The following is a 47,929-nucleotide window of genomic DNA, read 5'->3' as shown; positions in this document are numbered from 1 at the left end:
AACTGCAATTTAGGAGAGTGTTATGCCAATTCGGTGACTTTTTCTATCTTTTAACACCAATTCCAGTTTTTAGTTGAGTTTGAGATTGGTGTCGAGAGTAGGTCGCTGGTTTGTGCAAAGGTCTCTAGTTTATTTAAATTCAACAATAAAGGGGAAAATTCTAATGGTGTAGAATCATCAAAAGTTCCATCGAATAAATTACCTATATATTTGATATTTCTATCATAGTTTAAAGTAAGCCAATGGCGCATATAAGTATAATTTTTAGCTGCATCAATCAACAGGAAGAAATTATATTTAGATTCTTCACCACTAATTTTCTTTGATAACTGTAATATGTCCATCCTATATTTCCCTAAACACAAACGGTAAACCTTTTCGAGCGGCATCAATTAAACAGGGAATACATATTTTCGTAGAAATATTAGGAAGCTGGAAATTATGACGTGTACCTTTGACAAATTGTGCTTGAGCAGACCTAACCTCAACGAGCCCAGGACTATTAATATCAATAGAACCGTCAGTCTTTATTTTTATGTCCCCCCCCACCACAAGTCAGCATAATTTCTTTTTTGGCTGCAATCGTAATGGAATTCTCAGTACTCATGATCTTAAAATCCTTGAGAGATGCTAGATCAATTTGATCATTTTGTGCATGAACTTTAATTTCACCTTGAGCCGCTACAATATTTATACCTTTTTCTTGAGTATAAAAGCTTAATCCCTTCGCAGCATGAGCAGTAAACTCACCATTTGAATTTATATCTAACTGTTGACCCGATATAATTTTTATATTTTCTTTAGCAACATGAGTTTGGTTTTTTGACTTACAGAAACAAAATCCTGAGGAGTACTAAGCAGAATATTAGGATGCTCAAACTTTTCTAGACTATTTTCTACTTGAGCAATCAAATCATTACTAATTTGATAGTTTTCATCTTGGAAAGCCTTACTTACTCGAGCATTTTTTTCTAAACTTTTGAGTTTTTCTATAGATTCATTTAATTGCGTTAACAACTCTTTTATATTTAATTGTATATCTTTGGCGTTTTCTAGACTCGCAGAACTAATCAATAATCCCTTACCAGCTCGAATAGCACCCTATTGATCAGTTCTCAGCTCAAAGCCTTCGCCTCTTCCCTCACTTTCTGCGGTTTCTTTGGGATGACTGAGGTTACCGAGGTTGAGCTGAGTGGCACCATGGGTGCTTTGTAATTGTGTTGAGATTTGTCCCGTCGTGTCATCAAAGCGCAGTTGTCCAAAGCCTTCACCTTGTACTTCCTTACTTTTAATCCCAGCCAATTTTTTGGTGTCAGGTAGTTTGCCTTTACTATCAAATTGGGTTGGACTGCGCTGTGCTTCATGTATGCGCCCCACCACAAATGGTCGGTCGATATTGCCGTCAAAGAAATCAATGACCACGATTTCATTAATGCGCGGTAAGAATCGTGCACCATAGCCTTCACCGGCCCATGGGGTAAGCACATCTACCCATGCAGAATCCGTATCATTGTCATTACTGCCTGCACCGCCATCATGGCTGTGGTCATCACCACGGGTAAATAAGAAGCGGACTTTGATACGCCCCCATTCATCGACATGTATTTCTTCACCGCTTGGCCCAACGACTTTAGCGCGTTGCGGATGGGTACTTGGACGGTGTTCGAGTGGGTTATATTCAGGAACGGTCGCAATATTGCGGCGTTGCAATGTGAGCTGATTGGCCTGACGCTCGGCCTGTTCATGGATGGGTTTAATATTCCACTGGCTTTGTTCAATCAGTTGATTGACTTGTTCAGAGAGGTCTTTAGGTAAGTTATTTTGGTTATAGAATTTTTTTCCTGTGATTAAAAATTGTTTGTCTGCACCACTGTGTTGATCGATTTCTGGGTGTTCATTCAATTCAAACCAATAACCCACTTGGGTATCACGCACGGTCGATTGTGCACTGAATTTTTTCGATTGTAGCTCGTGATAGCGCGTTAGGTTTTGATTCAATTTTTCAATTTGGCTATTGGATGAAGCGGTAGCTTGGTCTTCGCCTTTTAAGTCTTGCATCCATGCAGGGCTGACATGCCATGCTTGTTCAAGACTTAAGCTGGCATTGTCTTGGCTTTGGCTATGCTGATGTTTACTTTGAACTGAACCTGCGCCTTCTTCTTGGCTCAGTCCATCGGCTTGCCAGCGCTGCACATGGACCGCAGTCGGTTGAATGCTACGTTCACCGATCAAGCTGGTGATGCTGTCTTGTTTTTCTGTGGCACTAGAGCGATGAAAGCGGATACTACGACGGCTGAGTGCTTGATATTGGCTATTGTCATCAATCAGGCGGAGTTTTTGTTTTTCAATTTGCGCTGAGGAATGCGGCACTTTCAACTGTGCTTCATCGATGAGCCAATTAATGCCTTCACTGCGCCAAAGTCGCGTTAAAAAGTCATAATCGCTTTCATTCGACTGCATGATGAAAGGTCGAACGTCATAGTTTTGGCCTAAACCGCTTAAATCAAGCATTAGACTGGCAGCAAAGAGCGGACTTTTGCTTTGCCATTCTTTAAAAAGAGTCTCACTAACATCACGCACCGATTTGTTCATAAACACACGGCTGTTGCGGCGCTTATGCCACAGCGATGTTGCATCTTCTAAAGTGAGTTTATATAGCGTGAGTGAACCGTCACTCTGCCCTTGGGGTGGCTTCGGTAATAATACCCGTGGTACGGAAGAGTTCGCCCTAATCGGTCACTTGATCAACGGCAACTTGTGCGCCAATAAATTGTTTTAGCGGAATAAGTGCATTAGTAGATAGGCAAATCAAAGTCGCTTGCAGGCCTTGGTTTAAGACATGCTCCCCATCAATACGTTGAATAAAAAGCTCGTCATTCAACGCAGGGTTGGAAAATTGCACATGAATGGCCCGTTTTTGGGTGGATAGACCCAATTGTTCTAATACAGCAAATATTTTGCCTAACATAATAAAAATTCTAAATTGTAATCATGGAAATAATTTTGCTGCTAGTTTAGTCAAATTCATCAATAAACTTAATGCTTAAAACCATAGAAGATGTTTCGTTATGTAAAATCCACGATTCAAAAATTCACTTAAAAATAAAAAGCTGAGAACCCACTCACTAAATACTTCTTGCATATAAAATATTCACAAAATGGTCTTAGACCATGCACTTGCATCCAACACGTAGCGTCACTCACATAAATGTAAAAATAGTTTTATCATCTAATTTACATCGAGCTTAATGATCAAATTTTTAATATTATCTTTAAAAATAGTGGATTAATTTAAACTTAAGCTAGATTAAAAAACACACAAACCTTTCTTTCCTCTCTTGTAATTCACCTAAGATCCCCTATAATTCAAAAAAAAACAGACAAGTCTGTCTATTTTGCTGCAAAAACCGAATGAATTTAACATTCAGAGGGTAACAATATAAATGAGAGAAAACGTATAAAACGTTCGAAATTCAAATCATTGACTTAAGCTAACAAAGTGAATGATTTGAACGCACAATTGTCAGCAAAGCGCGATTACCCCAAATAATCGCGCTTTTTATTTTCTTAGAATCTTAAAGCATGTGAAAAAAATTGATGGTTAATCAATACAAATAAGTCATCGCTAGATTTAAAACCCCGATGCCTACAAGCAAATTTTAAGCAGCCAATTCCAAACGAATTAAGGTTTCAACTCGCTTCCAATAATCTGCTAAATGCACTTGGTTGGGGTCAATTTGGGCTTGGATAGTCATGCCATCCAAAATACTACTCAGAAATGCAGCGAGTTGTTCAGTTTGCTGAATGCCCAGATGTTGCAAGGCAGTACTTAGTTTTGATTTAAGCCACTCTTTATAATCGATCGCAGGTTGTAATGACGAAGGATAAACTTTAGATATTTCTTCTACTGCTTTTTGAAACATACAACCATTAAAATCTGCGGTACGAAACCATGCATCGTACCAAGCAAAAATGGTTTTAATATGCGAAAGATGGTCTTCTTGATCACATTCTGCAATAGCAGCTTCAAGTGATTCCTGTAAATTAAGATTTCGAATCACGAGACATTCTTCAATTAATTTGGCTTTAGAGGGGAAATATTTATAAAACGTCATTTTAGCAACGCCTGATTCCCCAATAATTCGATCTATACCAATCGAGTTATAGCTATAAGAATTGAAGAGTTGGAGCGCAACGTTAATGATGTCTTGCTTTTTCGACATTTAATTTACCTGATGCACCAATGGGGCCTAGACATAAAGCTTTTAAGGTAGAAAACCTAATTTTTAAACATGATTTTCGCGCGCTATTGTAAAGCATAACTTAATTGGAGTCTGTAGATAAAACTTCAGCATCCCATTAAATATTGTCTGATTTCAGAAGATTTACCGAATTAGCAGTCAGGAAAAATTAGTATAAAACTGACTGCTATTTTAATATCAACTAGCGACTTAACGACTCTTCATCTGCGTTAAAAACCTTGCTGAAATGAATGCCATTAACGGTGGATTTAAGAGCAAGGGGTACTCAGAATATTTTTTTGCTTACGCTCTTGCCGTGCTTTTCGAATCACCTGATAACCGCCCATTAAACCTAAAATTGCCATGATTGCGGCCACAATCAAATCTGGCCATAGACTGCCTGTACCAAATACCCCAACAGCCGCCAAGATCACTGCGACATTACCAATGGCATCATTACGGCTACATAGCCAAACCGATTGCATATTGGAGTCACCTTCACGGAAAGCATATAAGACGTATACACAGATGACATTAGCGACTAAAGCCAAGATACCAATCAACCCCATAGTGATCGGTTCAGGTGCGATCCCATTGGCATAAGCATAAAGCACTTTGGCAATCACCACGATCCCAAATGCTGCCATAACAAAACCTTTAACCAAGGCAACTGTTGCACGCCAATATAAACTGGCGCCAAGCACGGCTAATGAAACTCCATAATTTACGGCATCACCAAAGAAATCTAGCGAGTCCGCCCAAAGCGCAGAAGAATGTGCATAAGCCCCGCCAATCAGTTCCACCAAAAACATCATGGCGTTAATGATTAAGGCTATCCAAAGCGCGATACGAAATTTACTGTTGGTTTTGCTTGGTGCTGGCTCATGACTACATGTACATGCCATAAATGTGCTCCAATTTAAAAATCAATGGATTTGTATTATTCTTATTCAAAACTATGGACTCACTCCAAGGTCAAGCATGAACGTACAAAAACATTATTTGATTAAAGAATTGTCCACCAAATCTGGGGTAAGCGTTGACAGTATTCGCTTTTATGAAAAGAAAAAACTGCTGAAACCTAGCTTCCGCGCAGACAATAATTACCGTTATTATGATGAAGAAATGTACAAACGTTTGGTTTTTATTAAACGCTGTCGAAACCTCGATATTTCTCTCACTGAGATTCAAACCCTGCTTGAACTTGAGCAATCCCCTACGCAAAGCTGTCATGCCGTGAATGAATTAATTGATAATCATATTCGTCAAGTTTCTGAAAAAATTAAAGAATTAGAAAATTTTAAAATACAGTTAAGTACGCTCCGTGCCAGTTGTAATGAAACCAGTCAAATTAATGATTGCCAAATTTTAAAACATTTGGAAAACGGAATATCTTGAAAACCCAACTAAAATACTTGGTTGAATCCTTTTTTTAGATCACTACAATAAAGCCATAAATTTTTTATGCCTTTATTGACATGACGATTCAACACGTAACCGAACTCCTCTCACCTGCTGGCTCATTGAAAAACATGCGCTACGCTTTTGCTTATGGCGCAGATGCCGTGTATGCAGGTCAGCCGCGATATAGCTTACGTGTGCGCAATAATGCTTTCGACCATGACAATTTAAAAATTGGCATTGAAGAAGCTCATGCCTTAGGTAAAAAGTTTTATGTGGTGGTAAACATCCAACCTCATAACTCAAAACTGAAAAATTTCATCCGTGACCTTGAACCTGTGGTTGCCATGAATCCTGATGCACTGATCATGTCTGACCCTGGTCTAATCATGATGGTGCGTGAACATTTTCCAGAAGTGTCCATTCATTTGTCTGTACAAGCCAATGCGGTGAACTGGGCAACAGTTAAATTTTGGAAAAATATGGGACTGACACGTGTCATTTTGTCACGTGAATTATCAATCGAAGAAATTGAAGAAATTAAACACAATGTACCTGATATGGAAATTGAAGTTTTCGTACATGGTGCATTATGTATGGCTTACTCCGGTCGTTGCTTACTTTCTGGCTATATGAATAAACGTGATGCAAACCAAGGTGCATGTACCAATGCATGCCGTTGGGATTATAAAATTCACGATGCAGTTGAAGATGAAACTGGTGATGTTATTCCAGTCACACAAATTGAAAAATCATCATGCTGCAATAATAAAAATGCCGATGAGCAACACGCCCTAGAACAACACCAATTCGGCGAGCCGGTTTTATTACAACGCAATGAAGAAGACATGTTTGCTGCCGAAGAAGATGAGCATGGCACTTATTTCATGAACTCGAAAGACTTGCGTGCTGTACAGCATGTTGACCGTTTAACCAAAATGGGCATTCATTCTTTAAAAATTGAAGGCCGTACCAAGTCTTACTTTTACTGTGCGCGTACCGCTCAAATTTATCGTAAAGCTATCGATGATGCCCTTGCTGGCAAACCGTTTGACCCTGCTCTCATGTCTCAGCTTGAAGGCCTTGCGAATCGTGGTTATACCGAAGGTTTTTTACGCCGCCATGTACATAGTGAATATCAAAACTATGAAACCGGCTCTTCACGTTTTGATCATCAACAGTTTGTAGGTGAAGTCTTAGAACGCAATGGCGACTCTCTTAAAATCGAAGTGAAAAACCGTTTTGTTGTGGGTGATTCTTTAGAACTGATGACCACTTCAGGCAACATCACCTTCGTTTTAACGGAAATGAAAGATAAAAAAGGTAATCTAATTAACGACGCCAAAGGTTCAGGTCATATCGTGGATATTCCTGTGCCTGCCGATGTCGATATGCGCTACGCCTTACTGATTCGTAATTTACCCAATTCGACCGTAGATATTTCGGCTTCGTCTTTAGCGTATCAGGCTTGAGTTCGCTTTATGGCTTTGTTGATTACAGATAAATGCATCAATTGTGACATGTGTCTACCTGAATGTCCCAATGATGCCATTTATGAAGGCTCAAAGATTTATGAAATTGATGTCGCACGTTGTACTGAATGTGTCGGTTTCTATGAGCACCAAACTTGCGTTTCAGTTTGTCCGATTGAGTGCATTATTCCGCATCCGGAGCATATCGAAAGCCAAACTGATTTATTGGAGAAGTTTAAGGGTTTGAATTTATTTAAATCTTAAATGCATGGTGTGATTGGCGTAAGACTTGCTTAATCCACTTTATATAGAGAAACAACCTTGGGGAAAGTATAAAAATAAGGTTGTAAAACAAAAATAGCTGGGCAACGAATAGGGTTCAAAATGTGTGGGGACATTTTTGAATCCTAATTTTGCAGAAAAAAAAAAGGAACTCCGGTGTTAGCGTCCAAAGTTCCTATAAAACGAGAATATTAAGAAAAATAATATTCTAATGACAACATTCAGCGCGGCCAGTGTGTTTCTCGAAACACACTGGCCTTTCTTTTATTGACCCGAACGGATGATGTAATCAAAAGCAGATAATGATGCTTTCGCGCCTTCACCTGTCGCAATGATGATTTGTTTGTAAGGTACTGTTGTACAGTCACCGGCAGCAAATACACCTTTCACATTGGTTTCGTTGCGCTCGTTAATTACGATCTCACCACGGTTTGAAAGTTCAACCGCTGTTTCTTTTAAGAAATCAGTGTTTGGTAACAAACCGATTTGTACAAAGATACCAGCCAATTCAATCGTTTTGATTTCATCAGTTGCACGGTCTTTGTAGTTCAATGCAGTCACTTGTGAACCATCACCGACCACTTCTGTAGACAATGCATTCATGATCACAGTGGTGTTCGGTAAGCTATTTAACTTGTCTTGAAGGACTTGGTCAGCACGAAGCTTAGTATCAAACTCAACTAGCGTTACATGTTCCACAATACCTGCAAGGTCAATCGCCGCTTCGACACCAGAGTTACCACCACCGATCACCGCAACACGTTTACCTTTAAACAATGGACCGTCACAGTGTGGGCAGTATGCAACACCACGTGTACGGTATTCTTGTTCACCCGGAACGTTCATTTCTCTCCAACGTGCACCAGTTGAAAGAATCACTGTTTTAGATTCAAGTTTTGCACCATTCTCTAAAGTCACTTCAACCAAGCCATTGGCTGTTTCATCTGCACCTTTGATGTCAGATACACGTTGCAAGTTCATGATGTCCACACCGTATTCACGTACATGTGCTTCCATTTCAGCAGCAAACTTAGGACCTTGTGTCTTTTGAATCGACGTGAAGTTTTCAATGTCCATGGTATCCATGACCTGACCGCCCATGCGTTCAGCCACGATACCGGTTTTGATACCTTTACGTGCAGCATAGATTGCAGAAGTATTACCTGCAGGGCCACCACCAATCACAAGGACATCAAATGCTTCTTTGGCATTTAGCTTTTCAGCATCTTTTGCAGCAGAGTTGGTGTCTAATTTGGCAATGATTTCTTCCAAGGTCATACGACCTTGACCGATGTGGTTGCCGTCTTGGAATACCATTGGTACAGCCATGATTTTGCGTTCTTCCACTTCGTCTTGGAAGAATGCACCATCAATCATGGTTGCAGTTGTACCTGGGTTGTAAATTGCGATCAAGTTAAGTGCTTGAACCACGTCAGGACAGTTATGGCAGCTTAAAGATACAAACACATCAAAGTCAGTTTTAAGACCTAGACCTTTGATGGTGTTCAGTACTTCGTCAGAAACTTTCGGTGCATAACCTGAAGTTTGTAACAATGCCAAAATCAAAGAAGTGAATTCGTGGCCCATCGGTAGACCTGCGAAGAATACGCGTGGAGTTTCACCTGCTTTTGCAATACCAAAGCTTGGAGCACGGCTGTTGTTACCGTCAAAACGTGCAGTCACTAAATCAGATAAAGCAGCAACTTCAGTTACCAATTCTTTAATTTTGTCTGATTTGTCAGTGCCGTTTAAAGTCGCGACGATTTCAATCGGGCCTTCAAGGCGTTCAAGTAAGGTTTTTAATTGAGCAGAAGTATTTTGATCTAACATTGCTAACGTCTCCAGAGGAGTAAATTTATTTGATGAGAGAATGATAGAACAAACCATTAAATAGGTGAAACGGTTTGTTTTTATAAAATTAATCGGTTTTTCAAATTAAATGATTAAATTTCTTTCTAAATCATGAATATATGTTCGCATATTAACATTAAAATGATTTATTCGTACACATATATAGTGACAAATTCCTCATTTTTTTCTTTTTTATTGAAATTACACCAAGCCTATGCAAGACATACGCATGCAAGACATACGCACGACCTGATCAATTACAAAACCTTTATAAAGCTTTAAGTTTCATTTCAGCAAGTCGGCTTTAAATCAAATGAAATATCAGATGATTTGACTGCTTTTGATTTCTATCAATAAAGCCGCAATCAATCCCTTGCATCAATCAGCCATCGATCTACAAGTATAAAATCAACAGTGAGCAGAATAATGAAAATTGAATTTGTCTTTGATATTGTTTATCCCATGAGTTATGTCGCATTTCAAAAGTTAAAACAAAACTGGAATGAACATACAGCAACCCGTGTAGAGCTATTGCCGATTCAACGCGTTCCTGAAATTCCTGAACAAGGCTTAGATGTGCTGCAGTATTTAACCAATAAGTATGGCGCAAGTGCAGCAAATCGAAAACTCGAAATGACAAAGTTTGCTGCTTATAGCGAAGATGTGATTGTCAATATTGAGCACATGAAACGTATGCCAAACAGTCAACTAGCTCATCAAGCTATTTTGGCCTTGGACAATATTTTGGATCAATATGCCCTGACTCAAGCCTTATTCCATGCATTATTTGCACACGGTCAAAATATTGCTGATATTCACGTTTTAAAAAGCATTATTGAAGGCATTGGTTTAGATGGCTCAAAAGTACTGCGCTCAATTCAACATAAAGATATTGCAGACCGTCAGCATGAAATTACACAGTATGTAAAATCAAAGGGACAACACCCCATTCCTTTTTACCTTGTGGATGGCGAAGTAAATGATCAGACTTTTTCTACACAGGAACTTCGACAACTTTTTCATCGCGCAAGTTAATCTACCTAATATCAAAAATCCCCATACTATGTGATGGGGATTTTTATTCTGAGCAATGCCATGATCTAAAAAGTGAATAGGCCTGTTAATGAAGTCCCTGCTCAATTCGAATAATCCGTGATTTGAACTGCTGAGAAAGCAGATACAAAATTAAGCTCAAAATCAGCGTGAGTACTATCACGACGATCAACACCCAACGTACAATAACTTCTACTACATTGGCTTGCTGAACTTGTTTTTCCACGCTTTGCGCCATCGGTGTCATGGTTTTATCAAATAGCTGATTTTGCATCGCCCAGAGCTGTTCAGGCTGAAAACCGTATTCACGGAATTTTGCTGGATTTTGTTGCTCGGTATTGATTAAGGATTGCACCAAAGGAATTGCTGTCGCACGATCTACAGGCTTATGCATCAAAGCAGCTTGTGCAAGTAAATAGTCTTGCACAGGTTTTGCCAATTGTGCATCTTCCATCTCGAAAGCCAGCTGGCTTTCCTGAATATTTTTTTCATAATGTACCAATTTTTGATCTGCTGCACGATCATCATGATTAAGGTCATATTGCACATAGGTTAAGCCTGACCAAAGCACGATAAACGATAAAATCCAGCCAACAAATTTCAATACAAAAGATTGGAATCGAATTCTAAAAAATTGAAATTTTTTTAGAAAACCAACCAAGAAAAATGCGCCAATAAATGAAACGATGAGTTTTAGAAATAACCAGCCAATAAAGGATAAAAAGTTTAAAAAATAGTCGGAAGACTCACCGAGTTGATATGTCAAATCACCTGCACTAACGGGAATATGCAGTTGCTGTACGCTAGAACTTAGGCCAAAAAAGCTATAAACCATATCATGCTGAATAAACAACATCACAGCTGAAACGATCAGCACAGAAACACTGGTTAAAGTCAATAACGTCAAATTACGTTGACGCTTCTTAATGGTTTGAAGCCCTGTTTCCAGTTGCTGCGGATTTAGCGCATATTCATCAATGGGAGGCAATGACATACTCCTTCAGATTATATTTTCACCTCCCTCACAGTTTATGAAGAAGGGTTTGAACCACTCGATTGAATTACTAAATGATTCAAATTGTTTTGTAAGGCACGAATACGTGTCGTCGCTTCTTCACGCTTTTGTACACCTTCTTTCTGAATTTGAATCACATCATTAACGGTTTTAATGAGGGTATTTTGCACATGTTCAAGTGTTTCGATATCAATCACTGAACGCTGATTGGCTTTCGCTGTATCGACAGAGTTTTGATGCAACAAATCTGCATTGCGTTTTAATAGGTCATTGGTCGCATCATCAATGCTATTTGCCAATTGCACGCTGTTCTTTTGTTCTTGCAATGAAATCGCCAAGCTAATTTGGTTTTTCCAAGCCGGTAAGGTGATATTTTTAATAGCATAAAATTTATCAACCAACATCAAATTGTTGGATTGAATAATACGAATCATCGGCAAGGTCTGCATCGCAGACTGTTGCAAGATCTGTAAATCACTCACACGTTTTTCAAGATTATTTGCCAAATGATTGAGGTCATAGATTTTTTGCGTAGTGGTTTGATCTTGAACTTGAGTGGTTAAGCTTGCAATTTCCTGTTGAATTTCTTGCTCTTTCAACTTACCTGCGGCGATATACACCCCTAATTGTTTATATTCGTCTTGTACGCCTTCAAACATTTTATCTAAGGTATTTACACGCGTTTTTAAGCCATTTTGCGAAGTTTCAATTTCTTTAACCAACGCATCAATTTGCTCTTTGGTGGTATTAAAGTGCTGATCAAAACTTTGCTTGGCACCTTTAAATTTACTCAGTAAACCACCAAAAAATCCTGAGCTTTTAGATTTATTTAAAATGCTCGTAGTGTTTAGCTGCTGTGCGACTTGTACAACCTGATTGAGCTTTTGACCTGTCGCATCTAGATCTTTATTTTGCACCAAATTTAATAATTCATCGGTATAGGTCGACGTCTTGGTGGCAATGTTTTTACCATATTCAGCAACACTATTATGACTTAAATCTGCCAATTCCTTACGTGCAGCTTCGACTTCGTGAAAATCGGAAGTTTGTAAGCCAATTTCCTGCAAATTGAGTTGCTGAAACTTTTCTTCAGTCAACTCTTTGCTTACTTCAACGGGTAAATTTTTGGCATCTAAATCGGTCATAACTCACCTTATATTTCTAAGACTTAGAGGAATTCTCTAATGATTTTTTTAAAGTTTTAATCAAATTTTCACGGCTATTATCAAGCTTTTCCAATGAACTTGTCGAGTTACTTTGACGACTTTGTTTCACATGATATTGCCATGCTGGAATCAACACCTGCTGAGCTTCCTTATATCGATCTAATAATTCAAAAGAAAGCTGCTGAGAAAGCTGCATTTGCGTAATTGCAATATCATTACTGGCTTGTAAGGTTTGCAACGTATTCACCTTTTTCGATAAACGTTCTGCAAAGTTGTCAAGCGGATGCTGATTTTTCACAAACTGTGGGTATTCCACCAAGAACTCTTCAGCCGCGACGATATAGCGCGCCATTTGCTCACGTAAGCCTTGTAGTTGATTAAAACGTGCTTGGGACTTTTGAATTTCTAACTGTAGTTTTTGGCTCAGATGATTTGCCCGATCAAGTAATTGATCTAGATTTTTATAATATTCAACTTGTCCTGAACCATATTCCAAATCGATGCCTAACCATTTTTGCAAGGAATTAAATTTGCGTCTTTTTAAATATTTTTTTGAATTGGCTAGAGCTTGAATCAACTGTTCAATAGTTTGACTAAGTTGTTTCGTCAACTGAGGGTCAACACCGTCTAGCAGCACCGACTGTGCTTGAATTAATTGATCTGCATAATGATTTAGACGATATTGATCGGTCAGTAATGGCACAAGGTCATTCCGCTTAATCGAAAGCACTTCCGCCCGATCTACCGTAATATCCTTTAACGGCACCAATACATCAATTTGTGACATAGCCAATTAAACTCAATAAAATCATTTTTATACTACAAGTTTTGCCATAAAAGTCTTGTAGTATTTTGCAAAAAATACATCTATTTCATCAGTCAAATTTCGCCATCAAATTCAACCGTTGCCTATAGAACCGCCTAAGCAGCTATACAGCATCATTTCAATGGATATGATGACCTACATATATGAATTCAAGCTTAAGATACCCAAAGATTCAATCTAGATTTAAATTAAACAACTGACTCTACATGAATTATTATCAAAATTATCGTAAAATTTAATCCATATACTTTAGAACCAAATATTAGATCAATAAATTTAGAGGCTTAAATGGAACGTTTTTTCCATAACACAATGTATGCAGCACGTTGGATTCTGGCTCCCGTGTACTTTGGTTTATCCTTTGCACTGCTACTGCTCGCGATTAAATTTTTCCAAGAAGTCATTCATGTCCTTCCGCATATTCTAGAATATTCAGAAGCTGACCTGATTTTAGTCATCCTCTCTTTGGTCGATATGACTATGGTGGGCGGACTGATTGTAATGGTGATGTTTTCAGGCTATGAAAACTTTGTTTCGCAATTAAAAATTAATGAATCGACCAATCGCTTGAACTGGCTCGGCACCATGGATGCCAATTCATTAAAACTCAAAGTTGCAGCATCAATCGTGGCAATTTCTTCGATTCATTTATTGCGTATTTTTATGGATGCGAAAAACATCCCCAATGACAAAATCATGTGGTACATCATCATGCATTTAACCTTTGTTTTTTCTGCTTTTATGATGGGTTATTTGGATAAAATCAGTAAGCACTAATCTAAGTAAGGTCAATGAAACCTTTTGCGATTATGGCTTCTCGTCAAATTTTAAATCCAGTTATTCATCAAGTTCACTCATTCGCCTTAAACGATCAAGATCCAAGATCACGATTTGTCCATAATTCCACGCGATCACCTGTATTTGAACAAATTGCTGCAGATGTTTATTCAACGTTTGGCGTGAAATATTAAAAGACTCTGCAAATTCCTGCTGACTGAGTTTCAGGGGAATTTCCTGCCGACATCCATATTGCTCATAGAGTCGAATCAAATGTCTAGCAATACGCTGCTCTAGCGTTGCTGTTCTCAAATAACGATTATGCTCAAACATCAAATACATGCGTCGACTGAGAGATTGCACGACATTCCAAAGCGCCTGCGGATCACGCTGTAAAACCGCTAAAAACCTTGTTCCAGAAATGAACGCCACCTCGACATGTGTCGCAGCAAAATAATCATAATTCAACGGCTTTTGTTGTAAGACTGCGACAAAATTAAATACCGACTGACGACGAATATAGTCATTTACAATCAATTCACCATTATTTTGCAACCAACCAATTTGTAGCGTACCTGAAAGTAAAATATAAATATCTTGCACGATTTGTTGTTGTTTTAAGATGTGTTGCTGTGCATGAAACCGTGAATATTTCACCTGTTGCACAAGCTGTTCTAAAGTCTGATCGCTAAAGCCCTGAAAGATGTCTTCATTACGCAAAATTTGCAACAAATGCTGTTGGGCGGTGTTCTTTTGATCGCTCACGTCTATAAAAAAATGCCTAAGATCTCATTGATCTTAGGCAAGTGCTGAAAAATGTAAAACCATTGTTTTTCGCATTATTTATCTGTTTTTATGCTGTTTTAAATGACGCTCTCATACTTAAGATGCTTTCTCATAAATACGGCCAGCTTCAGAGCGCAAGTTTGAAATGTCGGTGTTTTGAATATTTTTCAGTACAGTACTCGGCTGACCATTTACATCGACAGGCACATCGCCCTCGATAGTGACACGTGAGGCGATACGCAGTGCGTCCCCATAGTCATTGATGGCACGGTGTTGCGTCGCACGATTATCCCAAATCGCAACATCACCAACCGCCCAGCGCCAACGCACAATATTTTCCCATTGCACGATTTGCTCTTGAAAGAGTTCAAATAGGCGTCGTGACTGTGCCGGACTATATCCAATGAAGCGTTTAAAGAAGTGACCCAACACCAAACTTCTTTCACCTGTTTCAGGATGTACACGCACCAAAGGATGCTCGGTTTCTACTTCTACCGCTGTACGGAATAAGTGGCGACCTTCTTCATTGTACTGACCTTTCGGCGCCGCATAGTCATAACTGTTGCTATGCACCGCGCGTAATTGTTCCGCCAACTTTTGCAGCTCAGGACTTAAATCTTCATAAGCGGTCACGGTATTGGCCCAAACCGTATCGCCACCATGTTCAGGTGCAACTACATTTCTTAAAATTGTGGCTTTAGGATAATTGGGCAAAAACGTAATATCGGTATGCCACGAATCTGCGCGCCCACCACGTGAGTCAATTGACAAAGTATGTGCTGTACCATCTTTGAGTGGCACACTTGGGTGATTCAACGGATTTCCTAAAAGTCGTGCAAAGGCTTCTTGTTCTAGATCTGTGAGATCTTGCTGTCCACGCACAAATACAACTTTATATTTTAATAGTGCATGATTAAATTCATCGACCACGCTTTTGTCTAAATTTCCAGACAACTGAATGCCAGAAATTTCGGCACCAATACGACCGGTTACAGGTTTTACTTCAATATGCTGATATTGATAGTCTGGATTGTAATGATTCGATTCTAATTGTGTCATAGGGCTCTACCTTATTCTTCAAATTATTAAGCAACGATGGTGTTGTTGAAATACAGTGTGCCGACTTCGTGCCCATGACTCTGTCAATTCTTTGACAGTTTTCCCAAGTTAAACTGCTATGGTTGTGATGAAATCTGCTTAACAACATTTGCACATTTCATATCTAAAAATGCAATAAAGAAAAAATAAAAAAGCCATCGGTATCGATGGCTTTGTGTGCGGATTTTATCTGTATATCACAGCGGAATTATAGATAATTCCCTTCACGCTCAGGTTGATAGAGCACTTTAATGATTTTGACTTTCATGGTATGACCATCAGGCTGCGGCCATTCTATTTCCTGCCCTTCAGCCAAACCTAAAATGGCAGCGCCCACTGGAGCCAAAACATTGACTTGACCTTTATCGCCACGAAAATCATGTGGATAGACCAGTGTAATTTCGGTTGCTTCTGTGGCAGGTGCAATGTTAATGAGAACTTTGGCATTCATACTCACCACATTGGCAGGGACATCTTGTGGAGCAACCACTTCAGCGCGCGCCATCTCATCTTCCAAATGCTCCATCGTCGGCGTCAACTTAGACTGATGCTCCAACATGGTTTCTAAGCGATGTAAATCTTGTTCTGAAAGAATAATATTGGGTTTTTTCATATAAAGTTCCTTTGCGACCTTGCCAACAGATCTATAGCGATGGGCAAATTTTTTGTTATCTCTTATTCCGTTATATCAGAAATATAAATGTTTAGATAACTTTTGAATTTTTCTGATGACATAAAAAAAAAGCCCCCTTGAGGGGGCTTTCTCAAGTCAGACTTATTTTGCGTAAACTGGGAATTTAGCGCAAACAGCAGCAACTTTTTCTTTCACTGTAGCAATCACAGCTTCGTCACCTTTGCTGTCTAGAACGTCAGCGATCCAGCCTGCAAGGTCACGTACTTCAGCTTCACCAAAACCACGTGTTGTTACAGCAGGAGTACCGATACGGATACCAGAAGTCACGAATGGAGAACGTGGATCGTTTGGTACTGAGTTTTTGTTCACAGTAATGTGAGCAGCACCTAACCAAGCATCGGCATCTTTACCAGTAATGTCTTGTTTAATTAAAGATAATAAGAACAAATGGTTCTTAGTACCGCCAGAAACAACATCATAACCACGTTCGATTAAAACTTCAGCCATTGCTTGCGCATTCTTAACAACTTGTTGTTGGTAAGCTTTATATTCAGGCGCCATTGCTTCTTTGAAGCAGATCGCTTTAGCCGCTACAGCGTGAACTAAAGGACCACCTTGGTTGCCAGGGAATACAGCTGATTGTAATTTTTTCTCGATTTCTTCATTTGCTTTCGCAAGAATTAAACCAGAACGTGGACCACGAAGTGTTTTATGTGTAGTCGTTGTAGTTACGTCAGCAATTTGTACTGGGCTTGGGTAAACACCAGCAGCAACAAGACCAGCTACGTGAGCCATATCTACGAATAAGTAAGCACCAACTTTGTCCGCGATATCTCGGAAACGTTGCCAATCAACAACTTGGCTATACGCAGAGAAACCAGCCACGATCATTTTTGGCTTGTGTTCTTCAGCTAAACGTTCAACTTCTTCATAGTCGATTTCGCCAGTTTCTGGGTTCAAACCGTATTGAATTGCGTTGTAAGTTTTACCAGAGAAGCTAACTTTAGCACCGTGAGTCAAGTGACCACCGTGAGCCAAGCTCATACCTAAAACAGTATCGCCTGGGTTAAGTAGCGCAAGGTAAACTGCAGAGTTTGCTTGTGAACCAGCGTGTGGTTGAACGTTTGCATAATCTGCACCAAACAATTCTTTAGCACGGTCAATGGCCAATTGTTCGATCACGTCTACATACTCGCAACCGCCATAGTAGCGTTTACCAGGGTAGCCTTCTGCATATTTGTTAGTAAGTTTTGAACCTTGAGCTTCCATTACTGCAGGTGAACAGTAGTTTTCTGAAGCGATTAACTCAATGTGCGCTTCTTGGCGAGCATCTTCATTCGAGATCGCTTGAGCTAATTCAGGGTCAAATTGAGCAATAGAGGTGTTGGCAAACATTAGCGAGGTCCTATTAAATTAGGGCTTTTAAGCCGTGCTAAGATTGGCGCGTATTGTAGCATGAAGTTTTAGAAATGAGAGAGGGAAGTTTGTGCTGTTTTTAAATAAATAATGCCCGTGTTGAATTTGCACGAGCATTATTTAAGTCAAATCAACTTATTGATTTGGCATGAGAGTCTCTACATCTTGCACAAAATTTGCCAGATTATTCGTATAAATACTAATATGATTTGCTGTCTCTTGCTCACGATAGTCAATTGATGTTCCCGGCTTAGCAAGGCTAATCATAAATTTAGTTGCATCTGCTGGAATAGTTTGATCGGCTTTACCTTGATAAATGATGATCGGTGTTTTCACGACTTTAGTTAGAGGCTGCGAACCATCATTCATAAAAGTTTGAATTTGTTTTAAAGTTAAGAAATCAGACTGCGTGCGGCCATAGTTATCCAAAGTCGTGTTCTGACTCGCATAACTGAGCATGTCATCTTGAATTAACTTGGTTAACTCGCCTGAACACACTGTTTCAGCCTGAGGTGCAATCGCAGCCAGATGTCCACTAAATACTTTTGAATAATCCACACTGTTTTTATGCCCTTGCATACCCGCAATGATCTGCGCAGTAAAACTGTCTAAAGGTGCATAAATCATACTTTGCACGGTTGCAGGTTTACCTACAGCTAACTTCTCGCCTGCGTCAAGAATGAGCGCAAGATTATTTGCAGGTGCTATGGCAATCGTTCCCTTATAATTTAAGTCAGCACGCGATGCGAATTCAGCTGCACCTAATACGGCTTGACCACCTTGAGAGTGTCCGATCGAAAGCCAATCCTTCGACACCGTTTTACCTTGACTGGTTAAGTAACTTCGAGCAGCGACAACGGCATCGGTAATCGAAAAGGCTTCACTTTTTAGATTCAGATAAGGATGGTTTTCACGTCCACTAGGTTCCCCTAATCCTTCATAATCGGGTGCCACAACGACATAACCCTTTGCCAATAACATTTGCAATAAATATTCAGTACCTTGCAAACCTTGTCGGCTCGGAGCGCATTTATCAGCCACACCTGTCGTTCCATGTGCCCAAGCCACAATTTTCCAACCACCTGCCGGAGCAACTGTTTTTGGGGTAAAGACTAAGGCTGTGGCTTGAACAACTTTGCCATCTACTCCTAGCATTTTATAGGTCATCAATCGGCTGTCTGCACTCACAGCAGGCATATTGTCTTGACTATAGGCTGTTGTAGTTACCACCGGATTTTTGATCTGATTGAGATCAGCATTTGTTTCAGGATTACTAAATTGTTGGTCATTACTATCATTACCGCAGGCTGCTAAAAATAGCATACAGCTGACTAAAACCGTTAAACGCAGCATTTTCATTCCATGATCCTTTTGTTTGTTGTTTTTAAGTCAATTTTTCATTGAATATGAATCATTAAATACATGGAACAAACTTTTGTTCAAGCCTAATTTTTAAGCAACTACTCTTATTTTAATTTATCAAATTAATATAGAACTAAAACTTTGTTTTAGCTCGATATGGATTAACAGCATTCAAATAAATCAGCCACCCCGATCTCAGAAAAATGGCTGAACTTATATTTCTGATCATTGGATACAGATTGGGCTATTTTTCGGAGGTTAAAGCAAAATGTAAAATCAACAAAAATGCTGTACCCCCTGCCAACTACACAAACATATGCACAAAAGTAAAGCCGAAAAACCACCATGCCATTGATCGTGAACATACTCTAGTGCTTAATCCACTTAGCGACATTTTTGGATATCACGATGGACAAAAGCCTTTAAAATAAGTCGATTTAGAAGATGATTTAGCTTTATCCCGCTGTAAAGGTTTTATTTCGGCAGATGCGATAAAAGCAGATTATTTAAACACTGCGCAGCCATCTTCATAATATTCCTACAAATAATCACAGCATGGGTTTGTCAGTGTGGATGTGATCATGTACATTCATAAACATTATTCAACATGCTGGAACTGGACATGCAAGCCATCATTCTCGACACAGAAACCCATACACTAAATGGACAACCCATCGAGATTGCCTATGCTCCAATTCAGGTGGCAGATGCCAAAATCACCTTAGATAAATCTAAAATTTTTGATCAACTATATCGTTGTGATGAAGCTATTTCTTTTGCAGCAATGGCTGTACATCATATTTTAGAATCAGATCTTGAAGGTCAGCCCCACTACAGCAGTTTTGAACTCCCATCAGAGACGACATATATCATTGGGCATAATATCGACTACGATATTCGAGCGCTCGAAAAATGCGGTGTAGATGGTTCAAAAATTAAAGCCATTTGTACCCTTGCGCTAGCTCGTCGTGTTTGGCCTGATGCAGAAGCGCATAATATTTCTGCCTTGATATATATGATCACCAAAGGCAGTGAAAAAGCCCGTGAAATGATCCGTAAAGCTCACCGCGCAGATATGGATATCATTTTAACTGCCAATATTTTGATGCATATTGTCCATCACTTAAAAATCAACAGCATCGAAGAATTATACGAAGCTTCGGAAGATGCTCGCATTCCACGCAGTATTAATTTTGGTAAACACCGTGGTACCGCAATTGCAGAATTACCTGCGGACTATGTGCAATGGCTATTACGTCAAGATGACTTAGACCCTTATTTGCGTAAAGCTTTAGAAAACTCTGCTGTCATTACTCTATAAATCATTGATTGTTTAATATTTTCTTAATATTACTGTCATTATCACTGCATAGGATTGCCTTAATTCTTTTGAGCTATGGAATTAAGGCATGTTCAACTATCAAAAAACTGAGCTGGGTTTTCAAACTTTAAAAGACCGACAGCTCGCATTAAATGCAAGACAACGTCGTCTGCTACTCTTAATTGGTAGTGATGACTTTAACCAAATGCCAGTGCATTATCAGCAGCGGATTGCTGAAGAGACATTGCTCGAGCAACTAATGGAACTTGGGCTGATTCAGCCAATTACAGCACATGATCATCTACGCCTTCAAAGCTCAGATTTTTCTGGTTTTAATACTCCTAAAAAAGCGCCTAGCAATACGTCCGATCTCAATAACCTTAGCCCTGCATCTGATCTCACAGCGCAAGAACATGTGACTTTTAATGAACTTTCAATTCCTACGATGGAAGTTCCTCAGATTCATTCACAGTACGCACTGACGACCTCCCTACCTATGGATGCAATGGGCTTTATATCCCATCAATTTAATCAAGCCACACCTGAAAACACAACATCAAACAACCCTGTTTTAGCAGAACAAATCATTGATTTCATCGAGCACGATTTTGATGAGTTACAGAATTTTATGTGCAGTTACTTACAGCGTTATTGTGGACTGATGGCAAAAAAATTAATGCTTAATATTCAACAGGCCACGGACATTGCAGAATTAAAAGCCTGTCAGATGCAATGGATCACCTGTCTAAATGAATCCAATATTCAACCTAAACTCTTACAACATGCATTACAGCAAATTAATTACAGTCTAAAAAATCTGCAACAACTGATTTAACTTAGAGACTTTTCCTCACTTCTCATTCAAAAAACAACTTAATGAGGTGAGTTATTCTTCACACATATCAATATAAAGAATTGAATTTTATTAACTTTACAGATTCACTTATTTCTTTTATGGTTTTAACTGCTGTTTTATACGACCTTCCCCTAATGTCAATCAACAGTAAAAAATCGCAAGAATAAAACCGATCTCCTAGTGTTTGAGCATGTCAATGTCACAACAGTTTTGTTTAGAATTTGATCCTTTCGATAATCCTATGCAACTCAGCAAAATTGGCAATTGGGTGTTTACATTCTTAACCTCACCAGACGAATTGCCCGATGTTCAATTGGCCATTACCTATGTCATGCCACGAAAAATTAGTGACGAATTACAACCTCGACGTGTGGTCATTCAAAATACAGCCATTGAAACGATTTGGCGTATAGAACAAGTCGAATGCTTCAACAGCCAAACGAACCAAGAACTCACCTTTACAGCAGCGGAACCTCAAGCTCAATTGGTTTTAAACAGTATCATTGAAGAATTTGCCCGTTATGATGTCCCATTGGTATTCAAGCCGCTTTAATTTAAAGCGAATTCCAACTTATTTTTCATAAAGATTTAAGCTGTCTCAATGATTTAACCAAAGTTAGCTAGATAGAAATTAAATGAAAAATAATCCATACAGATTAATATTGCTTAATTCGTATACACTATTCCTGCTCAATAATTTTTGACCATGGATAATAAAAATGAATTTAGCCAATTATTCTAATGATCAGGCACTCATCCTTTTCAACCTATATAGCAGCCTTGAACAATGTCTAGATGCGATTGGACATCTGCACATTGGACCCAAACTAGTGCTGACCGACCATGATGTATCAAAAGATCATATGATCGTGCAACGTTTTCAAGCTGGAGTTTTAACTCAAGAAATTCAAGTGCGTAAACAAGATGTTGAACTGTCTTCTAGCAACCCGATGACACGCTATCAGTTACTGTCTTATATCTTGAATCAATTTAAAGCAGATCAAACAGCTTAAAGTTCTATTTCTAAAAATAAAAAACTCACCATTAAGGTGAGTTTTTTTATTCATTCAATTTAAGCTTCTAAAAGCTTGTAAATACTGTCCGATTTTTGACTTTCAAAAAGTAGTTCTATACTGGGTAGGATGATTTCACCTGCAATAATGATATGTTCAATGCGATGAAACAGCGCTCTTGAATCTTCTTCTGAAGGATTACGCACCAAAGCTTGTGCTTCATAAACCTGACTAAATTGGTCCTTCACTTTAATATAGATCATCTGTGTCATAGTGACGTCTCTACTTGTTTTAATAATTGAATTTTTTATATCACACCTTTACGCAACAACCTGCTTTGTAAATGTTAGATTTCATGGCAATGTAAACTTATTTTACTTTAGTAAATATATATCAATAACATAAGTTGACTATTTAATTATTGTTTGACAAAAACGCTATATTTTCACATTTTGAAAGACATTAAAAAGCCCGCATTGCTGCGGGCTCTATGTTGGAAGGCTAGTGCTGATTTCTTGTCTGCAATATCTTAAGACTAAAATATTACGAAACTCAACGAGCTGTCATTGATCCGTCCAACTTATTGGTAGCGTCGTTTTATGACCTACCGTGATTTAAATATAGCACTTTCAATTCTCTTGCCAAGCCTTGCTAACACTTCAAAACAATTGATCAAATAAAATACAATTGATATTTTTTCAAAATAAGCAATCATAGCTCTGCCCAATGCTTGTGAAAGATTTAAATAAATAGGCCATTAAAAATAAATTCTACACTATCAATCTATAAACATTCTTTTCTCTTACTTTTAATTCTACCTTTGACAACCCTTGTATTAATTTCTGACTTGAATTTTAAGTCTGATATCCATTTTTAGCATTGCTTAAAAATACTAATGAATAAGATTGCCGTCTCAAATTAAAATCTAAGACAAAAAAAAAGCCCCTGTATCACTACAGGGGCTTTTTTGAATTTGGCGGAAGCGGTGAGATTCGAACTCACGGAGGACTCGCGCCCTCGTCGGTTTTCAAGACCGGTGCATTAAACCGCTCTGCCACGCTTCCATGTGCGCCATAATACGGAGGTTTTATTCATCTGACAAGTAAAAATTACAACTAAACCATTCAAATGAATATTGTTTCGCCAAATCCTTAAAGTTTAGCCGCAAGCTCCGCACCTTCACGTATTGCGCGTTTCGCATCTAACTCTGCTGCTAGTTTTGCACCACCAATAATATGGTAATTGGCAAGGGTTTTCTCACCCTGTTCTGGCATCAAATGCTTTACCGATTCCTGACCTGCACAAACGACAATCGTATCTACACGTAATAATTGATCATGCCCTTCATATTCAACCCAAAGACCTTCATCAGTAATGGCTTTGTATTGAACACCACGCAGCATACGAACCGCATTTTTCTTTAATTGTGCACGATGTACCCAGCCTGATGTTTTACCTAACCCAGCACCAATTGCAGTTGTTTTACGTTGTAATAAGTAGATTTCACGAACAGGAGGTTCGAGCTCAGCAGCCTGCATACCACCTTCTGTTATGTAGTTTGGATTTGGATCAACACCCCACTCCCGCTGCCAATCCGCTAAAGGCATTGGTTGTGGCTGATGTGGTGGTTTGAGTAAAAATTCAGATACATCAAAACCAATGCCGCCTGCACCAATCACAGCAATTTTATTGCCCACAGCTGCGCCTTTCAGCACTTCTGCATAAGACAAGACATTCGGTGCATCACTACCTTCAATTTTTAAGCTACGAGGAACCACACCTGTTGCAATAACAACTTCCTCAAATCCTTCACGTTCAAGCTGTTCACGGTTTACACGCGTATTTAAACGCAGATCGACACCTGTTTTTTCGATTTGAACTTTAAAGTAGCGAATCGTTTCGTGAAATTCTTCTTTGCCGGGAATGACTTTTGCCAAATTAAATTGACCACCCACCTCTGCACCAGCTTCAAATAATGTCACCGCATGGCCTCGGCTTGCCGCAACCGTAGCTGCAGACATGCCTGCCACGCCACCACCGACGACTGCAATACGCTTCGGTTTTTTGGTCTTTAAATAAACCAATTCAGTTTCATATGCCGCTCGTGGGTTGACCAAACACGTCGCACGCTGATTTTTAAAAGTATGATCTAAACAAGCTTGATTACAGGCAATACAGGTATTAATTTCATCGACACGATTGGTCGCCGTTTTATTTACCCAAAATGGATCTGCCAAGAATGGACGTGCCATTTGCACCATATCTGCCTTGCCTGAAGCTAAAATTTCTTCAGCTGTATCTGGCATATTGATACGGTTGGACGCAATGACAGGGATCGCAACATGTTTTTTGACTTCAGCGGTATAGTCCACAAACGCTGCGCGAGGCACTGAGGTCACAATTGTCGGAATACGTGCTTCATGCCAACCAATCCCCGTGTTCAGCAACGTCACACCTGCAGCTTCCAATGCTTTAGCAACAGTAATGACTTCTGCCATGGTGTTCCCATCATGAACCAAATCAAGCAATGACAAACGGAAGCAGATAATAAATTTCTCACCCACTTCAGCACGTATTGATTTCACAATATCAACCGCAAGGCGCATACGATTTTCAATTTCACCGCCCCAACGGTCTGTCCGTTGGTTGACATGACGACTTAAAAACTGATTCAGCAAGTAGCCTTCTGAACCCATGATTTCAACACCATCATAGCCGGCCTTATGTGCAAGGCTTGCCGTTTTGACATAATCATCAATGGTTGAAAGAATTTGTTTGTCCGTTAATTGACGTGGTTTAAAAGGTGAAATCGGAGATTTAATCGGACTTGCTGACACTGCAAAAGGCTGATAGCCATAACGCCCAGCATGCAAGATTTGCATTAAAATTTTGGCACCATGTTTATGTACTGCATGGGTCACCAAGCGATGCGGAGCAATATCACCTAAAGTATTCATGGTTCCGCCAGCAGGTAACAGCCAACCTTGACGGTTTGGCGAAATACCGCCTGTAATAATCAGGCCGACACCACCTTTCGCACGCTCACCAAAATAAGCTGCCAATTTAGGATAGTTATAAAAACGATCTTCCAGCCCACTATGCATGGACCCCATCACGACACGGTTTTTAATCGTGGTAAAACCCAAATGTAAAGGTTTTAAAATATTTGCATAGCTAGTCGTTGTCATGCTGAATCCTTATTTTGGCTTTGCAACTTGTTGCATAACACTTTAGCGGTTTTTTTATATTTTGGGATGACAATTTAGAAAATATTCTTCGCTTTTATGGTCAATACCTCCTGATATATAAATCCTCGAACCATAAAAAAAGCCGTGAAGTTTCGCATCACGGCATGTTGTTTTTAAAAGCATTATTTCCAATGTTTCAGCTTGCTGGTTTGTCCAATCCCGACATTAAAACTATTAGTCGGATCCAGTTTTTGATAATGATTTTTTAATGCAGGCTTCGCCACATACAAATGCCCAACATTGTGTTCTGCAGGATATTCAGCGCCACGATCATCGAGTAAATGCCACATTGCATGTTCCATTGCCAAAGGGTCTACACCTTTTTTCACAATATAATCTTGATGAAAAACATGACAGAGAAAATGTCCATAATAGAGTTTATGGATAATTTGCTCATCCATGGCTTTCGGTAAAGTTTCGACCCATTCTCGATCATTGCGACGTAATGCAATATCCAATGCAACAATGTCTTCCACTTCTGAACGATGCGTATCACGATAACGAATGGCGGCACCTGCCACCGCAAAGCGATGTAAAAATGCCTTACGACCTTCTTCATCCGTACATTTAAAATAATTGCCTGAGGTTTTATCTAAAAAATACGTTTTCAAATACGCATCAACTTGATCAACATCCTGATTTTCAATACGAATCATCAAATGATGTTCATATAAATCACGAAATTCATTCATACGTTTTGGCAAATGATTCGGCAAAAATTTAGTCACCAGCTGCAAGACTTTATCCGACAAACCTTGCAAACCCAGTTTTTCTAAATAGCCATCGACTTTATCTTTCATGGCAAAAGCAGCAGGAACTTTTGCAGTGCCAAATTTTTCAATAAATACAAAAGAATCTTTGCCATATTCAGCCCCAATATCGTATGCCTTGCGATGAATGTACTCACCTGCAATCGGGAGGCGTGCAAGATCTTTTAATAGAAAACGACGAATTTCGGTTAAATCATCTTGTGAATTGGTCCCTACATAAAACACCTGACTAGGGATTTTTTCAAAGGTATCTAAACGTACTGCAAAGACGCAGACTTTACCCGCTGAACCTGATGCTTCAAATAGTCGACTCGGATCTGCATTAAAACGTGCAGGTGTATTTTCATCGACTTGTTTAACATCATGTGAGTAGCGTTGATCTGATGCACAGCAACTTGAATTATTCACAATGTCATTGATTTGATAATTTTTATTTTCCAGCGCTGTGAGGATTTCTTCAGGCGTATTGCCAAGATTGACACCTAGATGATTGACCAACTCTAACTCACCTGACTCATTCACTTGTGCATACAGTGCAAGCTCTGTATAGGCAGGACCGCGGCGTACCAAAGCACCCCCTGAGTTATTGCATACGCCGCCCAAAACCGATGCCCCAATACACGAAGAACCAATCACCGAATGAGGTTCACGATTATATGGCAGCAAATCTTTTTCAAGTTTGTCTAATGTCGCACCCGGTAGACAAATCACTTGCTTGCCTTCATTAATCACTTGGATGCCAACCAAACGACGTGTACTTATCAGCACCACAGGACGGTCATAGTCATCACCAAACGGCGTTGATCCACCTGTCAGACCTGTATTGGCGGCTTGCATAATCACAATACAATTTGCATCCACAGCAGCTTGCAACACATGCCATTGCTCAAGCAAAGAGCCCGGTGTAACCACAGCCAATACTTTTCCTGCACCGTAACGGCGACCTTGGCGGTATAAACGTGTGTCTTTATCTTCAGTTAAAACGTGTTGCTTACCGACGATGTTGATGAGGTTTTGAATGGTTTGTAATGATTGAGTTTGCATGCTCGTAGAATTTTCCATTTTCATTATTTTCTCTCCTCGCTAAAGAGGAATTGCATTGTTATGCAATAAAAAAATATTGATTTAAATAATTTAAACAACGTAGGTTTATTTGTACATATCAAAAGTTTTTAGTCATTGTTATTAAAATCTATAATGAATATCCCTTCTCCCTTTGGGATGAGCAGCAATGCTACGCAAGAGGGTTAGGAGAATTATTCAATAAACACCTCTCCCTAACCCTCTCCTACAAAGAGAGGGAACTTTCATTTTTTAATTTTTTTTGATGACGAATAACTTCCCAAGAGATCGATTCAAAAAATCACCCAGCCAACTCTTTCTCTAATTTCACCAAACAATCAGATGTAATATCCGCAATGGTTTTTGCACCTGTTAAGGTCATCGCAACACGCATTTCTTTATCAATCAATTCTAGAAGATTGGAAACACCCTCACCACCTGCTGCACCGAGTGCATAAACAAATGCGCGACCGAGCATACAGGTATCCGCACCCAAAGCCAGCATACGCACCACATCTAAACCATTTCGAATACCTGAGTCCGCAAGAATTTTAATATCGCCTTTTACTGCATCGGCAATTGGTGGCAATGCACGCGCTGATGATAAAACCCCATCGAGCTGACGGCCACCATGGTTTGACACCACAATGCCATCTGCACCAAAACGCACTGCATCTTTGGCATCTTCAGGGTCAAGTATGCCTTTAATGACCATCGGGCCATCCCAAAATTCACGAATCCACTCAAGGTCTTTCCATGAAATTGATGGGTCAAAGTTATTGCCCAACCAGCCGATATAATCTTCCAAACCTGTTGGTTTGCCCAAGTATTTAGAAATATTCCCTAAGTCATGCGGACGACCTAATAAACCCACATTCCACGCCCAGTGTGGGTGGAAACACGACTGCATATAACGGCGCATGGCAGCATTTGGGCCGCTCATCCCCGAGTGTGCATCACGGTAACGTGCGCCCGGAACAGGCATATCCACGGTAAACACCAGAGTTGAACAGCCTGCTGCTTTGGCACGTTCTAAGGCATTTTTCATAAAGCCACGGTCACGTAGCACATATAACTGAAACCACATGGGACGCTGAATCGCTGGCGCCACTTCTTCAATTGGACAAACTGAAACGGTAGACAGCGTAAATGGAATGCCCTTTTTATCTGCGGCAACGGCTGCTTGAACTTCACCACGACGTGCATACATCCCTGTTAAACCCACAGGTGATAGAGCCACAGGCATCGATAAGGTTTCATTAAACAGTTGGGTTTCTAGACTCAGCTGTGACATGTCATTCAGCACACGTTGACGCAACGCTATTTTTGATAAATCTTCTACATTACGCTTTAAGGTATATTCGGCATACGCCCCGCCATCGATGTAATGAAATAAAAATGGCGGTAAACGACGACGTGCCGCTTCACGGTAGTCATTGGCAGAAGAAATAATCATGCTTATATCCTGTTTAATCGACTGGCACGCTGACGTCGAGCTTCTTCTTCATCAATCATACGCACCTGTTGTACTACAAACTCAATGTGTCCACAGACTGCTTTACGTGCAGCTTCAGGATCACGACGTTCAATTGCATTCATGACTTGAAAATGCTGATCATGCAATTGATCAAATCGGTGTGCTTCGCTATAAACTTTTCGACGACCTAAAACGACATTAAATTGCAACAGATCAAATAGACCACGCATCATCTGAATCAACACTAAATTGTGTGAAGCTTCAGCAATTGCTAAATGAAATTTGGCATCTGCACGCGCTGCTTCATCGTCATTACCTAAAGCCTGAAAATGATTGATCTGATCATAATAATGTCGGATATGTGCCAAGTCCTCTGCTGTAGCACGTTGTGCCGCATACCATGCAGTACCACCTTCCAAAATAATGCGCGCCTCTTGCACATCAAACCGGTAGGCAGGGTCTTCACTAATCAAACTACTAATGGGCTGCACAATTTGATAACTCGACCATGTCGCTGGTAATTGCTTTAAAAAAGTCCCCGCACCGACTTTACTGACCAACACGCCCATGCTGGTCAATTGAGAAATCGCTTCGCGTAAAGAGGTGCGTGAGACGCCAAGTTGTTCACACAGTTTCCGTTCAGCAGGCAGACGATCTCCAACTTGCATATTGCTTTCTTCAATCAATACACGAAGACTTTGAACAGTTTTATCAGAGACTTTCATCTGCTTTCCTTAACGTTGTTACACAATGCGTGTTATGGAATCATCCAAGGGAACACATAAGCTTGTAGGGTGATTAAAATCCCCATCATGATTGTGAACGTTATACTGTGTTTTACGGTAAAACGGAATAAATCCGACTCTTTACCCACCAAGCCAACTGCCGCACATGCAATTGCAATTGACTGCGGAGAAATCATTTTTCCAGTCACACCACCACTGGTATTGGCAGCAACGAGTAATACTTCTGGCACACCAATTTGCTGTGCAGTAGTTGCCTGTAATGCAGCAAATAGCGCATTGGCTGACGTATCTGAACCCGTGAGAAATACACCAAGCCATCCTAAAAATGGCGAGAAGAAAGTAAAGGCTTGACCTGTATGCGCAAGTGCTAATGCCAATGTTGCTGACATCCCTGAATAGTTGGCGATAAATGCAAAAGCCAAGACCATCCCAATCGAATAAATTGGAATTTTTAATTCATTAATGGTTTCACCAAAGGTCACTATCGCGTCTTTCGGCTTCATTTTTAAGAAAATAACGGTAATGATCGCAGCAATGACAATTGCCGTACCTGTTGCCGAAAACCAATCAAATTTATAGATGGCATCGTAGTCCTTCATTTCAGGTACGACAGGTGGCATCTTTTGAACGAATTGATGTAAAAATGGCACTTTGATCGAAATAACCAAATCATGTAAAGCACCGTCTTTGGTAAATAAATCCTTAAACGGTTTAATACTCCAGATCGTAACCATCACCGTTAAGATCGCAAATGGCGACCATGCTTTTGCAATTTGACCCAAGCTATATTTTTGCTGTTTTTGTGCAGCAACATCTTCACTCATCGTCGCATCTTGATCTGCAAAGCGGAAAATATGTTTAGGCTGCCAATATTTAAATAAAATCGTTAATGACACTAAAGACGCAATCGCCGCAGTAATATCTGGTAATTCAGGACCGACAAAGTTCGACGTTAGGTACTGTGCAATCGCAAAGCTACTCGCGCCAACCACAACTGCAGGCCAAGTTTCCTTCACACCGCGCCAACCATCCATAATCGCCATAATCCAAAACAGTACAATCGGTACCATAAATGGCAACTGTCGACCAACCATCTGACTGATTTCCATCGTATCAACACCAGACACTTGCCCAGCAACGATAATTGGAATGCCCATCGCACCAAAAGCCACTGGCGCAGTATTTACGATCAGACAAAGACCTGCCGCATATAAGGGTTTAAAGCCTAAACCTACCAATAGTGCTGCGGTAATCGCCACAGGAGCACCAAAGCCCGCAGCACCTTCTAGGAAAGTACCGAAAGCAAAGCCGACTAATAGCATCTGTAAACGTTGATCTTCAGTAATGGAAAGTATCGAAGAACGGATGATGTCAAACTGCCCTGTTTTGACAGAGATTTTATACAGGAACACCGCACCAATAATGATCCATGCAATCGGCCATAAACCGTAGAAGAAACCGTAGACCATCGAAGCCAATGCCATAAGCGCAGGCATGTCATAGGCAAATAAAGACACCAAAAGTGCCAGTACAACGGTGATCGTACCTGCCACACTGCCTTTTAAACGAAATACAGCAAGCGCCAAGAAAAAAAAGATAATCGGAATGAGCGCAATTAAACTTGATATCCATATATTCCCCATTGGGTCATATATTTGCTGCCACTGAAGCATTGTCATCTCCTTGAAATGCTTACTAAGATTTAATTATTGAGAAATATCAGCATGTGGTTTTTTATCATTGGTATGACCAATATAAAAATCAAAGACATAAAAACTCATACTATTGCTGAAATACTCCGCAATTTTTAAATATTTCAACTCAATTATTCAAGCTTTTCTTGTTTTTGGTATGACCAATACTCAATGCGAAAACATTATTTTTCAGTTTGAATTTTTAACAACAATTTTTTAAATATCTGTTTTGTATTTATTATTTATGAATAAATTCTATAAAATATACTTTAGTCTAATAACCAAGCTTTGTTTGACTTCAGTCTCATTTCAGCGAAAAGGATAAAAACCAAATCAACCCAATATTGGTATGACCATTCATTTAAATCAAATAGATTTCTTTATATTTGCATCCTATTTCTTTCAGAAAATGCATTTTCCGCCTGCAAAAACTGGATGAAGTATTCAAAAATAGATTTCAACGATCATTTTTTTCCACCTCATCGCTTGTATCTCATGATTTTTTAGAAAAACCGTGCAGAAAAGTGCTACAATCGCGCACATATATGTATTCTTTCAGGCCACCCATTCTCGGTGCCTATATTTATATCGTTAGGATTAACAATGACTGATAATGCAACTATCTTGCAGAATGTCCCAGTTGGCAAAAAAGTTGGTATTGCCTTCTCTGGTGGTCTAGATACTTCAGCTGCGCTTTTGTGGATGAAACAAAAAGGTGCGGAACCTTATGCTTACACAGCAAACTTAGGTCAACCTGATGAAGACGACTACGATGCGATTCCAAAAAAAGCGGAAGCGTATGGCGCAGTTAAAGCTCGCTTAGTTGATTGTCGTTTACAACTTGCATTAGAAGGTATTGCGGCTATTCAATGTGGCGCTTTCCACATTTCAACTGGTGGTATGCCTTATTTCAACACGACTCCTCTTGGTCGTGCAGTTACAGGTACGATGCTTGTAACCGCAATGAAAGAAGATGACGTAAACATCTGGGGTGACGGTTCGACTTATAAAGGTAACGACATTGAACGTTTCTACCGTTATGGTCTATTGACTAACCCAGCACTTAAAATTTACAAACCGTGGTTAGACCAAACCTTTATTGACGAATTAGGTGGCCGTGCAGAAATGTCACAGTTCCTGATCGACAATGGTTTTGACTACAAAATGTCAAAAGAGAAAGCGTACTCAACTGACTCAAACATGTTAGGTGCGACTCACGAAGCAAAAGATCTTGAATACCTTAATGCGGGTATCAAAATCGTAGACCCAATCATGGGCGTTGCGTTCTGGAAAGATGACGTAGAAGTAAAAGCTGAAGAAGTTTCTGTAACTTTCGAAGAAGGCTTCCCTGTTGCATTAAATGGCAAACGTATCGAAAACCCAGTTGAGTTCATTCTTGAAGCCAACCGTATCGGTGGTCGTCATGGTCTAGGTATGTCTGACCAAATCGAAAACCGTATCATTGAAGCAAAATCTCGTGGTATCTACGAAGCTCCAGGTATGGCACTTCTTCATATTGCTTATGAACGTTTAGTGACTGGTATTCATAACGAAGACACCATCGAACAATACCGTATTAACGGTCTGCGTTTAGGTCGTCTTCTGTACCAAGGTCGTTGGTTCGATTCTCAATCATTAATGCTTCGTGAAACTGCGCAGCGTTGGGTTGCTAAAGCAATCACTGGTACTGTGACTTTAGAACTTCGTCGTGGTAATGACTACACTATTCTAAACACTGAATCTCCTAACCTCACTTATGAAGCTGAGCGTTTAACTATGGAGAAAGGTGACTCTATGTTTAGTCCTGCTGACCGTATCGGTCAATTGACTATGCGTAACCTAGATATCACAGATACTCGCGCTAAATTAGGCATCTACACAAACTCTGGCTTACTTGCAGTAGGTACAGGTTCAGCAGTGCCTCAATTAAAAGACAAAAACAAATAAGATTTGTTGAGTCATAAAAAAACCGCGCATTTTGCGCGGTTTTTTTATTGCCGATTTCAGAGAATTTCTCAATATTATTAAACATTAAGCCACATGCGCTGAACGAATCGATTGATAGTAAATTTGATTCCGTCCGAGTTGTTTTGCACGATATAAAGCCTGATCAGCGATCGTCAATAACTCTTCCTTGGTCAGCATCTCCGCACGATATACGGTTATCCCCAAACTAATAGTGACGTGATTTGAAACCTGTGATTTGGCATGTGGAATTTCTAAACGATCGATTGCTTTATAAATATTTGACGCTACCGCATAAGCACCATGCGCATCGGTTTCAGGCAATAAAACCACAAATTCTTCACCACCATATCGCGCTACAAAATCCATATGTCGAATGGCATTTTTAATGGTTTTGGCAATGGTTGAAATTACATCATCGCCTTTTTGATGACCGTAAAAATCGTTATAGTTTTTAAAATGATCAACATCGATAAATAGCACAGCAAGCGAGGTGTTATTACGTCGAGATTGCTCATAAAAGGTATCAAGCATTTCATCAAAAGTACGTCGGTTTGAAATCTTGGTTAATTCATCATGCTGACTTAAATGTAAAAGCTCTGTGGTATGAATACGATGGATTTTTTCACTAATATCCGCGCGCAGCATATTCAAAAATATCATCCGTTCACGCGCACAGAGCATCTTACTGATTGCAAAACCCAATACACAGCTTCCAATCAGTACACGCCCCAACACCATCACATCAAATTTCACTTCTAATGAAAAAAGCATCAACATGGTGACCACAGCAGCCAACAAGCCAGACATCAACATTTGGACCGGTTTCACCCCAGTCAAAATGTAGCTCAAGATGTAAATCATACAAAGGATCATCATGGCCTGATGTTTAAGTGCTTCGGTATACACGGTCATGGTGAGCCAAGACATTGAAATAACGGCCCAAAACACTACAAACATACTGGCATGTGAAAAATAAGGCTTCAGACGGTCATAACGGGCAAAGGCATATAAAGCCAAAAGACACAGCGCACCATTGAGCTGTCCAAGCAAACAACGAATAAAATCATGCACAAAATACTGTTGATCAATAATCCAGTAATCTCCGGGAATGATCAGCATGGTAAGCACAAAGTAGATCAACACTCCCATCCAGAAAAAATGACGTATGTTGGTTTGCGCACGATCGAGGTTTAAAGTCCAAAATTGTGTTTCCAGTTTTTTAGGAAACATTTCCCCTACACGACGAGTTTGCCGTGTAATCAGTTCCTCTATTTTTTCTTTATCGTATTGCAACTTTGCAAGGTTATACTTGTATTCCATTTCCAAGCATTTATCTAATTCTTTTAGTCATTTAAAAATACCACAGTTTTATTCTTTATTTATATCTGTTCAGTCATTTGTACATAAATCTCGTTACCATTTTCACATTATTTGCATTATCATTTGTTTTATTTCCAAGCTTGGAATCGCTGTGAATACGATTACTCTTCTTCAGCCAGATGATTGGCATGCACATTTACGTGACGGTCTAGCCCTAAAGCGTACAGTTCCTGATTTAGCACAACAATTCTCTCGCGCGATTTGTATGCCAAACACCGTACCACCGGTAAAAACCGTTGAAGAAGCAAATGCATACCGTGAACGTATCATGGCACATGTTCCTGAAGGCGTTCACTTTGACCCGCGCATGGTGCTCTATTTCACAGACAACACACCTGCAAGTGAAGTTAAAAAAATTAAAGAATCTGAGCATGTTAATGCCATTAAGCTCTATCCAGCAGGTGCAACCACGAACTCAGACAGTGGTGTCAGTGACATTAGTAAAGTATATGGTGTGATTGAGCAACTCGAAGAACACCAAGTGCCATTACTCTTACATGGTGAAGTGACGCATAACCATGTCGATATTTTTGACCGTGAAAAACGTTTCCTTGATGAAGTACTTTCTCCACTGTTAAAACAGTTCCCTAAATTAAAATTGGTGTTAGAACACATCACCACAAGTGAAGCTGCGCATTTTGTATTAGAACAAGACCGTAATGTCGCTGCGACAATCACACCGCAACATTTATTGTTTAACCGTAATGACATGTTGGTGGGTGGTATTAAACCGCATTTCTATTGCCTACCGATTTTAAAACGTCAAACCCATCAGCAAACTTTGCTCGAAGTCGCGACCAGTGCGAACCCTAAATTTTTCTTAGGTACAGACAGTGCGCCGCACTCAAAAAATGCTAAAGAAAATGCATGTGGCTGTGCAGGATGTTATAGTGCACCAACAGCAATTGAGCTATACGCTCAAGCATTTGATCAAGTCGGTAAAATCGACCGTTTAGAAGGTTTTGCAAGCCACTTTGGTGCAGACTTCTACGGACTCCCTCGAAATACCAATACCATTACTTTGGTAAAAGAAGATCAAGTGATCCCTGAAAGTTTAGACTACTTGGATGGCGAAAAAATTATTCCGTTGTATGCGGGTAAGACCATCCAATGGAGAAAAGTGTGACAGATGAAACTCGACCAGTCATTGGTCAACGTTTCCGTGGATTCCTACCTGTTGTTGTGGATGTCGAAACAGCAGGTTTTAATTCACAGACCGATGCCTTACTGGAAATTGCAGCTATTCCTATTGTGTATGATGCAGAAGGTAATTTTGTACCGGGTGAAGCCCACCATGCACATATCAATCCATTTGAAGGTGCCAACCTTGACCGTCGTTCACTGGATTTTATTGGTGTAGATCCATTTAATCCGATGCGTATGGCCATGGCTGAAGATGAGAAATCAGCATTAAAACGTATTTTTAAGTCAGTGAATGAAGTACGTCGTCAACAGAAATGCACTCATGCTGTTTTAGTTGGTCACAATGCACACTTTGATTTAGGGTTTGTACAGGCAGCTATTGCACGTACAGGAACAAAAAATCAAAATCCTTTCCATAGTTTTTCCGTATTCGATACAGTGACTTTGAGCGCTGTAATGTTTGGACAAACTGTGCTGGCAAAATCATGTATTCAAGCTGGTATTGAGTTTGATGGCAAAGAAGCACACTCTGCACTTTACGATACTCAGAAGACCGCTGAACTGTTCTGTTATATTTTGAACAAACTCGGTCCTCACCTACTTGACACTATGATGGCGGATCAATAAGATACCGCCATCTTCTAAACGTCCCTATCGTCTAGAGGCCTAGGACATCGCCCTTTCACGGCGGTAACCGGGGTTCGAATCCCCGTAGGGACGCCAATACTTCTTATCAAGCTTTTTCTTTTTTCTAATATTCATAACGAATGAATATTCTTAAATCATCACTATTTCTATCTTAATTCTCATTGACTGAATTTCTGTGTATTAAAAAAACATTTATTGCAAATAATTCTCATTTCTATTGATTATCCTTGTAAAGTTAATGATAATCGCTATCGTTTTTATCTGCATAATTGTTGACAGCCATGCGCTTTGCCTATTCTCCCCTTAATATCGCAATTTTGACTGCTTTAGCATCTCAAACGTATGCAAATGAAAGCCAGATCTCCGAAGAAATCAAAACCAATACGGTGTCGATGACACCTATTGAGGTTGAAGTCAAAGCCAAGCAAGAAGTAGGTAAAACCGTCTACACCAAAGAAGATTTAGAAAAAACGCCGAATAGCTCAAAAAATATCACAGACTTTTTAAAAGTTAATCCAAATGTGCAGTTTAGCCGTGAACAACGTTCTGCAGATTCACAGGCTGAGCTACGACCATCCGAGATTTCTATTAATGGCGCGCAAACTTACCGAAATAAATTTGTAATTAACGGCGTCAATACCACCAATAACCTTGACCCTCTGGCAAGTGGCGACTCCTATTCAGGCAAACTAGATGGTGGCTCACAAGGGATGGCCCTAAATACCGATTTAATTTGTAAATTAGAATTGATCGATAGTAATGTTTCTGCAGCATACGGCGAATTTACAGGTGGTGTAGTTAATGCTGAAACTTGTGCCCCAAATACTGAAATTGGCAAAATCCACGGCTCCGTTACTTACGACTACACGGAAAGTGATTGGTCACGTTATCATTTTACCGATGAAGAAGAAGCTGCAGAGTTTGAAGATCCAACATCATCAAATAATAAAGAATATAAAAAACACGGCCTAAGCCTGAATATATACAGCAAACTCTCTGAACAATGGGGCATCAATAGTTATGCCTCTAAACGTGAATCCATCGTTCCAGTAATGAGTGGTTTAGAAGATCGCAGTAAAGTCAAAAGCGAGCGTAATAATATCAACTTAGGGACTACCCTTTTTTACACACCTTCGGACACAATCAAAGCGAAGTTTGGCTTTGATTTAGGGGATTTGGACAGTCTAAATTTCGTTGAAAAGCGAATAAATTCAAAAAGTATTAGCAATACAGAAACGCTGACATTTTTTGGTGAATTAGAAAGTAAACTCAATAATTCAACATTAAAACAAAATATTAGCTATCAAACGCTAAGCCAAGCACGTGAAAATGATTCAACTACCGGCATTCTTTGGAAGCAAACACCAACTAAAAACTGGAGTTCCAATCCTGGTGAAGGTGCCACAAGTAGTGATATTGAATTACACCAAGATACATTTTCGTATAGTCTAAAAAATGCGTTTGATACCATTCAGATTGGCAACAGCATGCAACAATTAAGCTTTGGTATGGGCTATGACTATTCTAAAGTTGCATGGGAACGGCCTAACGATGCCTATATGTATAATCAGCCTAAGACTTTTACATCTAGTTCAGGCATTAGCTGTACGGCAGGTGATATTCTTTGTGATGAAGCAACGGATGAAAATAACTATCAAGGCCAATATCAAACAAATGGCAAGTATTATCAAAAAGGTAAAGTTAATATTGACCAACAACGTGTGCATACCTTCATTGAAAACACATCGACTTGGGATAATTTTTCAGCGCGTATAGGTTTACGTGCAGATTATGACAGCTTGTCGAAAAATTTAAATATTGCACCTCGTAGTGCCTTTAACTATAAACCGCTAAAAAATGATCTTTTGTCCTTTACTACGGGATGGAATCGATATTATGCAAACTATACCTTAGCCACTGAACTGCAAGATCAACTTGCATTTTTGGAATACAATTTAAAACGCACAAAAAATCAAACTGAAGACTATTGGACTCAAACTGGGTTATCAGATTTAATATTAGCTAATTCCAATGTTCAACGTGCCAATTTAAAGACCCCTTATGCTGACGAAATTGTGTTTGCCATTAATAGCCAAGTTAAAAACTGGAACCTTGGTCTGAAATGGGTGAATCGTGATAGCAAAGATGAAATCACAAAAAATCGTTTTATTGACCCAACAACCAGCAACACCATCGATCATTTTGAATATAGTAATAGTGGTAAGGCAAAAGCTGACATTTACACACTCACACTCAGAAATACGCTGCCAGTGGTATATAAAAACTCTCTGCACGGGTTTAACTTTGGCTTTGATTACACTGAATCAGAAAAAAATTATTTAGACTATTCTGAGTCATATAACGTTAACAGTAATACGGCTGCTGAAGATCGCGATATTATCTTTAACGGCAGCCTCATCCAATTTAATGAACGTCCTGTTGAAAATTTCAATCAGCCTTGGACTGCTCGTTTTGGTTGGAACATTGAGTTTTCAAATTTACCATTAAAGATTAATAACTTCTTAAGCTACAAATCTGAATATAAAGATACGTATAAACTAAAAAACAAAGTTGAACATGATGGTGTCCTGTTGGAAGCCTATGCTACAGATACGATTAGACCTCGATTTAGTTGGGATATGCGTACCACTTATGATTTCAATTTCGCTAAAGACTACAAAGCAATATTCGGTTTAACCATTAACAATATTATCAATCGACATAATATCTATACCACCCCAGGTATTAATGAGTCGACCAACAGACTTAGATCTGAAATTGGACGACAGTTCATTGCTGATGTCACATTTAAATTTTAAACTTTCCCCTATCAAGCGCGCCTCAAAACGCGCTTGATTCATTTTTAAATAGACTAAAACATGAAAAAAATAATCTTACTCTTTGGCCTGTGCATAGTATGTCTCGGTATCTTCATCTACATTTTTAGACCCGAAGCCAGCCTACCGATAAATCATTCAAATACTGTTGAGCACGATGCCAATCATACAAATCAAACAGCATTGAATGATGACCAAGAATCTTCTATTCCCAAAACCAACGATCGTGACACTCAAATACAAGCGAAAAAAACAAAAAAATTGAGCGAAGAAGCAATACAGTATTACCGAACAGCAAGCAAATACGGTTGGGAATATGCCGTTCGTGATTTTGAAAATGGAACCATTCTAAAAAGTAAAATGCCTAAAGGGGAAAAAGAAAAACTTTGCGAAATTGCACTAAGTCTAAGTACTGCCGATCAAACCAAACGCTTATTTAAAGCAAATTGCAAACCACTCAATGGCCGTTCATCCTCTATGATTATTAATGGCGCATTAACCAATGCAGAAGGCAAAATAGATCAAAACGAAACCATTGAAAAATTAAAACTCTACAAGTCGGAAAATGTTTTACAAACACACGTTACGTATAAATTTGGCCCGTATGAAGAAAAAAGCTCTTTGAAATCTAACGCAATTGGTTGGGGGCTTGAAGACGTTTCTGATTATTTGCTGAGTATTGGTGTCGATTACACGGGCGTGGATGGTAATTTAATTTTAGACAATATCAAAGGCCGTAACCCTTCTGTGAGTTTGGTTCAAAAACTACTGAATGCAGGAATCGAGCCCAATAGTAACGTTTATAAACAAATAGAACAGAATGACTTTTCAACCAAATATCCTAACATTTACAATTTATTAAAAGCACACAAACCATGAAAAACATCGTTATTACCAGCTGCCTGCTAATGAGTATGCATTGCTTTGCAAATGCTCCAGTGCCACAAAATCACGCTACCAATGCACCATCAGTGAAAAACATTCAAGACTTTAAAAAGATCAAAGGGATGACAAATGATGCATCTCGTTATTATAAATTTATAAACATATATGGTTGGTCAGCCATAGTGCAGGATTTTGAAAATAAAAATATTCAAAGCAGTAAAATGAAAAATAAAGAAGTTAAAAAAATGTGTGACACAGCGCATCTTGTACTTCCACTTCAAGATATCAAGCGACTGATTGCTGCTAATTGCAAACCTAGCTCAAACGATGTCACTTTTAATACCATCAATAGGATTTTAAAAAATGGCGATGGTTCTATTAATGAACAAGAAATTATTGCCAAATTAGAATTTTATAATGCATTAGGATTATTAAAAACACATCAAACATACGGCCGTGGCTATCGTGCAGAAACATATAATTTACTCTACAAAGCTGCCGGTTTTGGTTTGCCTGATGTTTTTGATTATCTCCTGAATATCGGACTCACAGTAAAATATACCGATGGTAACTTACTGAATACACATTTTGATGGTCGCTCCCCTCAACTCGCTTTAACCCAAAAAATTTTAAAACTGGGTGTCGAGCCAAATGCCTCAACCATAACGATCATGCAACAACGGAACTTTAAACAACACTACCCTGACATTTACCAAGTCATCCTATCCAATCTAGAACAGAAAAACCGTAAACTTTAATTAATTACAGCCTGACTGGTTTTGTTTATACTTCAGCTTGATCTATTTTGATGTAAGAACACCCTATGTTTAAAAAGTTGCTCTTGGTTTTAGCCATCTTATTTCCATCTGCACTCTATCTGTATATTGTGAGCCGCGATGACACCAAAGCCCCTGTAGCTGAACAAACTCAAGTACCTGCAACTTCTGAAGCTGAGTATCAAACTCCTGACCATTAATCCAATGGTCAGTGCTAAAGATTTAAATTTTAGATCAGTATTATCACATTATAAGAAAAATTCGATTTATCAATCATTTCACTGCATTCAATCATAAAATATACCTTTCGTTTAATTTTCTTTTCACTATGCAATCTCCCTCTGAACCTTCGCAACACTCGTCTGCTGAAGGTAAAAGTCCATCGCTTAAACGTGCGATGACGACTCGACACCTTGTGATGCTCTCACTTGGTGGTGCAATTGGTACTGGTTTGTTTATGGGTTCAGGTGAAGTTATTTCACAAGCTGGGCCTTTGGGCGCTGTACTTGCCTACATTATTGGTGGTTTAATCGCCTACATGGTTATGCTCTGTTTGGGTGAACTTGCCGTACATTTACCTGTTTCTGGCTCTTTTGGTGCTTTTGCGACAAATTATATTGGCCCAGGTACGGGTTATATGGTGTCTTGGATGTACTGGTTGGGCTGGTCTGCCACCTTAGGTACAGAATTTACTGCGGCGGCTATTTTGATGCAGGAATGGTTTCCACAAACCTCTATTTGGTTATGGACACTGATCTTCGCTGCTGGCGTACTGATTTCTAATTTAAGCTCTACGCGTGCATTTGCAGAGTCAGAATTTTGGTTATCCATGGTGAAAGTTGCAACAGTGTTGATTTTCATCATCCTTGGTTTTGCCTGCATCTTTGGTTTCGTGCCTTTCCAAGGCTATGAATCAGCTCCAATGTTCCACAATTTGACAGAACATGGTTGGCTGCCAAATGGTTTGTTCCCTCTGTTTGCCACGCTATTGATCGTGAACTTTGCCTTTAATGGTACGGAGATGATTGGTATCGCTGCAGGTGAAACTGAAAACCCTGAAAAGAATGTGCCTAAAGCCATTCATGCTGCGGTATGGCGCTTAATCATTTTCTTTGTCGGCACTATTATCGTCATCAGTTCACTGTTGACCTATACCGATGCAGGTTTAAATGTCGGCGGACATGGCGGCTTAAGTAGTAGCCCATTCGTTTCCGTATTTAACCTGATGGGCATTCCCTATGCAGAAGACTTAATTCGTTTCGTCATTATTACGGCTTTACTGTCTACAGCTAACTCTGGTTTATATGCTGCATCACGTATGATGTGGGCGCTGTCCGCACAAAAACAATTACCACGCGCTTTCGGCAAATTAAGCAAAACTGGTGTGCCTTATATTGCTGTATTGGTCACTATGATCGGTGGTTTACCGGGTCTATTGTCAGAACAATTTGGCGCAGATGTGATCTTCAAGAACTTGATGGGGGTTGCTGCCTTCACCATGGTGATCGTGTGGATGAGTATTTGCTGGAGTCAATTTAACTTCCGTCGCCAATGGCTGAAACAAGGTCATAGCGTTTCAGAGCTTAAATTCCGTACACCATGGTTCCCACTGGTTCCAATTCTTGGCTTTGTCTGCTGTACCGCAACAGGTTTAAGTATGGCTGCAGATCCTGAAATGCTTTCTGGCTTTATTGGCTGTCTGATCTTTATGGCAGCGTGTTATGCAGGTTATTATTGGTTATATCACGATAAATAAAATAGTTAAGGTGGCTCATTAGCCACCTTTTTTTATGAAACTATTTCTCTTCTCTATGAGAGAAAAATTAGGGTTTCCATATAAATTCAAAAATGATTTGTGGGAGCAGTTTAATCCACAAAAACCACTGTACAAATTATAATTTAAAGAAATCGTTCAACTGCTTTTCGTCAATGAGTTTTTATCCTCGCTCAATACCAAGATATAATCCCATACTTTCAACTCTAATGAGTCCTTTTCGGATTTTGCCCCTTTAGAAACATTAGCTAAAAGACACGCAGCTACTATTGCTAGAAATATTTGGATAGATACTCTCAAACTTGTATTAGATATTAATTCAACAAAAGTAAAGTTAAAAACTATTAATGAAAGTGGCAAAAGCACCCGACTTGAATTCATCTGTTTTTTAAATTCAGGAAAATCACGATTAATAACCAATAAATCTTGTTTGTCTTTACTCCACAACATTGGCTCAAAACATACATCCAATTTTTTTTCTAATTTTTCAAGTTCTACATCATCACTAGACAACTGATATCTTCGAACCTTTAAGATTAAATATAATTTAAAAAAGCTATGGATATCTAAAAAATAATGAGAATCATCTAAAGATTTAAGGTGATTGTACGTAATTCTACTTTCCCCATCTAAATCCCTAAATAAAAGTTCATCAATAATTCTTTCAAACTCTGATTTACTAATATACGAAGAAAAATTATTTGTATAAACTTCAAACCAATGCAAATAATTCAATAAAACTATATAGAATCTTTCATGGACTTTGCCCACATTAAATTGATTGATTTCAAATAAAATTCCAGAAATAAACTCATTAAAATTATTTTTCATTAAAAAAATTCTGTTTTTGTTTCATTTATATACATTTAGAATATAACAATGAAACTCTATTTTGACAAATATAGATGGGCTATGTACTATACACCCACCTCAAAACGTCCCTATCGTCTAGAGGCCTAGGACATCGCCCTTTCACGGCGGTAACCGGGGTTCGAATCCCCGTAAGGACGCCAATTCTTCTGTCAGCTCTGATAAACTTAAAGTTTATTTATCTATAATTTATATTAATTGATTGCATCATCATTGCATTCTTCTCTACAATTACTCGCTTCATTATTTGATTCTCCTTTTTCTCTATGCAGTCATCACATTCTCCGAATGATGCTTCGCATCAGGGCAATTCTGCGCCGTTAAAACGCGCTATGAGTACTCGACATCTGGTGATGATTTCGCTTGGCGGCGCAATCGGTACTGGCTTATTTCTTGGTTCGGGTGAAGTCATTGCACAAACGGGGCCTGTAGGTGCCATTATTTCGTATTTTTTAGGCGGTATTATCGCCTATATGGTGATGCTTTGCTTAGGCGAGCTCGCTGTACATATGCCAGAATCTGGTTCATTTGGCGCTTATGCTAAACGCTATATCGGACCGGGTACGGGTTATACCATCACTTGGCTGTATTGGCTGACATGGTCAGTAACGCTTGGAACTGAATTTACCGCTGCTGCACTTTTAATGCAGGAATGGTTCCCAGACAGCTCTATGTGGATGTGGACCTTAATCTTTGGTGCTTTTGTATTCTGCCTGAATATGATTTCAACCAAATGGTTTGCTGAATCTGAATTTTGGCTAGCTTTAGTCAAAGTGATTACCGTTGTAGCCTTTATTATTTTAGGTTTATTGGCCATTTTTGGTGTTTTAGGCTATCGAGGCTATGAAGCTGCGCCGCTGTTTAGCAATCTCACTGCACAAGGTTGGTTCCCTGAAGGCTTGTTCCCAATCTTCGCTACAATGTTGATTGTTAACTTTGCATTCTCAGGTACTGAACTGATTGGTGTTGCTGCGGGTGAAACCAAAGATCCAGCGAAAAATGTACCTAAAGCCATTAACACGGCGATTTTCCGCTTGTTGATTTTCTTTGTAGGTACCATTGTTGTTATTACTGCATTATTACCCCATCAAGAAGCTGGCTTATCTGCCGAAAGTGTAAGTAGTTCACCTTTCGTAACAGTATTCCAGCACATTGGTATTCCTTATGCAGAAGACATCATTCGCTTTGTGATTATCACAGCTCTTCTTTCTGCTGCAAACTCAGGTTTATTTGCTGCATCTCGAATGATGTGGTCATTGTCCTATAGTAAGCAATTACCTACAGTGTTCTCTAAAGTGAACTCGCGCGGTATTCCTTATGTTGCAGTAATTGTGACCATGATCGGTGGTATGCCGGGCTTACTGTCTGAACAATTCGCTCCAGAAACCATCTTCAAAAACTTGTTAGGTGTCGCGGCATTTACCATGGTGGTGGTATGGATGAGTATTTGTTTAAGCCAATTCAACTTCCGCCGTCAGTGGTATAAAGAAGGTAAAACTGCAAAAGATTTAGCTTTTGCTGCACCACTCTTCCCAATTGTGCCGATACTCGGTTTTGTATTCTGTCTGATTACCTGTATTAGTATGGTATTTGACCCAGAAATGTTAACTGGCTTTATCTGCTGTATGATCTTCATTGTGGCGTGTTATATCAGCTACTACACCTTGTATCACAACAAAGATTAATCTGCGTTGTCATACCAAACACGATAAAAGAGTAACTTCGGTTGCTCTTTTTTTATGGCTATATTTTAATAAAAGTAGAATAAAAACTGGTCCGTCGATGAGGTGCAATATGCAGATCATCTTTATCCATGGCATGAATCAACAGCAACAAACTGCACGTTCGCTCGAACAGCATTGGCTTGCACTGTTGTCTCAAGGCTTAAAGCAAAGCCATCAAGAGACTTTTTTATCGTATATACAGCACCATATGCGCATGCCTTTTTATGGAGACTTACTCACGCGTTATCATTTGCAGAATATGCTTCAAGCCAGCACCTTGACACCTCAAACGTGGCCACATTTTCCGTTTATCCATCGCACTGAACTCCCAGAAAAATCACCAAAAGTACTTGAGCATCACGCTGTACAAAATAATCTATCTGACATCACCCTCAATGATGCTATTGGATTGAGCCAGTCATTCAAATCGATCACCGCACTCGGCAAAGATCTTGCCCTACGCGATTTTGCAGTTTTAATGAATTATTTCCCAAAATTACATGCCACACTTTTGCATAAATTTTTGGTCGAAACTTATCTCTATTTATCCAATCCACACTTTATTCAGGCAGTTCACACTCGTCTGCATGAGCAATTACATCAAACGAAACCCACCCTTTTGATTGCACATTCATTAGGTAGCGTTATTGCGTATCATTTTTTACTGTTACATCCTGAACTCAATATACAGCGCTTTATCACCTTGGGCTCACCTTTGGCTTTTCGTGTCATCCAAGCCCACTTACCTCAGCCTTTACAGCGGCCTGATGCAATTTCAGGCGATTGGTTAAACTTTTATTCACATGATGATTTTCTCAGCGCTTTTCCACTGAGTCAGGCACCATTTGATTTTCAACCCGCCATTATCAACCAGCAAATTCAGACATCGATTGAACATCCACACGATATTGCTGGATATTTAACGCATCCAGAAGTTATTGCTACAATCTTACAAGTGTTGAAAAAATCGACATAAATAATGTATTTTTCAAACATTTTTAGCAAATTGTTTTAATTTTATGCACTCAACAACAAAAACTGAATTTATTTATAGAAAAGCGTTTGACACCCCCCGATTTTCACCCTAATATACGCCCACCTCTGAAACGTCCCTATCGTCTAGAGGCCTAGGACATCGCCCTTTCACGGCGGTAACCGGGGTTCGAATCCCCGTAGGGACGCCAATTTTCAGAAGTACATTTTATTAAGTCCCTATCGTCTAGAGGCCTAGGACATCGCCCTTTCACGGCGGTAACCGGGGTTCGAATCCCCGTAGGGACGCCATTATTTAGTCTAAAAACTTAGACTGAAATAAACGGTTTTAAAATTTGCTTTCTGTACTGTCCCTATCGTCTAGAGGCCTAGGACATCGCCCTTTCACGGCGGTAACCGGGGTTCGAATCCCCGTAGGGACGCCATATTCGAGTTGGTTTTAACCACTCATTAAAAAGCTCAAGCATTGCGACTTGGGCTTTTTTATTGCCTTAATTTCTAAATATTTCTTTTAAAAGTTTTGAATCATAAATGGCCTTAGGGGCAATCACCTGCTCATTTAGCGGAATATTTTGACCATAGCGCTGCCGCATTAGGCGCTGCACTTCATATTGTTTTAAATCAAATTGTTTCAGTTGTTGTAATGGAGAAAGTTCGATTCCTAAAGCATGCTGATAAGCTTTCCAAACAATTTCAGAACAGTAAATTGCACGGTCATCCCATTCAAAATAAATATCATAGGGTTTGCCCAAGTACTTTTCTGCATTTTGTACCAGCGTCGTTTTCTGCTGCACATTTAAGGGTTGTTTGAGCCTTTTTACGACATAGTGAGCATTCTCCCCACGCGCGATCCATTGATTTAAAGCGGTATATTGCACAGGTTGAATAGCTTCAAGCACCCACGTTTGGTTATTTTTATTTACGATCATGCCCATGTGACTATAAGGCGAATGTGTCGCCTTTTGAATGCTTAAACTTTGTTGTGACTTTGAGATATGAAAAATGATATCCCCCGTCTGAAATGTAGACTGGGCATAGAGAGCAGAACTGAGCCCCGAAAGAATGACTGTTAATATTAAAATTTTAGACATTTTTATTGTAAGCAATATTGATATGAATGAAGGCAACCATAACATGAATATATGTCGGTTGCCCTGATTCTAAAAATTCAATGATTGATTAAGCCGACTTACGTGAATTGACTTGCCCTTTAATGACCGCGGTTAAATTACCTTTAAGAGACCTTTGCACAAACCAGCGACCTACTCTCGACACCAATCTCAAACTCAACTAAAAACTGGAATTGGTGTTAAAAGATAGAAAAAGTCACCGAATTGGCATAACACTCTCCTAAATTGCAGTTA

Annotated in this window: 42 protein-coding genes, 6 tRNA genes and 1 pseudogene; 24 read left to right on the top strand and 25 right to left on the bottom strand. The window is 39.4% G+C overall.

The window, feature by feature from the left end:
• Positions 1-50 precede the first annotated feature (50 nt).
• The 6 genes and pseudogenes from FTU34_RS14335 to FTU34_RS14310 form a co-directional block, all read right to left on the bottom strand.
• Entirely contained in the window at positions 51-344 is a 294-nt protein-coding gene (locus FTU34_RS14335) for a hypothetical protein (RefSeq protein ID WP_180035988.1), read from the bottom strand.
• 176 nt (positions 345-520) lie between these two features.
• Positions 521-784, bottom strand: coding sequence for a DUF2345 domain-containing protein (locus FTU34_RS18140; RefSeq protein ID WP_373686508.1), 264 nt, complete (start codon positions 782-784; stop codon positions 521-523).
• A 5-nt stretch (positions 785-789) separates the two neighbouring features.
• Positions 790-2,625 (bottom strand): annotated as a pseudogene (locus FTU34_RS14320) (type VI secretion system Vgr family protein).
• Positions 2,626-2,728: 103 nt separating this feature from the next.
• A complete protein-coding gene (locus FTU34_RS18135) occupies positions 2,729-2,968 on the bottom strand; it encodes a hypothetical protein (RefSeq protein WP_373686507.1) in 240 nt (79 codons plus the stop codon).
• Positions 2,969-3,659: 691 nt separating this feature from the next.
• Entirely contained in the window at positions 3,660-4,223 is a 564-nt protein-coding gene (locus FTU34_RS14315; RefSeq protein ID WP_180035990.1) for a TetR/AcrR family transcriptional regulator, read from the bottom strand.
• Positions 4,224-4,510: 287 nt separating this feature from the next.
• Positions 4,511-5,146: a cation transporter gene (locus FTU34_RS14310; protein WP_180035991.1), complete on the bottom strand. Its 636-nt coding sequence runs from the start codon at positions 5,144-5,146 to the stop codon at positions 4,511-4,513.
• A 76-nt stretch (positions 5,147-5,222) separates the two neighbouring features.
• Between FTU34_RS14310 and FTU34_RS14305 the strand changes: the two genes are divergently transcribed.
• From FTU34_RS14305 to FTU34_RS14295, 3 genes are all read left to right on the top strand, one after another.
• Positions 5,223-5,639 carry a Cd(II)/Pb(II)-responsive transcriptional regulator gene (locus FTU34_RS14305; protein ID WP_078194531.1) on the top strand — a complete coding sequence of 139 codons (417 nt, stop codon included), beginning with the start codon at positions 5,223-5,225 and terminating at the stop codon, positions 5,637-5,639.
• A gap of 80 nt (positions 5,640-5,719) precedes the next feature.
• Entirely contained in the window at positions 5,720-7,114 is a 1,395-nt protein-coding gene (gene yegQ, locus FTU34_RS14300; RefSeq protein WP_111885358.1) for a tRNA 5-hydroxyuridine modification protein YegQ, read from the top strand.
• 9 nt (positions 7,115-7,123) lie between these two features.
• The gene (locus tag FTU34_RS14295) at positions 7,124-7,378 is read left to right on the top strand and encodes a YfhL family 4Fe-4S dicluster ferredoxin (RefSeq protein ID WP_078194533.1); all 255 of its coding nucleotides are present in this window, start codon (positions 7,124-7,126) and stop codon (positions 7,376-7,378) included.
• 282 nt (positions 7,379-7,660) lie between these two features.
• Here the strand turns inward: FTU34_RS14295 and ahpF are convergent, their stop codons facing one another.
• Positions 7,661-9,226, bottom strand: coding sequence for an alkyl hydroperoxide reductase subunit F (ahpF, locus tag FTU34_RS14290; RefSeq protein WP_180035992.1), 1,566 nt, complete (start codon positions 9,224-9,226; stop codon positions 7,661-7,663).
• Between the two features lie 447 nt (positions 9,227-9,673).
• Between ahpF and FTU34_RS14285 the strand changes: the two genes are divergently transcribed.
• Positions 9,674-10,282 (top strand): DsbA family protein, encoded by a 609-nt coding sequence (locus FTU34_RS14285; RefSeq protein WP_180035993.1) that lies wholly within the window; start codon positions 9,674-9,676, stop codon positions 10,280-10,282.
• Positions 10,283-10,367: 85 nt separating this feature from the next.
• Here the strand turns inward: FTU34_RS14285 and FTU34_RS14280 are convergent, their stop codons facing one another.
• The 3 genes from FTU34_RS14280 to FTU34_RS14270 are packed head-to-tail and all read right to left on the bottom strand — an operon-like array spanning position 10,368 to position 13,268.
• The gene (locus FTU34_RS14280) at positions 10,368-11,288 is read right to left on the bottom strand and encodes a hypothetical protein (RefSeq protein WP_180036017.1); all 921 of its coding nucleotides are present in this window, start codon (positions 11,286-11,288) and stop codon (positions 10,368-10,370) included.
• A gap of 41 nt (positions 11,289-11,329) precedes the next feature.
• Positions 11,330-12,460 carry a toxic anion resistance protein gene (locus tag FTU34_RS14275; RefSeq protein ID WP_180035994.1) on the bottom strand — a complete coding sequence of 377 codons (1,131 nt, stop codon included), beginning with the start codon at positions 12,458-12,460 and terminating at the stop codon, positions 11,330-11,332.
• A gap of 16 nt (positions 12,461-12,476) precedes the next feature.
• Positions 12,477-13,268, bottom strand: coding sequence for a tellurium resistance protein (locus FTU34_RS14270; protein WP_180035995.1), 792 nt, complete (start codon positions 13,266-13,268; stop codon positions 12,477-12,479).
• Positions 13,269-13,595: 327 nt separating this feature from the next.
• Between FTU34_RS14270 and FTU34_RS14265 the strand changes: the two genes are divergently transcribed.
• Positions 13,596-14,084, top strand: coding sequence for a TIGR00645 family protein (locus tag FTU34_RS14265; protein ID WP_078189122.1), 489 nt, complete (start codon positions 13,596-13,598; stop codon positions 14,082-14,084).
• A gap of 60 nt (positions 14,085-14,144) precedes the next feature.
• Here FTU34_RS14265 and FTU34_RS14260 read toward each other — a convergent pair whose 3' ends face one another.
• From FTU34_RS14260 to FTU34_RS14240, 5 genes are all read right to left on the bottom strand, one after another.
• A complete protein-coding gene (locus tag FTU34_RS14260) occupies positions 14,145-14,849 on the bottom strand; it encodes a Crp/Fnr family transcriptional regulator (protein WP_180035996.1) in 705 nt (234 codons plus the stop codon).
• A gap of 117 nt (positions 14,850-14,966) precedes the next feature.
• Entirely contained in the window at positions 14,967-15,929 is a 963-nt protein-coding gene (locus FTU34_RS14255; RefSeq protein ID WP_180035997.1) for a TauD/TfdA family dioxygenase, read from the bottom strand.
• Positions 15,930-16,176: 247 nt separating this feature from the next.
• Complete coding sequence (gene rnk / locus FTU34_RS14250) at positions 16,177-16,581, bottom strand: nucleoside diphosphate kinase regulator (protein ID WP_078192900.1); 405 nt, start codon at positions 16,579-16,581, stop codon at positions 16,177-16,179.
• A 162-nt stretch (positions 16,582-16,743) separates the two neighbouring features.
• Entirely contained in the window at positions 16,744-17,997 is a 1,254-nt protein-coding gene (glyA, locus tag FTU34_RS14245) for a serine hydroxymethyltransferase (RefSeq protein WP_180035998.1), read from the bottom strand.
• Between the two features lie 156 nt (positions 17,998-18,153).
• Positions 18,154-19,377, bottom strand: a complete 1,224-nt coding sequence (locus FTU34_RS14240) for an alpha/beta fold hydrolase (RefSeq protein ID WP_180035999.1) — start codon at positions 19,375-19,377, stop codon at positions 18,154-18,156.
• 625 nt (positions 19,378-20,002) lie between these two features.
• On the opposite strand from FTU34_RS14240, the gene FTU34_RS14235 reads away from it, so the two are divergent.
• The 4 genes from FTU34_RS14235 (at position 20,003) to FTU34_RS14220 (ending at position 22,570) form a co-directional block, all read left to right on the top strand.
• Positions 20,003-20,701: a 3'-5' exonuclease gene (locus FTU34_RS14235; RefSeq protein WP_168379387.1), complete on the top strand. Its 699-nt coding sequence runs from the start codon at positions 20,003-20,005 to the stop codon at positions 20,699-20,701.
• An 88-nt stretch (positions 20,702-20,789) separates the two neighbouring features.
• A complete protein-coding gene (locus FTU34_RS14230) occupies positions 20,790-21,536 on the top strand; it encodes a hypothetical protein (RefSeq protein ID WP_180036000.1) in 747 nt (248 codons plus the stop codon).
• A gap of 217 nt (positions 21,537-21,753) precedes the next feature.
• Positions 21,754-22,110 (top strand): hypothetical protein, encoded by a 357-nt coding sequence (locus FTU34_RS14225; RefSeq protein ID WP_180036001.1) that lies wholly within the window; start codon positions 21,754-21,756, stop codon positions 22,108-22,110.
• A gap of 166 nt (positions 22,111-22,276) precedes the next feature.
• On the top strand, positions 22,277-22,570 hold the full coding sequence (locus FTU34_RS14220; protein WP_180036002.1) for a hypothetical protein: 294 nt from the start codon (positions 22,277-22,279) through the stop codon (positions 22,568-22,570).
• A gap of 59 nt (positions 22,571-22,629) precedes the next feature.
• Here the strand turns inward: FTU34_RS14220 and FTU34_RS14215 are convergent, their stop codons facing one another.
• From FTU34_RS14215 to lldP, 7 genes are all read right to left on the bottom strand, one after another.
• Positions 22,630-22,842, bottom strand: coding sequence for a hypothetical protein (locus tag FTU34_RS14215; protein ID WP_180036003.1), 213 nt, complete (start codon positions 22,840-22,842; stop codon positions 22,630-22,632).
• Between the two features lie 702 nt (positions 22,843-23,544).
• Positions 23,545-23,634, bottom strand: a tRNA-Ser gene (locus FTU34_RS14210).
• An 87-nt stretch (positions 23,635-23,721) separates the two neighbouring features.
• The gene (locus FTU34_RS14205) at positions 23,722-25,758 is read right to left on the bottom strand and encodes an NADPH-dependent 2,4-dienoyl-CoA reductase (RefSeq protein WP_180036004.1); all 2,037 of its coding nucleotides are present in this window, start codon (positions 25,756-25,758) and stop codon (positions 23,722-23,724) included.
• Positions 25,759-25,940: 182 nt separating this feature from the next.
• Positions 25,941-27,632 carry a D-lactate dehydrogenase gene (gene dld / locus FTU34_RS14200; protein WP_180036018.1) on the bottom strand — a complete coding sequence of 564 codons (1,692 nt, stop codon included), beginning with the start codon at positions 27,630-27,632 and terminating at the stop codon, positions 25,941-25,943.
• Between the two features lie 319 nt (positions 27,633-27,951).
• The gene (gene lldD, locus FTU34_RS14195; protein WP_078192909.1) at positions 27,952-29,106 is read right to left on the bottom strand and encodes an FMN-dependent L-lactate dehydrogenase LldD; all 1,155 of its coding nucleotides are present in this window, start codon (positions 29,104-29,106) and stop codon (positions 27,952-27,954) included.
• A 2-nt stretch (positions 29,107-29,108) separates the two neighbouring features.
• Positions 29,109-29,852: a transcriptional regulator LldR gene (gene lldR / locus FTU34_RS14190; protein WP_078189144.1), complete on the bottom strand. Its 744-nt coding sequence runs from the start codon at positions 29,850-29,852 to the stop codon at positions 29,109-29,111.
• A gap of 32 nt (positions 29,853-29,884) precedes the next feature.
• On the bottom strand, positions 29,885-31,552 hold the full coding sequence (gene lldP / locus FTU34_RS14185; protein WP_180036005.1) for an L-lactate permease: 1,668 nt from the start codon (positions 31,550-31,552) through the stop codon (positions 29,885-29,887).
• 618 nt (positions 31,553-32,170) lie between these two features.
• Between lldP and argG the strand changes: the two genes are divergently transcribed.
• Entirely contained in the window at positions 32,171-33,514 is a 1,344-nt protein-coding gene (gene argG / locus FTU34_RS14180; RefSeq protein ID WP_078192912.1) for an argininosuccinate synthase, read from the top strand.
• Positions 33,515-33,598: 84 nt separating this feature from the next.
• Here argG and FTU34_RS14175 read toward each other — a convergent pair whose 3' ends face one another.
• Complete coding sequence (locus FTU34_RS14175) at positions 33,599-34,855, bottom strand: diguanylate cyclase (protein ID WP_180036006.1); 1,257 nt, start codon at positions 34,853-34,855, stop codon at positions 33,599-33,601.
• 151 nt (positions 34,856-35,006) lie between these two features.
• Here FTU34_RS14175 and pyrC point away from each other — a divergent pair, with 151 nt between their 5' ends.
• From pyrC to FTU34_RS14135, 8 genes are all read left to right on the top strand, one after another.
• Positions 35,007-36,041 (top strand): dihydroorotase, encoded by a 1,035-nt coding sequence (gene pyrC, locus FTU34_RS14170; RefSeq protein WP_111885770.1) that lies wholly within the window; start codon positions 35,007-35,009, stop codon positions 36,039-36,041.
• The gene (rnt, locus tag FTU34_RS14165) at positions 36,026-36,685 is read left to right on the top strand and encodes a ribonuclease T (RefSeq protein WP_180036007.1); all 660 of its coding nucleotides are present in this window, start codon (positions 36,026-36,028) and stop codon (positions 36,683-36,685) included. The genes pyrC and rnt overlap by 16 nt, the downstream gene beginning before the upstream one ends.
• 20 nt (positions 36,686-36,705) lie before the next feature.
• A tRNA-Glu gene (locus FTU34_RS14160) sits at positions 36,706-36,781 on the top strand.
• 206 nt (positions 36,782-36,987) lie between these two features.
• Positions 36,988-39,525: a TonB-dependent receptor gene (locus FTU34_RS14155; protein WP_180036008.1), complete on the top strand. Its 2,538-nt coding sequence runs from the start codon at positions 36,988-36,990 to the stop codon at positions 39,523-39,525.
• 60 nt (positions 39,526-39,585) lie between these two features.
• On the top strand, positions 39,586-40,422 hold the full coding sequence (locus FTU34_RS14150) for a hypothetical protein (protein WP_180036009.1): 837 nt from the start codon (positions 39,586-39,588) through the stop codon (positions 40,420-40,422).
• A 92-nt stretch (positions 40,423-40,514) separates the two neighbouring features.
• On the top strand, positions 40,515-41,186 hold the full coding sequence (locus FTU34_RS14145) for a hypothetical protein (RefSeq protein ID WP_180036010.1): 672 nt from the start codon (positions 40,515-40,517) through the stop codon (positions 41,184-41,186).
• A 65-nt stretch (positions 41,187-41,251) separates the two neighbouring features.
• A complete protein-coding gene (locus tag FTU34_RS14140) occupies positions 41,252-41,404 on the top strand; it encodes a hypothetical protein (RefSeq protein ID WP_180036011.1) in 153 nt (50 codons plus the stop codon).
• Between the two features lie 128 nt (positions 41,405-41,532).
• On the top strand, positions 41,533-42,960 hold the full coding sequence (locus FTU34_RS14135; protein WP_078192919.1) for an amino acid permease: 1,428 nt from the start codon (positions 41,533-41,535) through the stop codon (positions 42,958-42,960).
• Positions 42,961-43,116: 156 nt separating this feature from the next.
• Here the strand turns inward: FTU34_RS14135 and FTU34_RS14130 are convergent, their stop codons facing one another.
• On the bottom strand, positions 43,117-43,809 hold the full coding sequence (locus tag FTU34_RS14130) for a hypothetical protein (RefSeq protein WP_180036012.1): 693 nt from the start codon (positions 43,807-43,809) through the stop codon (positions 43,117-43,119).
• A gap of 106 nt (positions 43,810-43,915) precedes the next feature.
• Between FTU34_RS14130 and FTU34_RS14125 the strand changes: the two genes are divergently transcribed.
• The 6 genes from FTU34_RS14125 to FTU34_RS14100 all read left to right on the top strand — a co-directional run bounded on the left by FTU34_RS14125 (position 43,916) and on the right by FTU34_RS14100 (position 46,990).
• Positions 43,916-43,991 (top strand) — tRNA-Glu (locus tag FTU34_RS14125).
• Between the two features lie 123 nt (positions 43,992-44,114).
• On the top strand, positions 44,115-45,533 hold the full coding sequence (locus FTU34_RS14120) for an amino acid permease (RefSeq protein WP_180036013.1): 1,419 nt from the start codon (positions 44,115-44,117) through the stop codon (positions 45,531-45,533).
• A 109-nt stretch (positions 45,534-45,642) separates the two neighbouring features.
• Complete coding sequence (locus tag FTU34_RS14115) at positions 45,643-46,548, top strand: alpha/beta fold hydrolase (protein ID WP_180036014.1); 906 nt, start codon at positions 45,643-45,645, stop codon at positions 46,546-46,548.
• Between the two features lie 132 nt (positions 46,549-46,680).
• A tRNA-Glu gene (locus tag FTU34_RS14110) sits at positions 46,681-46,756 on the top strand.
• Positions 46,757-46,780: 24 nt separating this feature from the next.
• Positions 46,781-46,856 (top strand) — tRNA-Glu (locus FTU34_RS14105).
• Between the two features lie 58 nt (positions 46,857-46,914).
• Positions 46,915-46,990: transfer RNA gene (locus FTU34_RS14100), tRNA-Glu, on the top strand.
• A 66-nt stretch (positions 46,991-47,056) separates the two neighbouring features.
• Here FTU34_RS14100 and FTU34_RS14095 read toward each other — a convergent pair.
• Complete coding sequence (locus FTU34_RS14095) at positions 47,057-47,656, bottom strand: YiiX family permuted papain-like enzyme (protein WP_180036015.1); 600 nt, start codon at positions 47,654-47,656, stop codon at positions 47,057-47,059.
• Positions 47,657-47,929: the final 273 nt, after the last annotated feature.

The sequence above is a fragment of the Acinetobacter sp. YH12094 genome (genome assembly GCF_013419295.1).
GTDB classification, from domain to species: Bacteria; Pseudomonadota; Gammaproteobacteria; order Pseudomonadales; family Moraxellaceae; genus Acinetobacter; species Acinetobacter amyesii.
The sequence above is the reverse complement of the archived record's forward strand: the minus strand, read 5'-3'. Positions and strand labels throughout refer to the sequence as shown.

What these genes read in the sequence shown, in the direction of transcription:
- FTU34_RS14335 (WP_180035988.1), bottom strand. Translation starts at nt 344, where the DNA reads ATGGACATATTACAGTTATCAAAGAAAATTAGTGGTGAAGAATCTAAA.
- FTU34_RS18135 (WP_373686507.1), bottom strand. Translation starts at nt 2,968, where the DNA reads ATGTTAGGCAAAATATTTGCTGTATTAGAACAATTGGGTCTATCCACC.
- FTU34_RS14315 (WP_180035990.1), bottom strand. Translation starts at nt 4,223, where the DNA reads ATGTCGAAAAAGCAAGACATCATTAACGTTGCGCTCCAACTCTTCAAT.
- FTU34_RS14310 (WP_180035991.1), bottom strand. Translation starts at nt 5,146, where the DNA reads ATGGCATGTACATGTAGTCATGAGCCAGCACCAAGCAAAACCAACAGT.
- FTU34_RS14305 (WP_078194531.1), top strand. Translation starts at nt 5,223, where the DNA reads ATGAACGTACAAAAACATTATTTGATTAAAGAATTGTCCACCAAATCT.
- yegQ (WP_111885358.1), top strand. Translation starts at nt 5,720, where the DNA reads ATGACGATTCAACACGTAACCGAACTCCTCTCACCTGCTGGCTCATTG.
- FTU34_RS14295 (WP_078194533.1), top strand. Translation starts at nt 7,124, where the DNA reads ATGGCTTTGTTGATTACAGATAAATGCATCAATTGTGACATGTGTCTA.
- ahpF (WP_180035992.1), bottom strand. Translation starts at nt 9,226, where the DNA reads ATGTTAGATCAAAATACTTCTGCTCAATTAAAAACCTTACTTGAACGC.
- FTU34_RS14285 (WP_180035993.1), top strand. Translation starts at nt 9,674, where the DNA reads ATGAAAATTGAATTTGTCTTTGATATTGTTTATCCCATGAGTTATGTC.
- FTU34_RS14275 (WP_180035994.1), bottom strand. Translation starts at nt 12,460, where the DNA reads ATGACCGATTTAGATGCCAAAAATTTACCCGTTGAAGTAAGCAAAGAG.
- FTU34_RS14270 (WP_180035995.1), bottom strand. Translation starts at nt 13,268, where the DNA reads ATGTCACAAATTGATGTATTGGTGCCGTTAAAGGATATTACGGTAGAT.
- FTU34_RS14265 (WP_078189122.1), top strand. Translation starts at nt 13,596, where the DNA reads ATGGAACGTTTTTTCCATAACACAATGTATGCAGCACGTTGGATTCTG.
- FTU34_RS14255 (WP_180035997.1), bottom strand. Translation starts at nt 15,929, where the DNA reads ATGACACAATTAGAATCGAATCATTACAATCCAGACTATCAATATCAG.
- rnk (WP_078192900.1), bottom strand. Translation starts at nt 16,581, where the DNA reads ATGAAAAAACCCAATATTATTCTTTCAGAACAAGATTTACATCGCTTA.
- glyA (WP_180035998.1), bottom strand. Translation starts at nt 17,997, where the DNA reads ATGTTTGCCAACACCTCTATTGCTCAATTTGACCCTGAATTAGCTCAA.
- FTU34_RS14240 (WP_180035999.1), bottom strand. Translation starts at nt 19,377, where the DNA reads ATGAAAATGCTGCGTTTAACGGTTTTAGTCAGCTGTATGCTATTTTTA.
- FTU34_RS14235 (WP_168379387.1), top strand. Translation starts at nt 20,003, where the DNA reads ATGCAAGCCATCATTCTCGACACAGAAACCCATACACTAAATGGACAA.
- FTU34_RS14230 (WP_180036000.1), top strand. Translation starts at nt 20,790, where the DNA reads ATGTTCAACTATCAAAAAACTGAGCTGGGTTTTCAAACTTTAAAAGAC.
- FTU34_RS14225 (WP_180036001.1), top strand. Translation starts at nt 21,754, where the DNA reads ATGTCACAACAGTTTTGTTTAGAATTTGATCCTTTCGATAATCCTATG.
- FTU34_RS14220 (WP_180036002.1), top strand. Translation starts at nt 22,277, where the DNA reads ATGAATTTAGCCAATTATTCTAATGATCAGGCACTCATCCTTTTCAAC.
- FTU34_RS14215 (WP_180036003.1), bottom strand. Translation starts at nt 22,842, where the DNA reads ATGACACAGATGATCTATATTAAAGTGAAGGACCAATTTAGTCAGGTT.
- FTU34_RS14205 (WP_180036004.1), bottom strand. Translation starts at nt 25,758, where the DNA reads ATGACAACGACTAGCTATGCAAATATTTTAAAACCTTTACATTTGGGT.
- dld (WP_180036018.1), bottom strand. Translation starts at nt 27,632, where the DNA reads ATGCAAACTCAATCATTACAAACCATTCAAAACCTCATCAACATCGTC.
- lldD (WP_078192909.1), bottom strand. Translation starts at nt 29,106, where the DNA reads ATGATTATTTCTTCTGCCAATGACTACCGTGAAGCGGCACGTCGTCGT.
- lldR (WP_078189144.1), bottom strand. Translation starts at nt 29,852, where the DNA reads ATGAAAGTCTCTGATAAAACTGTTCAAAGTCTTCGTGTATTGATTGAA.
- lldP (WP_180036005.1), bottom strand. Translation starts at nt 31,552, where the DNA reads ATGACAATGCTTCAGTGGCAGCAAATATATGACCCAATGGGGAATATA.
- argG (WP_078192912.1), top strand. Translation starts at nt 32,171, where the DNA reads ATGACTGATAATGCAACTATCTTGCAGAATGTCCCAGTTGGCAAAAAA.
- FTU34_RS14175 (WP_180036006.1), bottom strand. Translation starts at nt 34,855, where the DNA reads ATGGAATACAAGTATAACCTTGCAAAGTTGCAATACGATAAAGAAAAA.
- rnt (WP_180036007.1), top strand. Translation starts at nt 36,026, where the DNA reads ATGGAGAAAAGTGTGACAGATGAAACTCGACCAGTCATTGGTCAACGT.
- FTU34_RS14155 (WP_180036008.1), top strand. Translation starts at nt 36,988, where the DNA reads ATGCGCTTTGCCTATTCTCCCCTTAATATCGCAATTTTGACTGCTTTA.
- FTU34_RS14150 (WP_180036009.1), top strand. Translation starts at nt 39,586, where the DNA reads ATGAAAAAAATAATCTTACTCTTTGGCCTGTGCATAGTATGTCTCGGT.
- FTU34_RS14140 (WP_180036011.1), top strand. Translation starts at nt 41,252, where the DNA reads ATGTTTAAAAAGTTGCTCTTGGTTTTAGCCATCTTATTTCCATCTGCA.
- FTU34_RS14135 (WP_078192919.1), top strand. Translation starts at nt 41,533, where the DNA reads ATGCAATCTCCCTCTGAACCTTCGCAACACTCGTCTGCTGAAGGTAAA.
- FTU34_RS14130 (WP_180036012.1), bottom strand. Translation starts at nt 43,809, where the DNA reads ATGAAAAATAATTTTAATGAGTTTATTTCTGGAATTTTATTTGAAATC.
- FTU34_RS14120 (WP_180036013.1), top strand. Translation starts at nt 44,115, where the DNA reads ATGCAGTCATCACATTCTCCGAATGATGCTTCGCATCAGGGCAATTCT.
- FTU34_RS14115 (WP_180036014.1), top strand. Translation starts at nt 45,643, where the DNA reads ATGCAGATCATCTTTATCCATGGCATGAATCAACAGCAACAAACTGCA.
- FTU34_RS14095 (WP_180036015.1), bottom strand. Translation starts at nt 47,656, where the DNA reads ATGTCTAAAATTTTAATATTAACAGTCATTCTTTCGGGGCTCAGTTCT.